Here is a 49,843-nt window from a genome sequence, read left to right on the forward strand (position 1 = left end):
AATAAAAATCTTTAATTGGAAGAATACGTTCGCCTTTGCTGCTTGCAAGACGCAATTTGGAATCGGTTGCAAAGAAGATTAATACACTATCTCCTTTTGGTGAGCCGTTACAGATGTTACCACCAACGGTTCCTAAATTACGGATAGCAGGAGCAGCAACTTCAATTACAGCATCTTTTAAAATCTGAGGAACCAGCGTGCTTTTATAAACTTCTGTAAATGTGCTGGCAGCCCCAATGCGTAAATATTCATCATCTACTGTGATTTGCTTTAATTCCGGTATTTTATTCAGAAACAGGTAGGAAGCATTATCATCTGCTTCAATCATTAAATCTGTACCGCCTGCATATGGAGTAACAGATTCTCTTCCCCGTATTTCCAATGCTTCTTTTAAGGATGTTGCAAAATAACTTTTTACCATAGTCCTTTACCCTCCTTTGCCGCAATGCCAATTGCTTCTACAATGGCATTATAACCGGTACATCTGCAAAGATTTCCTGAGATTCCTCTGCGAATATCCGCTTCGGAAGGATTTGGATTCTCTGCAAGTATACATTCGGAAGCAAGCATCATGCCGGGGATACAGAAACCGCATTGTACAGCACTAACAGACGCATATGCTTTTTCAAGAACTGAGAAACGGTCTGTTTGACTGTATCCCTCAATTGTCATAACAGAACTGCCTTCAATGCTTCCCATAGCTACCATACAGGAGTTAACTAGTTTTCCATCAAGGATTACGGAACAGGCACCACATTCGCCTTCTTTACAGCCACATTTTGCACCTGTAAGGCGGAATTCATTTCTGATTACATCCAATAAGCGTTCATTTTGGTTTGCATTGCTTGTAACTTCTTCGCCATTAAGAATAAATTTAACCATTACTTTTCCACCTCCTGTAAATATTTCATGGCATCCTCTTGTGTATAAGGAATGTGATTAATGTTATTTTCAAGTGCATTCTCTAAAGCATCAACGTAGGCAGGAGCAGGACCAACGCATGGTAATTCTCCTGCACCTTTTGCACCATAAGGTCCTTCTACATAAGGAACTTCAATAATATCTGTAATAAGGTTTGGTATATCCATTGCAGTTGGAATAATATAATCGCTGAAACTATTATTACGAATGATTCCTTTTTCATTATAGTTACATTGTTCCATAGAAGCATATCCAATGGATTGCAAGAAACCACCCTGCATTTGGCCGTGTAAAATGTTTAAATCGAGAGGAGTACCTACATCATATACACCCCAGGCACCAATGACCTGAGTAGTAGCAGTAATAGTATCCACTTCCAGTTCAATTACATTAACACACCAAGAGTAAGTAGGATAAGCATCTCCGTGGAATATCTTAATATCAAACGGAATTAAGAAATCAGGATGAACATAATGTTCTTCAATTAATTGTTCTTCTCCGGATTTCCATTGTTCTTTTAATTTCTCAGCTGCACGTTTTATTAATTGTCCTACTACCATTAAAGAACGGCTGGCAACAGTAGGGCCAGAATCTGGTACTCTGTCTGTATCTGGGTTTGAATAGATTACCTTGTCTAAAGAAATACCTAAAGTGTCAGATACTATTTTACTAAATGTAGTTTTCGCACCCTGACCCATATCCGTAATACTGATAAGAATCTCAACAGTATCGTCGGCATTTTTCTTTAGTTTTGCAACAGCTTTGATGTAGTCTCTTTCACCGCTGCCGGTAAAACCACATCCGTGATAAACTAGGGATATACCGATTCCTTTACGATATCTTCCAGTTTGATTTTTATAAAGTTCACGTTTCTTTCTATAATCAGACAATTGATCAGCTCTCTCAATCATTTCTGGAAGTGGAACATGGAAATGGAATTTACCGCTTGTAGAGGTAGCATCCCCTTGCTTTACCATGTGTTGTTCCTTAAATTTAAGGGGATCAACGCCAAGTTGTTTCGCAATATGAATCATCATAATTTCTACAGCAAAGAAAGTTTGAGGAGCGCCAAAACCACGCATTGCTCCGTTAGGAAGGGTGTTGGTTTTCTTAGCATCACCAGTTACCCGTAAATTCTCAATATTATAAACACCACTTGCTCCAATGATACCACGTTGTAAAACTACGCTGGATAAGGTTGTATAAGCACCACTATCATAGATTACGTCAATATCCATACCAGTAACTTTACCGTCTTTGACAGCTACTTTATAGGTACAAATAGAAGGATGACGTTTAGAAGTAAACTCCATGTCTTCTCTTCTGTCAAATACATATTTAACAGGTTTGCCTGCTTTTTTTGCAGCTACAGCAAGCTGACAGGCAAGTATGGATGGAAAATCTTCTTTACCACCAAAACCGCCACCAGTTACATCTTGAACAATACGTATATCTTTTCTCTCGTAGCCTAATGCCTTTGCTACTGCACCAAATACATAATATGGACATTGCATGGAACCGCGAACTGTCATACGTCCTTCCTCTGGGTAGGCAATTAAACCATTCGTTTCTAAGTAAGCTTGCTCTTGATGCCCAGTTTCAATGGTTTCAGTTATAACACGATCTGCTTCTTCAAAGGCTTTGTCCACATCACCTTTGGCATAATTAAAATGAAAGAAAGCAACATCTGACTTACGAACATCTAACACAGGTTCTAATTCTTCATAATCTACAACGAGTTCAGACAGGATTCTTTCAATTTCTTTTTTATCGGGTCCCACCACCATAAGAATAGGATCTCCTATATATTCTACGGTGTCTTCAGGAAATACAGGCATATCTTCCTCAACAACATGTATTTTGTTTTCTCCCGGAACATCATTTTTATCAACAATATAATATCCGGCAGGAATGTCAGGAAGAATAATATTTCTAATTCTTGCTTTTGCTTTTGTGGAGCGTAGCATTTTGCCATAAAGCATGTCTTCCATCACTATATCATCTATATATAGTGCCTGACCGCTAATTTTGGCATCATGATCCCTTTTCTTTACAGACTTACTTATAGCTTCCATAATTAAATCTTACTCCTTTCAAAGTCTGGAGACTTTGCGCATAGCACAAATCTCCGGTTAAAAGAATGAAATTCCTTTAACCTCCTCCTACAACTTGGTTTAAAAGGTTACCTTATAACATTTGTATAAGTTTTGGCTAATAAATAGCCCATAACCTATAACAATCTCACTAATGTTATTATAGGTTATGGGCGGTTTTCCGTCAAATTCTTTTGCAAAAGAACTCGATTTTGAAAATTTTTATATACTTAGAACAACCTTTTAAACTCTAACTCTGCGAATTTTCGTACATTATGCTCAAATTCCAAATACTTTTCCAGAAATTCCAGACCTTCTTTAGTTAAATAGGTATTTCCACCATTACTCCCTCCATGTATTCTTTCAACGACGGCATATCCAAGCTCTTCTTCTAATTTATTTAGCATGGACCAAGCTTTACTGTATGAGAGGGCAATGTGCCTACAAGCATTTCTTACAGAATGGGTTTCTTTAATCAGCATTAATAACAGTTTTGTTCTGGAGTTAAAGAACATGGATTCTTTTTCAATACTAATTCTTAAAAAGGGATGGTAAATGTGCTCATTATGTTCTTTCAGTAGTGCATCCAGCCGATCCATATCATCGGTGTCATGAATAATACCTTCATCCTCTACTTCCATAAGCTTTCGCTTTATATCAAGGTTTTGAACGGCTCCCCGCAATCCCTGAGACCCATCATAGGATAGAATGGAGGGAAGTAATTCATTATCTATTAAAAGGGGATGCCCGGCTTTTCCCTTATAAGAAGGTGCAATAAGGGACTCACCAGAGGTTATCATTTTAACAATTGTATCCGGTGTGAACATGGGAATATTTACCGGTGTAAATACAACCTGGTCACATTTCTCTTTTAAAAATTCAAAGCCGATTTTTGCAGAATCAAACATCTGGGAGTGTTCATATTCTTCATTTCGAAGGAATATTACTCCGTAGTCGGATAAATGGTATTCAATGTCTTCAGCAGCACATCCTGTAACAATAACGATAGGAGAGATTCCAGCTCTTTGAAAAGTCAATACGATTCTTTTTATTACGGTAATGGAACCGATTTTAAGGAGGGGATCAGATTTACTTTTCTTTGATGTTTTACCTGCTGCAACAATAATTCCGCCGGTTTCTTTTTGCTTTTTATAATTCATATACCCATACCTCTTTACTATACTTTTTCTAAAAGCTCTCATATACGAAAGGGTAACATAATTCTATTTTACACGGAAAACCTTAAGTTTTCAAGTAATTTGGCATATATGTATACGTTTTAGCATTGAATACCATTATTCTATGTGAAAATAAATATAAGTATGTTTTTATAAATTTTAGCAGCTTTGACTATATTGTGCATTTTTATCCGTGAAGTTAGACTCTAAATTGAGCAACTGCTGTTTGCAATCTTATAGCTAATTCAGACAGTTTGATACTGGAGTGAGCAATTTCTTCTACGGAAGCGGTTTGTTCTTCAGTAGTAGCAGATGCTTGTTGAGTGGCGGCTGCATTCTCCTCCGCGATAGCCGAAATATTTTGTAGTACATCCAGAATACTCTTTCTCATATTATCCATTTCATCCCCAGAGAGATTTAAGTGAGAAAGTGATGCATTGGTTGCCTCCATGGCTTCGGCAATTTGCTGGTATTTATCTTTATTGTTAGTTACGCTTATAGCCTGTTCCTCGGAGATATTAGATACTCTTTCCATGGTCTTTACGGCATCGCCAGTATTTTGTTGTAATTCAGCTACTATAGTATTTATTATCTTTGTGGAAGCTTCTGATTGTTCAGCCAGTTTTCTGATTTCTTCCGCTACAACCGCAAATCCTCTTCCGGCTTCACCAGCTCTTGCTGCCTCTATAGCGGCATTTAAGGATAACAGATTGGTTTGGGATGCAATAGATTCAATTACTTTGCTGGCTTCACCAATTTGGTTGGAACTATCGTTAGTTTTTAAAATTACCTGATAGATTTCATTTACAGCATCGGTATTTTCTGTAGTTATTTTGCTTAAAGAATCAATTTCATAAATTCCGTTGCTGACTACATCATTCACCCGGTCCTTGGATTGGTTTACATCATTTATATATCCGTAGACCTTATTAATGGTTTCTCCTAATTCCACAGCCTTAGCAGTTCCTAATTCAGTAGTTCGCGCTTGTTCTGAAGCTTCGTTTGCAATTTCTTCCACTGTTTTTGCAACTTCTTCTGAAGCATTTGCTGTTTGCTGGGAAGTGGCAGTAAGCTCCTCGGAAGAAGCAGCTAATTGTTCAGCGGAATCGTTGATTTCATTGATGACTCTACGTAGTTCAATAAGAATACTTTGCATAGCATTGGCAAGTTCACCGGTTTCATCTTTTTTCTTTAAAGCTTTTTTATCTATATCTTCTGTTAAATCTAAACCTGCAATTCTCTTAGAATATCCAACACCTTTTATAATCGGTTTTGTAATGGAATTACCTAATATATAAGTAACAAAGATACTTACCAGTAAGATAACCCCAAGGGCAGCTACCATAATCTTCTCCAGTTGAACTAAAGAAGAGAATAATTCACTTTCAGTAGCGGTTATAGCAATAACCCAATCTGTTCCTTCAATAGGAGAGTAGCCTGCATATAAATGATTGCCTTCAAAAGCGTAATCTTTAAAGCCTGCTTTCTTGCTAATCATTTCTTCGATTAGTTGAGATAAAGAGGTTAGACTGTTGTTCTGTTTCGCTTCTTCAATAGGGTTAAATTGGTCGAACACTTTATTTTCATCAGGATGACCGATAACAGTTCCGTTACTATTTATAACAAAACCATACCCCTCTTCTCCATAGCCGGTATCATTTACCATATTAGTCAGAGCTTTTCCGTCTCTGCGGCCTAATAATGCACCTACTACTTCACCCCCATTTTTAATAGGTATTACCTGCAAAAGAGACTGTTCGCCAGTATCCGGGTCAGCGAGGAAGAGAATCACTTCTTTTTCTTCTTTAATTGCATTCATGGATGGATCAGCTTCGCCTAATTGTATAGAATTTCCTTTAGAATAATTAACCGTTCCATTTGGCTGAATAACACCCATTTCTATAAAATCGGTATTAGCTAACATGCTGCGAAGAATAGGCTGTTGATTTTCCCAGTCCATGCTTCTGATATCCTGTAATTCTACTATGGTCTTTAAAGAACGTCTCTGAGTTTCCAGCCGGCTTTCTTCTAATCTGGCAGCATCATGGGCCATAGTTGTAAGAGACTTGGTTGCCACCTGTTTGATAATATAATTTGCTACCTGTAATGATATTATGCTCAAAACAATAGAGGATAATAAAACTAAAGCGGAAAAAGATAAAATAAGTTTTGTTTTAATACTTTTTTTGAATCCCAATTTTATTTTCTTCATTTTGCTCTCCCTTGTGGAATATAATTATATCTGTATTTACATATATAAAGTGGGATTTTTCTTGCATGAAAAGAGAGGTGAATTAAGAAAGCCTTTTATTATAAAATAAAAGGCATAATCAACATACTACTGCTGCAACCGGCTGTCATGTTTATGAAAACGAAGACCCTTGGCTTTGCGTCCCTACCTTTCGATAAGTTTGCCCCTTTATATAGTTCCTATTGGTATAATATACCTTTTAGTAGGGAAAATCAACTCATTTCGATAATAATTTGTATTATTCGACATACATCTATTATAAAGGCAGACCAAGTATTACCTTGTAAAAAATTACATCATATATTATAATTGGTATAAGTTTATAGTCAGATAATTCTTGCAAGTAATCTATGGAGGAAAAGTATGTGGGAACAGCAAGGGAATATTATAGCAAATGGACAAATAGAAGAAAAAGAAATTATTGATTTTTACACTTCAAGAAATAAGAATCCATTAAGTAAAGTAATAATCTACATAGCAGCTCTTTTAATTTTGCTATCGGTTTTGCTGCTGACAAATCGCCCATCTGATTCAAGCAGTGAAACAGTAACCTCTACGGAGGCAAATGAGGAGGAAAATGACCAACTGTCATCTCATCAAATTACAGTTGGAGTTTTATTTGTTTTTGTAATAATTTCCTCCATATTATATCCAGTATTGATAAAAAGGAATTTAAAAAAGCAATTCCGCACCAATAAGCTATTGCAGCAGGAAACGGAATATACTATTTCTGAAAATGGTATACACCGAAAGTCGGAATCCTTTGATTCTACCTACAAGTGGTATGATATTTATAAGATTATAGAAAAAGAAAATATGTTTATTATATACGAGTCAAGTAACAGTGTATTAATTTTACCAAAGCGTTTTTTTAATAGTGATAAAGAGTTAGCAAAAGTAAAAGAATTAATTAAAGAAAAAATGGATGCAGATAAATATAAAATGCTAAAAAATAAATAAAGTAGTAGCGACACCCATTCCTTTTGCTATAATTTTAAAGGAATTCTAACTTCCAAACGGTCTTTAAATTAGGAAAAGTTATTGCATAAGTTAAGATGAGAAATAGGGACAATATTATAAGCTGCCATTCTCTGTATACGATTCGGGTATTTGAATTTATACAGAGAAAGATGGCAGCTTCGTATCTTGTAACAGTCTTTACTTTTTACTTTTCTTTTTAACAGGCTTACCTTTCAGGTACCTGGCAGCCTTCATTTGTACATATAGCCCCTTCTCCTCTATGGATTTGCTCAAAAGATGAAGATTGGTTTTCCTCTCTCCATACTTTTTCCAAGGTATCCATAAATAAGTCTAAAGGCTGTGCTCCCGATATGGCATACTTGCGGTTAAACACAAAGAATGGAACTCCCTGCACGCCTAATTGTTTTGCTTCCTTTTCGTCAGCACGTACAGCATCTGCATAATCATTGCCGGATAGAACTCTTTTCACTTCATTTTGTTCTAAACCAACTGCCACTGCCAATTCTGTTAATATATCTTTATCCCCGATAAATTTCGATTCTGTAAAATGAGCTTTTAGAATTCTCTCGGTTAACTCAGCACCCTTTCCAGCTTTCGTGGCATACTTAGCAAGTCTATGTGCATCCAAAGTATTGGTTTGTACCATAGTATCAAGATTATAATTTAATCCTACTGTAACTGCTTTTTGGATAACCTGTTCATTCATGGTTTTGACCTGTTCCATAGTCATATTATATTTTTCAGCTAAAACTTCGTCTACGGATAAACTTGTATCACTTTCTCCATAAGGATCCAGTTCATAGCTTTTAAATAGCACTTCTACCTGATCTTTATGAGAAAATTTATTTATTGCTTGTTCTAACAGTCTCTTACCGATATAACAAAAGGGACATACAAAATCTGACCATACTTCTATCTTCATAATACACCTCTTTCTTTCTGTAAAATTACTCTAATCTATATTCTTCATAGATTCTCCTATGTAATTTTATACTACCATAGGGGTTCAAATTTTCAATAGATAAACTCTAATTGATATTTATTATCATTATAAACCTGCTTATAAAAAATAATTATTTTGGTTCTGCCCAATATGATAAATGGAGATGTAAGGGAAATTAGTAAACCTTTGGAGATAAAGATTATTGTGAATTGATAACCATTACAAATTCCGGAATTCAATGCCATAAATAAAATTATCATATGCCTAGGAAATTTTGGCGTGTCTCAAATGAGTATAAAAACCAGAAATCGGAACTATTTGATGGATTCCATTATTTGTAATTAATAATTGGAATTATCCAAAATAATTGTGGATTACCGTTATTTACCGCCAGATAGCACCTGTGAAATTTTGTGCAATTTGAACAATAAAAACTTGTATTTTATTTAACAATGACTATTGTAGAATAAATAAATGCGTGCTAATATATGTATATACAAAAATTTTGTATTGCGCAAAAAGTTTTTGCATTTAATTAAACAAAAGCACTGAATTTAAAAAATACGAATTAATTTTTGAGCTAATAATTGGATTTTTGGTAGGTTTCAGAGGGAAATATATTGCAATAAGAACTATATAGTACTTACTCCATTTTTTATTATTATGCGAATTATAGGTGGAAATTAAGAGATTGACTAAGCATATTTAATAAAGAGAATGGGCTTTTTTCATTTATTAGAGAAATAAGAGGACAGGAGGATACCGATTTGGGTAAACTAAATAAAAACAAAAATAAAGCATCGGTGTTTGATTTAAATGGAGTACCTGATATGAAGCAGGCATTTCCACTAGCTATGCAGCATGTAGTTGCGATGATAGTAGGATGTATTACGCCGGCAATTGTAGTTGCTGCAATAGCAGTAAGCCAAGGTACTATGAAAACTTCCGATACGGTAATTTTAATTCAGGCAGCGTTGTTAACTGCCGGACTGGCAACTATCATTCAACTTTTCCCAATAGGCAAAGTTATAGGTTCCGGACTTCCTGCTATTATGGGTGTTAGTTTTGCTTATTTGGCTACCTTACAATCTATCGTTTCACAATATAATGTTGCAACGGTGTTTGGAGCACAATTAGTAGGCGGAGTTATTTCCATTGTTGTTGGCTTATTTGTAAAAAAATTAAAACCTTTATTCCCACCTCTAGTAACAGGAACCGTAATATTGACCATCGGATTATCTTTATATCCTACAGCAGTTAATTATATGGCTGGTGGTGCCGGAACTGCTGATTATGGCAGTATGAAGAACTGGGCTGTGGCTATTATAACATTAATTGCAGTAACATATTTCAGCCATTTTTGTAAAGGGACTTTAAAATTAGCCTCTATTCTATTTGGTATGGTAGTTGGATATGTGGTTGCATTCTTTATGGGAATGGTTAGCTTTAACGAAGTAGGAGCAGCTGCCTGGGTACAGATGCCAAAACCTCTCTATTTTGGTATTGAATTTGAAGCATCTGCTATTATATCCATGGCTTTATTATTTATCATCAACTCCATTCAGGTAATCGGTGATATGTCAGCCGCTACAGTTGGTGCCTTGGATCGTGATCCTTCCGATAAAGAATTATCCTCCGGAATTATTGGAACCGGAGTTGCCAATATGATTGGATCCTTTATTGGCGGATTACCAATCTCCACATTCGGGCAAAATGCAGGTATTGTAGCAACAACAAAAGTAGTAAACCGTTGTGTATTAGGATTGGCAGGAGGAATCTTACTGGTAGCAGGTTTCTTACCTAAATTTTCATCTCTTTTAACAACGATTCCTCTATGCGTACTGGGTGGAGCAACAGCTTCTGTATTTGCATCTATTACTATGACAGGAATTAAATTAATAACAAAACAAAAGATGTCCTATAGAAATACTTCCATAGTTGGACTTGCAGTTGCATTAGGAATGGGTGTTACATCTGTTCCGGAAGCCTTAGCCTTATTCCCGGCTTCTATAACAGCTATCTTCGGAAAGTCTCCGGTTGTATTAGCATCTTTAGTTGCAATTCTTCTGAATGTAATACTTCCTAAAGACAAGGAAGAAGCGGAACAGACATCAACAGCACATAATTAATCAATTAATATATAGAATTAAAAAGAAAGCCCCTGTAAGAGAAGCAGATATTACTGTATAATCTTACAGGGGTTTTTCTATAAAGTAAAACTTTTTTAGCAGGAAATGTATCTAAACAATATAAGAGATTAAAAATATATGTTAATTACAATTCCAGAAGACAGTAAAATATAAATATACTTTAAAAAAATTCTTCTGGAATAACAAGAGAGAGAGGAAAGTGGAGAAATGTGAAAGATGTTACCTATGACAACCTGGTAGAACATATTATAACGAACCAAAATAATTTCTACCGAATTGCATATTGTTATGTTTATGATAAAGACAGTGCTTTAGATATTATACAAAATGCTATATGCAAAGGTTTGGAGAACTATAATAGCTTAAGGAATGAAAAAGCAATAAAAACATGGTTCTACAGAATATTGATAAATGAATGCCTTCTTTATATCAGAAAAGGTAAAAAGGAGATTATATGTGATCCGGCAGATATAAAAGAGGAAATTTATTATGAAGAGGCTTATGAACCAAAATTAGAAGTATATCAGAAGGTATGTGAGTTACCGGAACATATGAAGACAATCGTTATACTGCATTATTATGAACAGATGACCTTAAAGGAGATTTCAGAAACCTTAGAGGTTAACATAAATACAGTAAAAACCCGGCTATATGCCGCATTAAAAAGGTTAAGAGTCTTATTAGAGGATGAATTGGAGGTAGGAATATGAAAAAGATCAGAGAGTCCAAGGAGATATATGATCATATTAAGATTCCCGGAGAATTGAGTGAAATAGTTGATAATACACTGAATGAACAGGTTAATAATTTAAATTCCCGAGGTAATAAGTTAAAAGGTAATTTCGTATTTCGTGTATTTAACTACACAATAACAGCTGCAGCTATTCTGGTTATTTGCTTTTCTGTAGCGTTAAATACCAGTGAAGTATTTGCAAAGGGAATGGATAAGATTCCAGTGATTAATAGCCTGGCTAAAGTTCTTACTGTTCGCGCTTATGAAGATATAGAGGATAATCAAAGTATTTCAGTGAAAGTACCTGGCGTGGAGATAGATGAAGAAGATAATAGTGGTTTAAAGAGTACAAGTAAGGAAGAGCAAGAAAAAACGAAACAATTTGTAACGGATGTAAACAAAGAAATTGAAGAAATAGTGGATGAATATGTAGCTGCTGCACAGAAGAGTATAGAGGAATACAAACAGTCATTTATACAGACGGGAGGTACGGAAGAACAGTGGGAAAAAAAGGATATTAGCATTGACGTTGATTATGATGTAAAATATCAGACAGAAAACTGCCTGTCTCTTGTTCTTACAGCGGATGAGAGCTGGTGTGCTGCTTATGGTAAAAAGTATTTTTATAATCTGGATCTGAAAGAAAATACCCAGCTAAGTCTAGAAGACATATTAGGTGAAGATTACATCCATATTTCTAATGAAACCATTATAGATCAGATGAAAAAGCGAGTACAGGATAATTCGGATTACATTTATTGGGGTGTTGCCGGTGAAGGTTCTGCAGATATCGAGGGCTTTACGTCCATAGATGAGAATCCGAACTTCTATATCAATGAAAAAGGAAATCCGGTTATTTGCTTTGATAAATACCAGGTTGCTCCTGGATTTATGGGAATGCAGGAATTTGAGATTGTAAAATAATTTAGGAAAGTAGTATAGAATAATGAAGCAAAGTAGTATAGAATAATAAAGCAAAGTAGTATATAAAGCAATATATCAAGTAGTATAATCAATTTAGCTAAAGCATATTAGTCTAAAATTTATAAGTCCCTATAGGATTGGGAACCTATAGGGGCTTAACATAGAAAAGGATTAAATAGAAATAAAATAAAGATATTATTTAGGGGTTTATAATTATGTAAAAAATTTATCTTGGGAAATAAATTTTTACAGTAATTATTGTAGTAAGTAGAATAGGATTTATCCTATTCATAACAGGTTATTTACTAATAACGGTACCTGTTTCTCCGGCAATGCCGTCTTTTGCTTTTTCTAATAGGGTAATTAAAGCACTACGTCCTTCTTTAGAAGCTGCAAAATCAACAGCGGCCTGTACTTTAGGAAGCATGGAGCCTGGAGCAAAATGTCCTTCTTCCATATACTTCTCAGCTTCTTCAACAGTTATATTGGATAACCATTTCACATTCGGTTTACCGAAGTTAATAGCTACTTTTTCAACTGCAGTCAGAATAATCAGATAATCTGCATCTAATTCCTTTGCTAATACACAGCTAGCAAAGTCTTTATCAATAACAGCACTTGTACCTTTTAGCTGGTTTCCGTTTAATACAACAGGAATACCGCCGCCGCCACCTGCAATAACTACCTGGCCGGCGTCTACTAATGCACGGATTGCATCTATTTCAACAATTTCAACAGGCTTTGGAGAAGCAACAACACGTCTGTAACCTCTGCCTGCATCTTCTTTCATTGGATAACCATATTTCTGTGAAAATTCATCAGCTTGTTCTTTGCTCATAAATTTACCGATAGGTTTCGTTGGATTCTGGAATGCAGGATCATCACCATTTACACGAACCTGAGTAATCATAGTTGCAACAGGAGTATCTTTTCCACGATTCTTTAATTCTTCATGAATGGCATTTTGTAAATCATATCCGATATATGCCTGACTCATGGCAACACAAACGGAAAGAGGAACGATAGGTTGATCTTTCTCGATTTTGCTGAATTCGGTAAACGCATTGTTAATCATTCCTACCTGTGGGCCATTTCCGTGGGAAATAACTACCTGGTGTCCTTCTTCAATTAAATCAACGATGGATTTTGCAGTTATTTTAACTGCCTCCATTTGTTCTGCAAGGGTATTTCCAAGAGCGTTTCCACCTAAGGCAATAACAATCTTTTTCTTGCTCATTATATATACCTCATTTCTGCATAGGACTTTTATGTTTCTGTTATCATTCCCAGTGAAAATCCAGCATGCTGAATTTTCACCGGGGAACCTGCTTTTAATAGATTCCTGGAACCGGAGTCCTCAGAATGATATACAATATTATATTGTCATATTATTTTGATATGAATGTTTTATTTGAAGATTCTAGGAGTTCCTTTTTCTTCTAATTTCTTTAAAATAGCAGCTGGATCTTCGAATTTGCTTAACATCATCATAGCAGCGATTACATATGGTTTGTAGCTTGCTTCTTTGTAAAGTGGAGTTCTGTAACGATCGAATACAGTAGCATCTACTTCACCTTCTTCGCAGCTTACACCAGTGATGTCTGCTGGTAAGCAGTGTAAGTAAAGAGCTTTTCCGTCTTTGGTAGTCTTCATTAATTCTTCTGTACAAGCCCAGTCTTTATGCCCAGCATTTTGAGCTAATAATTCTTTTTCTAATGCTTTGATTCCATCATGGTCACCTTCGCCATAAAGGTTAGTACGTTTTTCCATAGCAGCAAATGGAGCCCAGCTCTTTGGATATACGATATCAGCATCTTTGAAAGCTTCAGCCATGCTGTTTGTTTTCTTGAAAGATCCGCCGGTAGCAGCAGCGTTTTTCTTAGCTACTTCTTCAACTTCTGGCATTACTTCATATCCTTCTGGATAAGCAAGAACAACTTCCATACCCATACGAGTCATAAGACCGATAACACCTTGAGGAACGGATAATGGTTTTCCGTAAGAAGGAGAATAAGCCCAAGTCATAGCAAGTTTTTTGCCTTTTAAGTTTTCGATTCCGCCGAATTCGTTGATAATGTGTAACATATCGGACATACATTGTGTAGGGTGATCGATATCACATTGAAGATTTACGATAGTAGGTCTTTGTTCTAAGATTCCATCTTCATGTCCTTGTTTAACTGCTTCGGATACTTCACGCATGTATGCGTTACCTTTTCCGATATACATGTCATCACGGATACCAATAATATCAGCCATGAAAGAAACCATGTTAGCTGTTTCACGAACTGTTTCACCATGAGCTACCTGAGATTTTCCTTCATCTAAATCCTGAACTTCCAAACCTAATAAGTTACAAGCAGATGCGAAGGAGAAACGTGTACGAGTAGAGTTATCTCTGAATAAAGAAATACCTAAACCGCTTTCAAATACCTTTGTAGAGATGTTGTTTTCTCTCATGTAACGAAGAGCTTCAGCAATTGTCCAAACTGCTTCAAGTTCGTCATCTGTTTTTTCCCAAGTTAATAAGAAATCGTTGTTGTACATTTCTTTAAAATTTAATTTGTTTAACTTATCGATATAAGTTTGAAGTGTTTTCATAGGGTTCATTCTCCTTTAATATGATTAATGTTTAAGTTTATTATTTGCAGTACATAGTTGGCAATGCAGCATAAACAGCAGCGCATTTTACTAAATCTTCTTTATATGTTTTTTCGTTTGGAGCATGAGCCTGTGCTTCAGCACCAGGTCCAAATCCGATACAAGGAATTCCGTTACGTCCCATGATGGATACACCGTTTGTAGAGAAGGTCCATTTATCAGTAAGAGGACGAGCTTTTCTCATTTCATCAGCATCAGCAGCACCACTGCGTGTAGTTCCGTAAAGGCCCTTGTATGCTTCTTCCATAGCTTTTGTTACATCATGATCTTCTGGAATTACCCAAGTTGGGAAGTAGCATTCGATAGGATATACAAGTCCTGTGTAGCTTGGTCTTTCATATTCGTACATGCTAACAGTAGCATTGTATTTTTTTACAGCAGGAAGTGCACGAATTTCATCTAAGCAGCTTTCCCAAGTCTCACCTGCTGTCATACGACGGTCTAAAGAGATAGAACAGGAGTCAGCTACTGCACAACGGCTTGGGGAAGTAAAGAAGATTTCGGAAGTAGTTACAGTACCACGTCCTAAGAAATTAGCTTCTTTCCATTCTGGATTGTATTTTTCATCTAACATTTTAACTAAGCCTTTGATTTCTTTATCATCAGCTGCATCATTTTCATTTAAATCACGTACATTTGTAAGAATTTCAGCCATTTTGTAAATAGCATTGTCACCACGTTCTGGAGCAGATCCATGACAAGAAACACCTTGAACGTCAACACGGATTTCCATACGTCCACGTTGTCCGCGGTAAATACCACCATCAGTAGGTTCAGTAGAAACTACGAATTCAGGTCTAACTTTATCTTCGTTAATGATATATTGCCAGCAAAGACCATCACAGTCTTCTTCTTGAACAGTACCTGTTACTAATACAGTGTATTTGTCATTTAATAGTCCAAGATCTTTCATAATTTTTGCGCCGTAAACTGCAGAAACAATACCACCCATTTGATCTGAAGTACCACGTCCGCCAATTTCTGTGTCTGTTTCATATCCTTCATAAGGATCGAATTTCCAGTTAGCTCTGTTACCGATACCTACTGTATCAATGTGAGCATCGTAACCGATTAATTTTTCGCCGGTACCCATGTAACCTAATACATTACCCATTGGATCGATTTCAACTTTATCGAATCCAACAGTTTTCATTTCTTCTGCTATACGGTCAATGTGACCTTTTTCTCCGCAGCTTTCGCCTGGAATTCTTACTAAGTCTCTTAAAAACTTAGTCATTGCTTTTTCGTAACCTTGTGCAGCGCTTTTAATTTGATCAAAATTCATCTTTCTTCCTCCTTAATATTCTTTTCCATCCCAAACGATTTCTTTGAATCGGTCAGGATCAGTGTCGCCTTCAGTAGAGAAGACTAAAACTTTTGAGTTTTCGTCTAATTGTAAATAGTCTTTTAATTCTTTATACTCATCCATTTGCATAATGGCAGCTAATAATCCTGTTGGTACAGCACCAGATTCACCGGAGATTACTTGAGGATCTCCTTTAAATGGAGCAGCTAACAAACGCATACCTTTTGTTGCCACCCAGTCCGGGCAAGATGCGAATACAGTAACATGATTTTTAAGTATATCCCATGAAATAGTATTTGGTTCGCCACAAGCTAAACCAGCCTGAATTGTTTCCAAATCTCCTTCAACGAAACGTATTTTACCATCTTTTGCAGCAGCACCTTTGTAAAGGCAGGCAGCAGCTTCCGCTTCAGCTACAACAATTTTTGGAGGATTTTCAGGGTAACGATTTACAAAATAACCTGTAACAGCACCTGCTAAAGAACCTACACCAGCTTGAACGAATACGTGAGTTGGTCTGTCGCAGCCGTCTTCATTTAATTGTTCTGTTGCTTCCATGGCCATAGTTCCATATCCTTGCATAATCCAAGCAGGAATTTCTTCATAACCATCCCAAGCGGTATCCTGAACTACAACACCGTGTGGAGTTTTTGCAGCAGCGGCAGCAGCCATACGAACACATTCGTCGTAATTAACTTCTTCAATAGTTACAGTTGCATTTTCCTTAGCAATGTTGTCGAATCTAGTTTTGGTTGAACCCTTTGGCATATAAACAACTGCTTTTTGTTTTAATCTGTTTGCAGCCCATGCAACGCCTCTGCCGTGGTTACCGTCAGTTGCTGTAAAGAAAGTTGCCTGGCCAAACTCTTCTCTTAACTTATCAGAAGTCAGTACATTATAAGGAAGTTCTGCTACATCCTTATTTATCTGACCCGCAATATATTTAGCCATTGCAAAGGATCCGCCAAGAACCTTAAATGCATTTAAGCCGAATCTATAAGATTCATCTTTTACATAAAGTTCTTTTACTCCTAAATAAGAAGACATATTATTTAGTTTTGCTAATGGGGTTTTTGAGTACTGAGGAAAGCTTTCGTGAAAAATTCTGGCTTTCTTAACCTCATCAAGTGCCATAACCTTTAGCTGGCTATCTTCTGTTTTAGGCATTTCATTAATTGCCCATTGTATTGGTTTCATGGAAAAAGACCTCCTTATTTTGTTGTTTTGTTGACATCTATATAACTATATAGTGTGTACTTTGAGATTCCAAAGTATTTGGAGACTTTGTCACCAGATCTTGTTATTAGAAAAGCACCTGCATCATTTAAAAATTGGATGGCGGTTACTTTTTCTTCTTTGGTCATAAGAGCTACCGGTTTTCCGATAAGAGAAACAGATTCTTCAATTAAATCATCCAGCAAATCATTAACATTCTGGGTAATTCTTTCAGGAGCCTTAGTTTCAGGTTCTGTGGAAATCAATGATTTCACAACTCCATCAATAGTTGAAAAAGCGGTTATGTCAAAGTTAATGGAGAATATGTATCTGATTTTATTATCGTCTCCACGTATATAAATAGTTGATGATTTTAAAATTCTACCATCCTGGGTACGTGTCAGATAACCATAACGGTCTTTTAACTGTGACTGATCTTTACGTGATGCTTCTAAAACCACGTGAGATGGTCCGTCGCCGATATTACGTTTTGTAACATGACCGTTCTCAATATAAACTACAGTATTCTCCAAATCTATAGAAGCTAAATCATGTATGACAATTTCACAATTTTGGCCAAATTGTTGTGCTATGCCATGTGCTATTTGAGTTAAATAGTTCAGTGTATAGTTCATAATTTAAGATTTCCTTTCGCGATAGGTGGTGTTCTAATTTCATAATATCACAAAAAAAATATATTTCAATAGTTTTTTACAAAAAAATTTAGGTAAACTAAAAAAAATTGTATTTTTCTATTGCAATTCATAAATATAGATGATAAACTATACCCATAGAAGAAACTATATACATATTGCATAACAGACCAAAATTATTTTGTGTAAAACTATTTAAATTATGCATATGTTTATAATTTCCGCCTAGACTACCTTGTAAACTTGTTACAAGCATAAAAAATGGGCATTAATGTAAACCATATAAAAAAAGGAGGATTAGTCATGCTTATTATTGGAAACGGTAGAGTCATCACAAGAGATGATGCAAATCCATTTTTGGAGAATGGAGCAGTACTTATTGAGAAAGAAATAATTAAAAAAGTAGGCAAGACAGAAGATTTAAGAAAAGAATATCCTGATGCAGAGTATATCGACGCTAAGGGCGGCGTGATCATGCCTGGTTTTATCAATATCCATGAGCATATTTACAGCGCTATGGCTAGAGGACTTTCTATTAAAGGATATAATCCAAATGGATTTTTAGATATCTTAGATGGCATGTGGTGGACTATCGACCGTCACCTGACACTGGAACAGACAAAACAAAGTGCAATGGCAACATATATTGATTGTATCAAGAATGGTGTCACTACTGTATTTGATCATCATGCCAGCTTTGGCAATATTAAAAACAGTTTATTTGCAATTGAAGATGCAGCAAAAGAACTTGGAGTAAGAACTTGTTTGTGTTATGAAGTATCCGACCGTGACGGAAAAGATAAGATGAAAGAAGCAGTAGCAGAGAATGCGGCATTTATTAAACATGCTTTAGCTGATGATTCTGACATGATAGCAGGTATGATGGGACTTCATGCTTCCTTTACTTTATCAGACGAAACCCTTGAACTTTGCGCAGCTAATAAACCTGCTGAGGTAGGATATCACATTCACGTAGCAGAAGGTATCGAAGATTTATATGATTCTCTTAAGAAATATGGCAAGAGAGTAATAGACCGTTTAATGGACTTGAATATATTAGGACCTAAGACTTTAGCAGCACATTGTATTTATGTAAATCAGCATGAAATGGATGTATTAAAAGAAACCGATACTATGGTAGTTCATAATCCAGAATCCAACATGGGTAATGCATGCGGATGCCCTCCTACAATGGAAATCATGAAACATGGTGTACTGACAGGACTTGGTACAGATGGTTATACCCATGATATGATTGAATCCTATAAAGTAGCTAATATTCTTCACAAGCATCATTTATGCGATGCAAACGCAGCATGGGGAGAAGTTCCTACGATGTTATTTAAGAACAATGCAATTATTGCAAATCGTTACTTTAAGAAACCACTTGGCATCTTAAAAGAAGGAGCAGCTGCAGACGTAATTATTGCGGATTATAATCCAGTAACACCAATGTCAGGAGCAAACTGCAACAGCCATATTCTATTTGGAATGAATGGTAACCACGTAACTACAACAGTTATCAACGGTAAAGTAGTTATGAAAGACAGAATATTAACTGTTATTGATGAAGAAAAAGCAATTAATAATGTAAGAACAGAGGCTGAAAAACTTTGGAATAGCATAAATGCTTAGGAGTTCAGGCTGTAAAAATAGTGTTTTTCAACGAACAGTTTGTGCCGGTGCACAAAGCTGTAATCATTATTAAAAAGGTGCTAAGGCACCGAAAGCGAGGTTATTATGAGTGATAGAATGACACCAATTCCATTTGACAGATTAATGAATTGGATTTTAGAAGAGAAGAAAAACAGAAATACTGTTTTTGGCGTACGTAAAGCTTATGTTGCAAAAGAAGGACGCAATCTTGATTTATTTGATGAAAAATTAGAAACTCCATTTGGCCCTGCAGCAGGACCACATACTCAGTTAGCGCAGAACCTGGTTGCTTCTTATTACGCAGGAAGCCGTTTCTTTGAGTTAAAAACGGTACAAGTATTAGACGGAGAAGATCTTCCTGTAGCTAAACCATGTATCAGAGCAGAGGATGAATGCTATAACTGTGAATGGTCTACAGAGCTTAGAGTTCCAGATGCTTTTGACGAATACGTTAAAGCATGGTTTGCAATTAAAGTAATTGCAAAAGAATTTAAACTTGGTTCTCCTGACGGCTTCATGTTCAATATGAGTGTGGGATATGACTTGGAAGGCATTAAAACAAAGAAGATTGATGACTTTATTGAAGGCTTAAAAGAAGCAAAAGATACTTCTATTTTTAAAGAATGTAAAGAGTATTTATTAAAGAATATTAATTTATTTAAAAATGTAACAGAAGAAGATGTGAATGCCATTACTTCTAACATCTGTACTTCTATTACTTTATCAACTCTTCATGGATGTCCTCCACAGGAGATTGAACGAATTGCTTCCTATCTAATAAACGAAAAACATGTTAATACTTTTATTAAATGTAACCCTACCTTATTAGGCTATGAATTTGCAAGAAAAACATTGGATGACATGGGATATGACTATATCGCATTTGGCGATTTCCACTTTAAAGATGACTTACAATATGAAGATGCAATTCCTATGTTAAAGAGATTAATGGCTTTAGCTGATGAAAAAGAACTAAGCTTTGGTGTTAAAATTACAAATACTTTCCCTGTAGATGTTAAGGCAGGAGAACTTCCAAGTGAAGAAATGTATATGTCAGGACGTTCCTTGTATCCATTATCTATCGCATTGGCTGCAAGACTTTCCAAAGAATTTGGCGGAAAGCTTAGAATATCTTATTCCGGCGGTGCAGATGTACACAATATCGATAAGATTTATGAATCAGGAATCTGGCCTATTACCATAGCAACTACAGTGTTAAAACCAGGCGGATACGAAAGAATGGATCAAATTGCCAAGATTTTTGATAAGGAAGAATACAAACCATTTAACGGTATCAATCCAGAAGCAGTTGAAAGATTACAACAAGATTCTATCACAGATCCAAACCATACAAAAGCAATCAAGCCATTGCCATCCCGTAAGATGGAAAGACATGTTCCATTATTGGATTGTTTTGAAGCACCTTGTAAGCAGGGATGCCCAATACATCAGGATATTACTACTTATTTAAAGCTTGCCGGAGAAGGAAAATATCTGGAAGCTTTAAAAGTTATCGTTGAGAAGAACCCTCTTCCTTTTATAACAGGTACTATCTGTGCTCATAATTGTATGAGTAAATGTACCCGTAACTTCTATGAGGAACCAATTATGATTCGTTCCGTGAAGTTAGAAGCTGCACAGGGTGGTTTTGAAGATCTGATGAAAGAATTAAAAGCACCTGCTGTAACATGTGAAGGAAAAACTGCTGTAATCGGCGGCGGCCCTGCTGGCTTAGCAACTGCATTCTTCTTAGCAAGAAGCGGAATGAAAGTAACTATCTTTGAGAAGAGAGAAACTCTTGGCGGTGTTATCAGATACATTATCCCAGGATTTAGAATTCCGGATGAATCCATTCAAAATGATATTGAATTAGCAAAGATTATGGGTGTTGAAATTAAAGTGAATTCTGAAGTATCCTCCATTGATGATATTAAGAAAATGGGATACGACAATATTGTATTAGCAATAGGTGCATCAAAACCAGGTGTTCTTAAGTTAGAAGAGGGAGAAGCAATCAATGCTTTAGCTTTCTTAGAAGACTTTAAGAAATCCGATGGCAATGTAGAACTTGGCAAAAATGTAGTAGTTATCGGTGGTGGTAATACTGCCATGGATACTGCAAGAGCAGCTAAGAGAACAAAAGGTGTTGAAAAGGTATCTTTAGTATATAGAAGAACAAAACGCTATATGCCTGCTGACGAAGAAGAATTAATTCTTGCTTTGGAAGATGGAGTTGAATTTAGAGAATTACTTTCTCCATACCGTCATGAAGATGGAATGCTTCTTTGCCGCAAGATGGTTCTTGGTGATCCGGATGCTTCCGGCAGACGTAAACCGGTAGAAACCGATGAAATTGTTAAAGTTCCTGCAGATACTGTAATTGCAGCTGTTGGTGAAAAAGCAGATGTGAACTTCTACAAAGAGAACAATATTGCTGTAAACGAAAAAGGTTATCCTGTAGTTGATTCTACAACAGCTGAAACCAATGTAAAAGGTGTATTTGTGGCAGGTGACGGCTTATATGGACCGGCAACTGTAGTAGAAGCCATTCGTGATGCTAGAAAAGCAGCAGAAGGAATTCTTGATAAAGAAGTTGCAAAAGATATAGTAGCTGACTTAGACATAGAAGCGATTTATGCTAAGAGAGGCGTGATTGAGAAAGCAGATGAAGACGGCAAAGATTCCGGCCGTTGTTTAGGATGCTCTTCCGTATGTGAAAACTGTGTGGAAGTCTGTCCTAACAGAGCCAATATCTCAATCCATGTTCCTGGAATGGCACTGGCACAAATTCTTCATGTTGATAAGATGTGTAACGAATGTGGCAACTGTGAAACTTTCTGTCCATATGATAGTGCACCTTACAAAGAAAAATTTACTTTATTTAACAATACTGCTGATTTTGAGGACAGTACCAATGAAGGTTTTGTATTAGTAGATAAAGATAGTCTTACCTTCCAGGTTAGATTGGGCGGAAAAATATCAACCGTAAAAGGCTTAAAGGACACCGGCCTATATGCTGGAATTGAACAATTCATCGCCGCTGTTTATAATAATTACAGCTATCTGTTCTAGATAAGAATTTGTTATGGGAAAGTTGTCAGTTGCAAAATAAATAAAGCAATAAAGGCTACCTACAACGGTGTATGAAAAAATATGCGATTTAATAATTGCGTATTAACAAATTAAAATCTACAAGTTATACTTAATATGAGTTAAGTAACTAACTTGCCTTATTGAGTCGGAGCCTTAACTCCGACTCAAAGGCATATACAGAATAAAAATCTTGTAAATTTTAATTTAATTCACAGGAAAAGAGTGAAAAGAAATACTAAGTCTTTGAAGAACTCCAAAATGAGAATCCATTGGAATTCTCATTTCGAACTTCTTCATCTATTTGAGATTTGTGCTACGCACAAAGTCTCCAGACTTTGAAAGGAGCTTGGTTAATGATGAAGTATTTATTAAAAGGCGGCACCGTAATCTCCGGATCTGACACATTAAAGGCGGATGTGCTGATTGAAGATGAAATAATTAAAGAAGTTGGAACAAAGATTCCCGAAGAGGATGCTACTGTCATTGATGTAGTAGGTAAGTACGTATTCCCAGGCTTTATTGATGCTCATACCCATTTTGATTTAGAGGTATCCGGCACCGTAACTGCAGACAACTTTGATACAGGTACAAAAGCAGCTATTGTAGGCGGAACTACCTGTGTGATTGACTTTGCCACCCAAAATAAAGGAGAAACGCTGCAAGAAGGCCTTGACAACTGGCATAAAAAAGCAGACAATCGTTCCTCCTGTGATTATGGATTTCACATGGCAATATCCGAATGGAATCCACACACCAGCGAAGAAGTTCCTCATATGTTTCAGGAAGGAATTACTACCTTTAAATTGTATATGACCTACGCTTCCAGAGTAAGAGATGGGGAAATATACGAAGTATTAAAAAGAATCAAAGAATATGGCGGTATCGTGGGTGTTCACTGCGAAAACGGTGAACTAATCGATCAGCTGATTGCAGAACAGAAAAGGGCAGGTAATTTTTCGCCAAGTGCCCATCCGGTATCAAGACCTGCTTGTATTGAGGCAGAAGCTATCAATCGTTTTTTAACGATAGCTAAATTAGTGGATGTACCTGTTATAGTAGTACATCTAAGTACCAAGGAAGGTTTTGAAGTTATTCAAAGAGCAGCAGAAAAAGGACAAAAAGTTTATGTTGAAACATGCCCTCAATATCTGCTATTAGATGAAAGTAAATATTATCTGCCTGGTTTTGAAAGTGCAAAATATGTGATTTCTCCTCCACTACGTACTAAGGAAGATAGTGAATGCTTATGGAAAGGTCTTAAAGAAGATAAAATCCATACCCTTGCAACAGATCACTGCAGTTTTACCCTGAAACAAAAAGAAATGGGTAAAGATGATTATACCAAGATTCCAAATGGTATGCCCGGTGTTGAAACAAGGGCAGCAGTTATGTACACCTATGGAGTGTTAGAAGATAGAATATCACTGACCCAGATGTGCAAGCTAATGGCAGAAAATCCTGCAAAGCTTTATGGACTTTATCCTGGAAAAGGTACCGTACAAGCAGGAAGCGATGCTGATATTGTAGTATGGGATCCAGAATATCAAGGGAAAATAACCGCGGAAAATCAAATGCAAAATGTTGATTATGCACCTTTTGAAGGGTATAATATAAAAGGCAGACCGGAGAAAGTATTCTTAAGAGGTCAGCTTCTTGTTGAAGACGGAAAATTATTAAAAGAAAACCAAGGAAAATATATTTCCAGAAAGAGAGGATCATTATAATGAAAAGAACAACTATAGTAGCAAAGAATGCACCAGCAGCAGTAGGACCATACTCTCATGCAGTTCAGGCAGGAGATACCGTATATACATCCGGACAATTAGGATTAGACCCAGCTACCGGTAAAATGGCTGAAGGTGTTGAAGCACAAGCAACTCAGGCTTTAAACAATTTAAAGGCTGTTTTAGAAGCTGCAGGCTTAACATTAGCTAATGTTGTAAAAACTACTGTATTCTTAAATGATATTACTGATTTTGCTAAAATCAATAAAATCTATGGAGAATATTTTACAGGCGAAACTCCTGCTCGTTCCTGTGTACAGGTAGCTGCACTTCCAATGGGCGGATTATTTGAAATTGAGGCTATTGCAGTTAAGGCTGAATAATATTTAAAGGACACTAAAGGACACTAAAAGGACGCTTTGCCCTTATTATTTATTTAGAACTTCGAGAGTATGGGATAACTGTTTCTTGTTCAGCTTGGAGATTTCGATGGTTCTAATATCATAGTAATCGTTTAAAACATATTGAAAAATAAAGAACTCGTCGGGGTTTTACCCCTCCTCAAACATCTTTATTTTTCAATATTGGCACGATTTCTATGATATAAGAACCATAAACGAATTCTTCCAAAGTCACAAGAAACAATTATCCCATACTCACGAAGTTCAATATAGTATATGAGGCAAAGCTGGCTTTCAATTTAGTTAGTTTTTATATCAATTTTGTATTAAAATACGTCTATTCTATCAAATAGTGTAAATATAAACATTTTCGTCAATTTCTATTTTGTTTACAAATCTCCTCTATTGCCTTAATGGCATATTCCACTTCTTCTTCCGTATTACTATACCCAAAAGAAAAACGAATAGTTCCTTCCGGGAAGGTTCCTAAGGTTTTATGGGCATTTGGAGCGCAGTGCATTCCTACCCGGGTCATTATTTGGTATTCCTGGTCTAGGCGAAAGGCTAGAATTGCTTCATCTATATTCGTTGTTTGAAGGCTCACTACGGCACTTCTATTTTCACAGGAGGTTTTTCCGACAATACGGATTCCTTCTATTTTAGACACGCCATCTATGAATTGTTGTGTTAATTTTAATTCTTTTTCATGGATTTTATCGATATCCACTTCTTCTAAGTATTTTAGACTCCTATGAAGTCCTATGATTCCCGGCAGGTTTAAGGTGCCTGCTTCAAATTTATCAGGAAGAAAGGTTGGAGTTTCTTCTGTATCGGATATGCTGCCGGTTCCTCCGGTTATGAGAGGTGTCATTTGATCGGCCATTTCATCGGTTATAAGAAAGCCACCTATTCCTTGAGGCCCTAACAGACCTTTGTGGCCTGTAAATGCAAGAGCATCAATATGCATATCTTTCATGGATATAGGAAAGGTGCCTGCTGTCTGAGCAGAGTCTACAATGAATTTTAAGCCATGCCTATGGGCAATTGCTCCAACTTCTTTAATTGGCATCAGGGTTCCACATAGGTTTGAGCTGTGAGTCATAATAATAGCCTTAGTATTCGTCTGCAGCATGGCTTCTATGGTTTCCACCTGTAATTCACCTTCTTTGGTACAAGGTATACGATCAAAGGTAATTCCTCTGTCTTTTTGCAGCTGTACCAAAGGGCGCATAACGGCATTGTGTTCCATAGAACTTACCAGGACATGATCACCGGCTTTTAAGTATCCCTTTATTATAAAATTAAGTGCATAGGTTATGTTGGGGGTGAATATAACATTCTTCGCTTTGTCTTCTACAGGAACAAAATCAAAAAGTTTACATAATTTTCCTCTTGTTTCATATACAACTCCTGCAGTCTCATAAGCATTTTCGTAACTTCCACGATTTATATTGGTACCAACCTGAGTCATAAATTCTACCATGGCTTCTATTACACCGGGCCCTTTCGGAAAGGAAGTGGCAGCCTGGTCCATATATACTTTTTTCATATTAATCTCCAATCTTATCTCATAGTATCGGGATCTAAATTTTTTCGCTAAATAGAGTTATTGACAACTCAATTTGTGCTTTATCATGAACAGAAAACTTATTTATAACTTTTGGTATTACATTTATAATTTACAAATAGTCTTACAACTTTTAACTCCACTTTTTATATCATAAAAAAAACGTATTCGTGGCATTGTGAGTCCCTTAAAATCTACAAGTAAGCTTGCAAACCCATTACTCTTTGTATTATATCATGAACCTAAAATATGTTCATGATCTTGGCACTCCACTCAGCAAATGCAAGCAAGCTTGTATTTACTCATTCCGTTTGTATTATATCATGAACAAAAGACGTGTTCATGATCTTGGCACTCCACTCAGTAAATACAAGCAAGCTTGTATTTACTCATTCCGTTTGTATTATATCATGAACAAAAGACGTGTTCATGATCTTGGCACTCCACTCAGTAAATACAAGCGAGCTTGTATTTACTTCATTCCGTTTGTATTATATCACAATACTTTCATTCTGTAATGAATCTATTTATAGATAGAATCTATAAGTTGGGTCCACCCATATAGATTATTGATTTTACCTCTAACCATTCTATAAGTATAATTATAGACATAACTAACATATTTATATTTATACTTATTCTAATTCATTTGATTTGCATTTCAAGTGGGTTGGGGGATTTGATTGAAATATACCAATATGAAAAGAATGTGAGGAAAAGATATGAATGATTTAAAAGAAAAGTATCTGGAAGGTATTCGGGAAACTGCTGAAACCTATTTTAGAAAAGGCGAGTTTTTCTGTTCAGAAGCAGTGGTGCAAACCATTAATGATGCCTTAGGAAAACCATATTCTGATGATGTTGTAAAATTAGCATCCGGATTTCCAATCGGTCTTGGTAAAGCGGGGTGTCTGTGCGGAGCTGTTTCCGGCGGGGAAATGGCTTTAGGAATGGTATATGGCAGGGTTCACGGGGAAACTATGAATCCAAAGATGTTTGAAAAATCAAAGGGTCTTCATGACTTTATAAAAGAACAATATAAATCTACCTGTTGCCGGGTTATTACAAAAGAATGGGCAGGTGATAACTTTCAATCTCCGGAAAGAAAAAGTCACTGCATTACCATAACCGGAAGAGTAGCTGAATGGGTGGCAAGAGAATTAATAGAAGACGGTGTAATTAAAATAGAGGAAAAGTAAAAGGAATAGGAGAAATGCGGTGAATAATTTTTTGAAAAAGATACCTATGACTATAGTAGGTGTAATGCTTTCATTTGCAGTATTAGGTAATTTGGTTCAGTCTTATGGGGAGATTTATAGGAACATACTTGGAATTATTTCTGCAGCTATATTTATTATTACTACAATCAAATTTTTAAGTGATTGGAAAGAACTTAAAAATGATTTGAATAGTCCTATTGGAGGTTCCGTGTTTCTCACCTACCCCATGGGAATTATGATTTTAGCTACTTACATAAAACCATATAACAATAATATAGCATTTGGAGTATGGATTGCCGGAATAATTTTGCATCTGGTATTTTTGCTTCGTTTCACCTTTAAGTTTGTGGGGAACTTTAAAATCAAGCAGGTGTTTCCAAGCTGGTTTATTGTATATGTAGGTATTGCCGCAGCAGCGGTAACAGGAAAAGCATTCCAACCGGCCATAGGTCAAATCGCATTCTGGTTTGCTTTTATATCTTATATTATTTTAATATTTGTTGTTGGAAAGCGTGTATTTGTTGTAAAAGAAATACCGGAACCAGCATTGCCAACCTTAATAATATTTGCAGCTCCGGGCTCCTTATGTTTAGCTGGCTATTTAAATAGTTTTGATACAAAAAACATGATTATGTTCTGGCTGCTATTAATATTGTCACAAGGATTTTATTTATTTGCCATCAGCCGCCTGGCGGGGCTATTGAAATTAAAGTTTTATCCAAGTTATAGTGCATTCACATTCCCGATGGTAATCTCTGCTTTAGCATTAAAGTTAAGCAATGGATTTCTGATGAAGCAAGGTTTTAACACAGGTATACTACCTGTAATTGTAAAAGTAGAAGAAGCCATTGCAGTAATCCTTGTATTTTATGTGCTAATCAGATTTATAGCTCATATATTTACAGTAAAAGCAAATAATTAAGATATTATAAAACAAGCTGAATCAGTTTATATAAGGAAACTTGCAAAACTTATTTTTGCTATTAACTATGTGTTTTCACCTTTTGATTACCCTATTCCATTACCTTAATCTCACTAGGGGTAATCAAATAAATTTTATACATACCATGGTTTATGGGGAAATCTTTTATAGCTTCCATAATTTCCTCATAAGCAGACTCATTTATCTTAAGGGAGATACCACAACTGTTGGATATCTCCCTTAATGTTGGCATAACATAAAAATGTATTTTATCCTTTAAAAATTTTTGCGCAGCTATGGCTGCATGGGTACTGGAAAATGTAATAAGATAATAGTCCATAATAAAGTTATTCCTTTCCCAAAGCTTAAATACAAATCAAACCAACCTATCAAAGAAAGCCTTTAATAAATAAGCAATGGCTTTTCTTTTTTCTCTGTTACTTGTCCGATTATTTTAGCATATGGCGTGTGTTCTTCCATGCGTTTTAAAAATTCTTTTGCATCTTTTTCTGGTAAGGAAACCAGTAAACCGCCGGAAGTTTGTGGGTCTAACAGTAAATCTTTCAGATTCTGAGGCAGGGTATTTTTATAAATATACTTGTCAGCAAGATAATCCAGATTATTGTACATTCCCTCTGGTATAATTCCCATTGCTGCTAAATCTAAAGCACCATTAATAACAGGCACCTGATCGGTGTATATTTCTATGGTTTTTTCGCTTCCGGAAGCCATTTCATAACTATGCCCCGTTAAGCTAAAGCCGGTTACATCGGTACAGGAGTGAACATCTAAACCAGACATGGCTTCTTTGGCATATTTATTTAAAGTCGACATAATACCTATAATATTTTTTAACTGTCCTTCATCCAGCATGTGTACTTTTGCGGCAGTATTCATAACCCCTAACCCAATGGGCTTGGTAAGAACCAAAACGTCCCCTGTATGTGCGGAACTATTGGTTAAAATTTCAGAAGGATGGGCAAAACCGGTTACACATAAACCATATTTTGGCGTGGGGTCGGTTATAGTATGTCCCCCTGCAACCACAGCACCAGCTTCCTTTACCTTAGAATAGCCTCCTTCCAATATGCTTTGCATAACGTTTATTTCCAAACAGGATGGAAAGCACATTAAATTCATGGCAAGGGCCGGATTACCTCCCATGGCATATACATCACTTAAGGCATTAGCAGCGGCAATCTGCCCAAAGAAATAAGGATCATCTACCATTGGGGGAAAGAAATCTACTGTTTGGATTGTTACAAGGGAATCGTTTATTTTATAAACACAAGCATCATCACTTGTGTCAAAGCCAACAACTAAATTGGGGTCTTCAAACTTAGGCAGCTGCTGTAATACACTATGGAGTACACCGGGACCTAATTTTGCTGCGCAGCCTGAGGTTTTCACTAACTGGGTAAGCGGTACATTTTTTTTTGCCATAACGATACATCCTCCTTTAATGAGTATCTATAAGTATATCCTCTATGATCTGATAACTTTACAATAACGGAATAAATAAAACACAATACATGCACTCCGAAGCAATACCTATAAATGTACAATAAAGTGTAATACAACAGAGTTCAGCACAACAGGGTGTAGCACAACAGAATGAAGCACAATAGAGTGCAGCACAACAAGGTGCGGAAATTATGAACATAAAGCAGGTTCCTAATATAGTATGGTTTTATTATATTTTACTATAACAAATTAGGAAAGGCTAGGATTCAATTATAGATATTATCTAATAAAGAAAATTATTTATAGAAATAATCGATAAATCATGATATAATTTTTGTTATATAATAGAGAAGAGTAGGTGTATAATATGGAATTGAGGCAACTAGAGGCATTTGTAAAAGTTGTTGAGTTACAAAGCTTTTCAAAAGCAGCAAAAAATTTATTTCTTACCCAGCCAACCATAAGTTCACATATAGTTTCTTTAGAAAAAGAACTGAATGTGAGGTTGGTAGACCGCACTACAAAGACTGTGAAAACCACAAGTGATGGTGAGAGATTATACGAATATGCGAAAGAAATCTTAGAGATAAAAGAAGACTTATATCAGGAATTTGGTGCAAAGTCTCAGACAGATGAATCCATTGTAATTGCAGGTTCCACAATTCCTTCACAATATATATTGCCCGAATTAATCTCTGCCTTTAAAAAGCAGAATAAAAACATATATTTTTCCATCAATCATGGGGACAGCCAGTATGTGATTGATGAGATCTTAAAACATAAAGTGGATATTGGATTTGTAGGTGTAAGAGATGAAAATAGCAAACTTAATTTTATACCATTTTATGAGGACAAGCTTGTAGTTATTACACCGAATGAAAAACACTATAAGGAGTTACTGGAGAAACCCAATGCTTTGAATCATCTGCTGAAAGAGCCGATTATACTTAGAGAAAAGGGCTCCGGAACTTTAAAATCCTCTGAGAGGTTTTTGGAATCTAAGAAAATAGAGGGTTCCAAGTTAAATGTTGTTGCCCGTATTAATGATCAGGAAATTATTAAAAGGTCAGTTAGTAAAGGTATGGGAATATCCATTATGTCCAAAAAATCTGCTCAGGATTTTGCGGAAGAAGGCAAAGTCTTAATGTATGAGCCAAAAGGCGAGGCTATTTGCAGAAATCTTTATATTGTTTTTGAAAAACGTAAGAGATTTAGCCGTTTAGAAAAGTCCTTCATTGAATTCTGCAGTAATTATTATACCAACATAGAAAAATGATAGCATATATTTATTCCACAGAAGGGAACATGGGTGACTATGAAACTAATGATACCGAATAAAACAGAATGGGAAATAAATCCTGTGCTATTAGACGCATTGGGTTTGGACAAGGTATCTTCTCCCATTGTGTCCGTTGTAGGAGGAGGCGGAAAAACTTCCACCTTAGAACAGTTAACAAAAGAATATGCACAAAAAAGGAAACAGGTTATTGTGACAACCACCACTCATATGATGCCACCGAAACATTGGCCTTGGTGCAGGGAAGAATCCGTGGAAATTGTGGATAGATACTTGGGAAAAAAGGGAGTTGTGTGGATTGGTTTGGAAAGTGATACCGGTAAAATGAAATCACCGGCCTTGGAATTCTTAAAAAAACTGACCGGTAAAAAGCTTCCTATGATTATAGAGGCCGATGGAGCCAAGCGTCTTCCTTTTAAAGTACCCGGTGAATGGGAGCCGGTAATATTAGAGGAAAGTACAATGGTAATTGGTGTTTTAGGTATGGATGCTTTAGGAAAACCTTTAGCAGATATGTGTTTTCGCTATGCAATAGCCTCTAAATTACTTGAGAAACCGGAAGATGGTATAATTACCAAAGATGATTATGCAAAAGTAATCTGCAATAGCTGGGGATTGAAAAAAGGATTGCATAAAAATATGGATTATGTGATTATTTTAAATAAAGTAGACGATGAGCAAAGACTTAAAGAAGCCTTGTGCATACGTGATATGGTGAGAAAACTGGGCATTGATAAAGTATATTTATCTTCCTATAAAGCATGCAAGAATGAGTAAGGGGGTAAACTTGCCAATAGCAAGTTAAGTATCCCCTTTGACTGATAGATTGGAGAAGATATGAAAGTATTAATTAAAGGTGCAGGAGATCTGGCAACGGGTATAGCGTATCGGCTATACAAGGCCGGATATGATATACTTATGACAGAGATACCAATTCCAACTACGGTTAGACGAATTGTAGCCTTTTCCAGAGTCGTATATGAAAAGGAAGCCGTAATTGAAGGTGTAAGAGGTGTATTAGTCCATACAATAGAGGAAGTGGAAAAAGCACATGCAGAAGGAGCCATTCCTATTATAGTAGATGAAAAAGCGGCCATTCGGGATATCTACGCACCGGAAGTTGTAATCGATGCTATTATTGCAAAAGTGAATCTCGGAACCACCATGAAAGAAGCTCCTTTGGTAATCGGAGTAGGACCTGGTTTTACGGCAGGTAAGGACTGCCATGGGGTAATTGAGACAAAAAGAGGTCATTATTTAGGAAAAGTAATTCGGGAGGGAAGTGCTATTCCTAATACAGGAATTCCCGGTGATGTTGGTGGTTATACCATTGAAAGGATCATTCGAGCTTCAGCAGATGGGGAGTTTCAACCGGTTGCTGATATAGGTGATCTGGTGGAAAAAGACCAAATCATTGCTATGACCGGGGGACAGCCCGTATATGCCCTTATGTCCGGTATTGTAAGAGGAATGCTGCAAGCCGGCGTAAAAGTAAAAGAAGGGATGAAATGCGGTGATATCGATGCACGATGTGAAAGAAATCACTGTTTTACCATATCAGATAAAGCAAGATCCATAGGCGGCGGTGTACTGGAAGCAGTTGTGGCTTATGAGCATGGAAGGTTTTAAAAATAATATAAATAGAAGAAGCGAAGACAGAGAATGTTTGGAGGGAGAAAAGACATGAATAAATTAGTGGATGCCATTGGACAAGCTTGTCCGATACCTGTAATAATGACAAAGAAAGAAATTGATAATGGGGAAGAGAAGATTATAACAAAGGTTGATAATAAAGTTGCTGTGGAAAATCTAAAGAAGCTTGCAGCCACTACAGGATTTGAAGTAGAAGTAAAAGAAGAGGGCGGCTTATATACCGTTGCACTTTCAAAAGAATGCAAGGAATGTAATGCCATGTTAGAAGAGTTAGAACAACAAAAACCTGCTCCTAAGGCAGACTATGTAGTATTTATAGGAAAAGACTACATTGGAGAGGGAGATCAGGAACTTGGTACAAACTTAATGAGAATGTTTTTATATACATTAACAGAGTCTGCTGATTTACCTTCTTACCTTTTATTTATGAATGGTGGAGTGAAGCTTACGGCTTTAGATGAACAGGCAGTGGATCATATTAAAAAATTGAAAGAAAAAGGCGTAGAAGTATTGGTTTGTGGAACCTGTTTGAATTTTTATAAGATTGCAGAAGAATTAAAAGTAGGACAGGTAAGCAATATGTATGAAATCCTGGACAAAATGCAGCAAGCAGGTAAGGTAATTTCTTTTTAATATGGTGAATGGGAGCTAGGATGAAGAAGGTAGGAATTATTCTTTTAGCGGCAGGAAACAGCAAAAGATATGGTGGAATTAAGCTATTGGATACAATGGACGATAAAAAAATGTATCTTCATATATTTGATCAAGTTTATGAAATTTCAGATCTTACTAAGGTTGTAGTGACCCAGTATGAAGAAATATATGAGAAAGCCTTAGAGTATGGATATTATCCGGTGAAAAATCCGGAGCCGGATCTTGGAATATCCCATTCCATTCATTTGGGGCTTCGTAAGATACTTGAAATAGAGCCTAATGTAGACGGTGTATTATTTAGCGTCTGTGACCAGCCCTATCTAAAAAGAAGTACGTTAGAACACTTAATAAATAATTACAAAATCTCCGAAAAGGAACTGGCAAGTTTGGTTTATGATGGCACATTAGGGAATCCATGTATTATAGGTAAAAAATATTTTTTGGATTTATTTACCTTGAGTGGAGATGTTGGGGGGAAAAAGGTGATAAAAAAACACCTTGAGGATTTAGAACTGATTATGGCAGAGGATCAGAAAGAGCTAATTGACATTGATATTAAGCAGTAAATAGTAGATGAGAGGTAAAGAAATGCAAACTGGTGCAGTAATTGTAGCAGCCGGAATGAGTTCCCGCATTCATTCCTTTAAACCTATGTTAAAAATTGGTTCAATTACAATGATACAGCGGATCATTCAAACATTTGAACAGGCAGGAGTAGACCCTATTGTTCTTATTACAGGAAATAATGCGGAAGTATTAGAAAAACACGTTGCCAAAAAGAATGTGATATGTCTGAGAAATGAAAATTATCAACACACTGAAATGTTTGATTCTGCAAAAATTGGTTTAAATTATCTTGCAGATAAATGTGATCGGATTCTATTTACACCTACGGACATTCCTTTATTTACAAAGGATACCGTAGTAAAACTTATGAATTCAGAAGCAAAACTGGCTTCACCGGTATTTCGGGGAAGAAAGGGACATCCGCTTTTAATTCATACTTCTTTACTTTCTGACATTCTCGAGTATAATGGAAATCAGGGACTAAAAGGTGCAATATGTGAAGTCGGTTATGAAAGAGAATTAGTTGAAGTAGAGGATAGAGGAATCTTATTTGATGCGGATAAAGAGGAAGATTACGAAGAATTATTGGAATATCATAATAAACAAATCCTTCATCCCCAGATAGAAATAAAATTGGTGAAAGAAAAAGACTTTTTTGGTGAGAGAGAAGCCATGCTGCTAAAACTGATTCATTATACCAATTCTGTAAAATATGCCTGCCAACAGCTGAATATATCTTACAGCAAAGGCTGGACTATGATTAATCTTATGGAAGAGCAGGTTGGATTTTCCGTGGTGGACAGGCAGCCAGGAGGAATAAACGGGGGATATACAACCCTGACAGAAGAGGGAAGGCAGTTGGTAGAGAAATATATAAGATTTGAGGAAGAAGCTAAATTAGCAGTTCAAAAGATATTCGAAAAGAACTTTTTTAAATAGAGATGAGTCACTGTTACAATATCATTTATACAGCTGACTTTCTATTTTGCTATCGAGTTGTTTTTAGAAAGCATTCGATATATTGAGTGTACACTCTTTATATAAAAAAATTAAGGGAGAAAAGAAAATGAAAAGAAAACTAGCAGTATTATCAATGATTATGGTTATGGTATTAACCATGGTTGCAGGATGTTCCAAGAAAGCGCCAAAGGACAACAAAGAAACACCTGAAAGTTCCACACAGCAAGAAGAACAGGGCACAACAGAAGAAGTAAAAACAGATGGAGAATCTGAAAAAACACCTGAAGCAGAAACCAACACAGATAAAGAAGAAGTTACTATCTTAATTGCTGCAGCTGCAAGTATGAAGAATTCACTGGAAGAATTAATTCCACAGTTTCAAGAAAAATATCCATGGATTAAAGTAGAAGGTACCTATGATAGTTCAGGAAAATTACAAACTCAAATTGAAGAAGGCCTAGATGCAGACGTATTTTTATCAGCAGCTATGAAGCAAATGAACGCATTAAAAGATGAGAATATGATGGATGCCGATTCTATTGTAGAATTATTAGAAAACAAGGTTGTATTAATCGTTCCCACTGGTGTAGAGTCTAAGGTTACAAGCTTTGAAGATATTCTGAATGCAGGTACTATTGCCATTGGAGATCCTGAGAGTGTACCAGCAGGACAATATGCAAAAAAAGTATTTGATTCTTTAGGTATTTATGATAAAGTTGCAGAAAAAGCAAGCTTAGGTACTAATGTTACAGAAGTATTAAACTGGGTTGCTGAAGGCAGTGCAGATGCAGGTGTGGTTTATGCAACAGATGCAGCGTCTTTAGATAAGGTAACTATTATTTCAGAGGCACCGGAAGGAAGTTTAGATGAAAAAGTTATCTATCCTATCGGAATTGTAACAGCATCACAAAAGAAAGAAGCAGCTGCTTTATTCGTAGAATATCTACAAAGCGAAGAAGCAACCAATTTATTTGTAAGTTATGGTTTTTCTGTGCAATAAATGATATGCTGCTTATATAAAGTTTGAGAAAGGGAAAATTGCGATGGATTATTCACCTATTCTAATATCCATGAAAACAGCTTCCATAAGTATCATCATTACTTTTTTTCTGGGAGTCATAATTGCGAAAGTGGTACATGGTATAAAAAGTAGAAAAGTTAAAATAGTTTTAGATGGGATATTGACACTTCCTATGGTTTTACCGCCAACAGTTGCCGGATTCTTTCTTCTATACGTATTCGGGGTAAAAAGGCCTTTTGGAGAGTTTTTAATAAACTTTTTTGGCGTTAAAATAGCCTTCTCCTGGTGGGCAACGGTGTTAGCCGCTGTAACTATATCCTTTCCACTTATGTACCGTTCTGCAAGGGGAGCTTTTGAACAGGTGGATATGAATGTGATCTATGCAGCAAGAACCTTGGGCATGTCAGAAGGTAAAATATTCCGAAAGGTTTTAATGCCTAATGCCATGCCTGGAATACTTTCCGGTGCCATATTGTCGTTTGCAAGGGGGTTAGGTGAATTTGGAGCTACCGCTATGATAGCCGGAAATATTGCCGGTAAAACAAGAACACTTCCGCTGGCAGTCTATTCGGCAGTTGCAGCAGGCGATATGGACACCGCTTATCATTATGTACTTATTTTAGTAATCATTTCATTTGTAGTAGTAGTATCAATGAATGTAACAACCTTAAGAAAAAGGTAGGAAAATACAATGAGTTTAAAAGTTCATATACACACTAAATTAAAAGGTTTCGAACTTAATGTGGATTTTGAAACAAATGGAAAGCCCATGGGAATTCTAGGTGCCTCCGGTTCCGGTAAAAGTATGACCTTAAAATGTATTGCAGGTATTATGACACCGGACGAAGGATATATTGAATTGGGAGGCAAAGTTTTATTTGATTCAAAGAATAAAATCAACCTAAAACCTCAGGAGAGGAAAGTAGGATATTTGTTTCAAAATTATGCCTTATTTCCTAACATGACCGTTGCACAAAATATTGCTGCGGGAATTCGAGGCTCAAAAAATGAGAAGGCACAAGTGGTAACTAAGATGTTACGTAACTTTCATCTTCAGGGTCTAGAAAAACGATATCCAAGCCAGTTATCGGGTGGACAGCAGCAAAGAGTTGCGCTGGCAAGAATGTTGGCATATGAACCGGATGCGTTATTGTTAGATGAACCTTTTTCTGCACTGGATGCATATTTAAAGGAAGAATTACAACTACAATTACATGATTTATTAGGTTCTTATGAGGGAGAATCCCTTTTAGTCACCCACAGCCGTAATGAAGTATATGAATTAACAAAAGATTTAATCGTTATGGATCACGGTAAGATCCTAATGGATGGAGAAACAAAAAATATCTTTTTAGAGCCAGTTAAGATGCAAGCTGCAAAGTTAACAGGCTGCAAGAATCTATCAAGAGCTAAGAAAATTTCAGATAATCAGGTAGAAGCCTTGGATTGGGGAATAATACTTAATGTAAATGCGCCGATTCCAGATAAGCTCACTGGAATAGGAATACGGGCACATGACTTTAAACCTTTTATAGAAAGCAATTCTGCAACTAGATTTGGAGAAGAATCGATTAATAAAATACCTTGTAAAGTAAAAAAAATTACGGAATCTCCTTTTGAGTGGATCGTATTAGTGGATACAAAGAAAAATGACCAGGATTCGGATATAGATAACCCCAATACGGTTATAAACAATCCGGATGGGGCAATAAGTAACGAAGATTCCGTTATTTGGTGGAAAATAGGTAAGAACCAGCTGAATAGTCAATTAAGTAATGGAATGCCTGAGTTTATTACCGTTGCTCCGGAAGATATATTGTTACTGATAGACTAAATATAGAGAATGGGATGGTAAAGTATGTTTAAGAATATTTACGATGAAGTATTGGGAAAAGTAAATAGTGATGAGAAGGCTTGTATTGTATCCTCCTGGACAAAAAGGGAAGGTAATATCACCAATCTGTGTAAAAAAATTGTAGATAGTTCGGATGGGAATTTACAGGTTAAAAACACTCTGGAGGTAGGCATTCCCTCTTATATAAAAGAAAATGAAAATAGAACATTAATAGAACCCTTTTATCCTGAGGAAAGACTGATTATATTAGGCGGAGGGCATATTGCAAAACCATTGGTGGAATTTGCGGCTAAAATAGGATTCTCTATTACCCTGGTGGATGACAGACTTAGCTTTGCCAATCAGGAAAGATTTCCTTTAGCAAAGCAGGTAATTTGTGATGGATTTGGACATGCGATTGAATCTTTACAATTGAAAGAGTCGGATTACGTTATTATCATCACCAGAGGGCACAGGTATGACAGCGATTGCCTGAAAGCCATATGTAAAGGACCGGAACCTAAATATGTAGGTATGATTGGATCCAGAAGACGCACCGCTATTGTAAAAGATAATTTAGAGGCAGAAGGCTGCAGCCGTGAAAGATTAGACCGGGTACACACCCCCATTGGATTGAACATTGGTGGAATCACACCGGAGGAAATTTCGATTTCAATTGTAGCGGAATTAATCTATGAAAAACGTTTGGGACTTGGTGACAAGAAGCAGAAGAACCGTTCTGATTTTGATTATGATGTATTAAAGATACTATCTGAGGAAGAAAATGTTCCCAAAGCGCTAATAACTGTAATCAGTGCAAAAGGCTCCGTTCCAAGAGGAGCAGGTGCTAAAATGATTGTCTATCCCGACGGAAGAATAGTAGGAAGTGTAGGAGGAGGCTGCAGTGAAGCAGCAGTTATCGGCGATGCCAGACGAATGATCGGTAGTGGAACCTATAAAATATTGGATATTGACTTAACAGGAGATGCCGCAGAGGAAGAAGGCATGGTATGTGGCGGGATTATGACTGTGTTGGTTGAGGACTATAAATGATTCCAACAATTAAATAGAATGATAACGAGTTGGCGGGTTAAAATATCTAATTTGATTCATCTACACTATTAATGCAGGAAGAACATCGCATTGATAGTGTTTTTATTTCTTGACCTTTTCCTTAAAAACGAGTAAAATCGAGTTAATAAGATATAATTTTGAGTTTTATAAATTATTTCGAGGAGGAAAAGATTAGTGGATGGAAATATATTATCCGGTGGAATTGACATTTTACATTCTATAAAAGAAAAGGTTATAGAATTGAATAATAATAGAGAAAAGCGAGAAAACCTCCTTGTGGCAGAAACGAAACTGGAAAAAGCAATCCAAAGTAAGGAAAAAGCCTTAGCAGATGAGATTGTTTCAACTACAAAAAAGCGAAAAGAAGAGATCGAATCTACTTTTAACTCACAGATAGATAGCGTACGTTCCAGGATGAAAAAAATTAGAGGTAAAAAAGAGAAATCAAAAAGCGCCAAAATAAAGGAACGTATTGTATTGGAAACTGCTGATTTACGTCAAGAGCAAAAGCAAATGATAAAAGAGAGCAAAGAGGTATTTAAACAAGAAAGAATACCGTTTTTTTGTAATTCCAGATTATTTTATGCGTTATATATGCCAAAGGGAATAGGTGATTTCTTTATTATATGCCTGACTCTGTTAATTATTTTATTAGGAATTCCAAGCTTAATTTATTTTGTAATACTACCGGAAGAAAAACTAATATACTTGCTTATTATTTATCTGCTTACGGTGGTTCTTTTTGGTCTGCCTTATATGCTGATTGAAAATAATATTAAAGATAAGCATATAGAGGCCATACGAAAAGTAAGGACAATACGCAGTGAAATATTAGTGAATAAAAAGCAGCAGAATAAAATAAAGAAAAAAATTCTGAAAGACCAGGATGAAAGTCAGTATGGTCTGGATAAATTTAATAATGAATTGCAGGAATCAGAAAAAGAAATCAGCTCCATTGCAGAGAAAAAGCAAGAGGCGTTGACTTTATTTGAGAATACAACACGTTTTGTTATTGGTGAAGAGATTAAGTTAAGATACCAGGAAGAAATCAAAACACTGAAACAAGAATACGATAGTACTTATAACGAAATCAGAATGTTGGAAGAAAATATTAAGAATATGGCTATGGAATTATCCAGCGATTATGAGGTTTATCTGGGGAAAGAATTTATGTCTGCGGAAAGATTAGACAAGCTTGCCGAATTAATGTCAGCCAATAATCTGTCTACTATATCAGAAGCTATAACACTTTATTCACAAGAACGACAATGATTAGGTATCAAAAGTGAGTTACCCATTAATAATAGTTAAAAAATCAGCCGAGGTTAGGAAAGCTTACCTCGGCTGATTTTTATTAAAATTAAGCTGTTTAATGCATTCCAATGCATTTGTTTTTCTAATGTAATTACCTTCGATTCAGTTTATAGAAGCAATAATTAACACCTTTACATATATAATCTGCCAAAATCATAACAACATTAAGACGTGTTGTCTGTAGCAGCATATGGTCTAGCATTCCTGAAAAATTAACGATACCGGTAATAAAAATATCACCAACTGGAGGTAAATCCTTGTCAACTCCGGCACCGGGCAGCAGAGAACCTTCTCCCACGGTTATATAACCAATGTGTGCGGACTTTCCTAAGGAGGCGTCAACAGCAATCACTAAAGCATTATGGTGATATTGGTTAATGTAGTCGATTGTATCGTGTAGATTTTTTGCATGTACAGGTTTTTCTAATGTCCCATATAAAATAATATTATGTTGTTGGAGCTTTTCTAATTTGTACCCTACAATAGGACCCAAACAATCACCGGTTGCCCGGTCCGAACCGATACATAAGAATACAATTTGTCTCTTTGTACGAATATTTTTCTGTATTAATTCAAGCAGTACATTACTAAAGTCATACACAGAATAACGGTCCTTTGTATTAAAATAATATAACTTCCTATCAATCTCTAACTCTTTGTTCATTAAGCCCTCCACTAAAACTTGTACTGATACATCCATATTCTGTAATATTCAAAGTATTACCCCGAATATGCAAAATAGTCTGATTTGCGATTAGAAAGTTCAAGCCAAAATTCACCAAGAAAAGAAAAGATTCTATTTATATTTACTGATATAAAAAGGAAAAATGGCAGAACCAATAGAAACGAGGCGAATAAACAAATACAAAAATTAAAATATCAGGAAAACAGGTATACTGTTTTGACATAATTATTTCTAAGTCTATGTTACGATTACAGATAAAATATGAAAGGTTTGTCTAACTGGAACATAGACAAACTTTTAGTCAGAATCTTAGGTCATAAAGGATTAGGAGGGAAATAGTGAATGGACAATGGACACAACAATACACATAATGGAAAAAAGCCGGATGATACTATGAACAACGGAATCTATAAATTACCTAAAAACATAAGACAGATTGGAAATATTCCAACTCATAATAAAATTATTTATGTAGAAGATTATGTTATGACCTTTATGAAACAAATTGGCCAAAGGGAACCGGCTAATTGCAGTATAACAGTTTTACTAGGATATTTTGTACGGACGGAAGAAAGAAAGCACATATTTATAAAGGGTGCTGTAGAAATGAAGCAGAACGATTTTTATAACGGAATTACCTTTACCGATGAATGCTGGACAAGTATTTATGAAAATATTAAAAAATATTTTTCTGATATTGAAATAGTCGGATGGGCATTGGTGGGTTCCGGTTTCTACTTAGACAACGAAGAAATGATCCGTAAGACTCATATGGAAAACTTTAACGGACCTGATAAAACATTACTAAAAATAGATACTTTAGAAAAAGAAGAGGTTTTTTACCTGTTTGAGAATAACCAGTTAGTAAAGCAATCCGGTTACTACATATATTATGAAAAAAATGAAGAAATGCAAAACTATATGATAGATGCAAAGAATGTAGTGGGTGAAGAAAGGGATTATCAAGATCATACCACCCAAAAGATCAGACATATGATTCAAGAAAAAAATGAACAAAAACAACTAAAAACAGACGATAAAAATATAGTACGGCTATTATATGCGGCCAGTACTCTTCTTGCAGTTATTGTTTTGGTTATAGCAGGAACTATGCTTAATAATTATAAAAAGATGAGAGATATGGAAGAAGCCCTTTACGCCATATCCGAGAACCTGAACCAAAACAAGAATGAAAATGCAAAGGGTAAGGACTCTAATGATATACAGGAAGTATCTAATTTTAATAAAGAAACAGTGGAAGAGGCGAAAGGGAATAAGGAGGAAACTGCCAATGGGGGAGAAGCAACGAAAGAAAATACGGGAAAGGAAACCGTCGATGTGAAGGGAACAGACCCACAGTCTGATACCGTAGAGGTTGAAACCATATCTGGTGGTGTAGCAGCCAACAATGAGGAACAAAAGGAAGAAAAAAATATAGAAGAAGAGTCAAAGGGGAATGATTTAGAGAATCCAAAAGAAGAAAAAAAGGAGCAAGGTAAAAAAGAGCCAACTCCAAAGCCTACGGCAGAACCAACGAAGGAGCCAACGCCAGAACCTACAAAAGAGCCAGAGAAAGAAAAACCTAAGGAAGTGAAAGAAACCGCTAAAGAAATTAGATATTATGTGGTGCAACCGGGAGATTCTCTTGCAGGTATCAGCTATAAACTTTATAATTCAGCTAATTATATTTCTAAAATAAAAGAACTAAATGGAATAGAAGATGAGAATAAAATAATTGCAGGACAAAAATTAATTATACCATAATTATTCTCTTTAATAAAAGCAGGTATGATATTTGAAATAATTTATGTGAGAACGGGAATAACTGTGGCACTATCATTCTGCCACTGCTAACGTTTTGCAGAATATTAAAATATTATACCTGCATTTTTTCTGCCTAGAAAATAAGTCCTACTTGGAATCGGAAAAAAGTTAGTGCTATCATAGATAAAATCAGTTATAATTAGACAAGGAACAAAGATATAACTATATTTACCGATTAACATAAAGTGAATAGGTTTGTGTGGTAAGCCTGAAATATAAAGGTAAGAGGTAGACGTCATGGCAATTGAGTTAGATAAAAGGCGGTTAAGAAGCTATGAAATAGAAAAACAAAAGAAAAAGCGTATAAAAGTCTTTGTAGTGGTATTTGTAATATTGCTAGTCAGCATTATAGCAGTATTTGCGCTGAAATTCATTTTACAAAAGAATTTTACCGGTTATGAGGTAATTAATACTATGAAAAGAGAAGACAGTACTTCTGCCAAATACATAAGCTATCAGGGCGGAGTATTAAGGTACAGCAGAGATGGTGCAATGGCCATGGATGCCGCAGGCAATATGCTTTGGAATGGAACCTATCAAATGAAAAATCCCATTGTTGATATTTCTAAAAAGTATGTGGCCATTGCTGACAGAGGATATAGAAACGTCGAAATCTTTGACGGAGAAGGCGGCGTAAATACCGTAAAAGTGCTAAATCCAATTATAGATGTTAAGATTGCAAATCAGGGAGTAATAGCAGTATTAATGGAGGGGAAAGAAACCAATTACATATATCTTTATGATAAAACAGGTAACGAGCTGGCGGATAAAAGAACGGTAGCTTCCACCAATGGTTTCCCAATCGATATAGCGTTATCGGAAGATGGAAGAAAGCTGGTAACCAGTTATGCGGCTATCAATAGTGGAGAAGTGCAGTGTAAATTAACTTTTTATAACTTCGGTAAAGTTGGTGAGAGCCATGTGGATAAAATGACAGGCGCCTTTGACTATGGAAAAACAATTATTGCAAATATAGAATTCTTGGACAATGATACAATATGTGCATTCGGAGATGATAAGTTCAGCATATATTCTATGAAAGAAATTCCTAAATTAGTCCATGAAGAAACCGTATCCTCAGAAATAAAGAGTATACTTTATAATAGCCAGTATGTGGGTTTCGTACTTAAGAACTCGGAAGGTGAACAAAAATATAAAGTGGTGCTTTATGATTTAAAAGGAACAAAAGTTTTAGATAAAGATATGAATTATAATTATGAAAACATTTATCTATCCGGTAATCATATTATTATGCATACCAATCTGGAATGGATTATATGGGAAACGGATGGAAAGGAACTATTAAGATACACCTTTGATAAGAATGTAACTTATATATTGCCCGGTCCTAGTGATCGTAAATTTATAATCATCAACGATCAGAACATGGATGAAATACAACTGGTAGAAAAGTAATGTAATCGAACAGTGTCAGGAGGATAAATAATGAATTGGCTGGAAATTTTAGTGATAGTAATCATAGCTGGGTATACCCTTAATGGAAGAAGACGTGGATTTATTAAGACGGTATTCACACTATTTTCTACAATCATAGCTTTGCTTTTAACCATGTGGATCAGCCCAATGGTAAATAAAGAGGTTCAGAAGAATGAAAAAGTTATGACCTTTGTAAACCATAAGGTGGAGAAGGTTGTTGACTTTGGTAAAAAGAATGATAAGACTTCAGAACAGATGAACTTTATTGATAAACTATTTTTGCCGGGTCCTATAAAAAATGCATTGAAAGAAAATAATACAGGTGATGTCTATACCGCTATGGCAGTAAATAGTTTTGAAGAATATATAACAGGAACCATTTCAAGGATAATAATAAATGCAGCAGTATTTATTATAGTTATGCTGCTTGTTATGATAATCTTGGGAATTATAAGCAGTGCTCTGGATATCATAAGTAAACTGCCACTTATTAATGGATTAAATAAAACAGCGGGCTTATTAGCAGGCTTATTACACGGCATTATTATAACTTGGATCGGATTTATTTTACTTACCATGTTTAGCAGTACTAACATTGGTAAAACTATGTTCCTGCTAATCAATGAAAGCAAGTTTTTAACCATACTTTACGATAATAATTTACTATTAAGATATATTACGGATATAGGGAAAATATTATTCTAAGATGAAAAGGAAGTCCAGAAGAATGAAGCATTCGGTTTTTGGACTTCCTTTTCATTCTCTGGGCCGTAATGATATTCTAAATATTGTATATAATAGGACTATTATTATGACAATTTTCAGTATAGATGAGAAGAAAAAAGAATTGTATATGGTTGTACCTTAAAATTTGGATTGGAATTTTATAGTAAGAGGAAAAAATAATACTTTTGTTGAAATTTAAGATAGATAATAGTATACTAGTATATGAATTGAACAAATAATGAATTTCGATTTGTAAGTATAAGGAATAATAAAGTCATTATGCTATTATTAGTCTTTACTTAAATATAAAAGAAAAGGAGAAGTAAAAATGAATGAAATATTACAACAAATTAAAAAAATTGGTATTGTTCCAGTTGTAAAATTGGACAGAGCTGAAGATGCAGCACCATTAGCACAAGCATTATGCGATGGAGGACTTCCATGTGCAGAAGTTACATTTAGAACAGATGCAGCAGAAGAAGCAATTCGTATTATGGCAACCAAGTTCCCTAATATGCTAGTGGGAGCAGGTACTGTACTAAATACAGAGCAAGTAGACAGAGCAATCAATGCAGGTGCTAAATTTATAGTAAGCCCGGGACTAAACCCTAAAACCGTAAAGTACTGCCAGGAAAAAGGTATTCCAATTACTCCTGGTACAGCAAATCCAAGTGATGTAGAGTCTGCAATTGAATTAGGACTGGACGTTGTTAAGTTTTTCCCTGCTGAAGCAGCTGGCGGTTTAAACATGATTAAATCTATGGCAGGCCCATTTGTTAATATGCAATTTATGCCTACTGGCGGAATCAATGCAAAAAATCTTACAACATATTTAGACTTTAATAAAATTATCGCTTGTGGCGGCAGCTGGATGGTTAAAGATGATTTAATCAAAGCCGGTGAATTTGATAAAATCAGAGATTTAACAAGAGAAGCGGTTACTAATATGTTAGGATTTGAACTTCGTCATGTTGGAATTAATGCGGCTGATGAAAATGAAGCTGATTCAGTAGCAAATTCCTTTGAGAAATTATTCGGATTTGCAAAGGATGTTGGAAGCAGTTCAATTTTTGCCGGAAGCGGAATTGAAGTTATGAAGGCTCCTTTCTTAGGCAAAAATGGACACATTGCAGTTCAGACAAACTACATTGAAAGAGCAATATACCATCTTGAATTACAAGGATATGAGTTCAATATGGATTCTAAAAAATATGATAACAAGGGAAATCTAGCAGCCATTTATCTAAAAGAGGAAATTGGTGGATTTGCAGTTCATTTACTTCAGAAAAAATAATCATCTATTCCAATTCCTTACAGGAGGATATGAGAAATATGAATGAAAACAAAGAATTTGATGCACTTGCTTTCGGGGAAATATTATTAAGATTATCTGCCCCTGTTAATGACCGTATATTTTCCGGCAGTGTCTTTGAGAAAAGAGCAGGAGGAGCAGAGCTAAATGTAGTCTCTGGTATATCATTATTAGGATTACGTACAGGAATTATTTCCAAGCTGCCTAAAAATGAATTAGGTACCTATGTTAAAAATAATATTCGATTCTGTGGAGTAAGCGACGATTGGCTGCTTTATGATGAAAGTCCGGAAGCCAGATTAGGTATTTACTTTTATGAACATGGAGTATATCCTAGAAAACCCACAGTTGTTTATGATAGAAAGAATGCATCCATAAATACCATTAATCCCAATGACATACCGGAAGAAATCTATCATACCACCAGATTATTTCATACAAGCGGAATATCTTTGGCGTTATCAGAGAAAACACGCAGTGCAGCAACAGAAATGATCAAAAAATTTAAGGCGGCAGGAGCTACCATATCTTTTGATGTGAATTTTAGAGCAAACCTTTGGACAGAAGCAGAAGCTAAAATGTATATAGAAGAAATTCTTCCATATGTAGATATTTTATTTATATCAGAAGAAACATCCCGCCGTACCTTTGGTAAGACTGGGGAGTTAACAGATATTCTTAAAGAATTTGCAAAGGAATATGACATTAAGATTTTAGCTTCCACAGAACGTAAAATTATAAGCCCTAAAAAGCATACCTTTGGCTCTACCATATACAATGCAGAAGAAGATAAAATATATAAAGAAGAGCCATATGAGAACATTGAAGTGGTAGATCGGATAGGAAGTGGTGACGCTTATGTATCCGGCGTTCTTTATGGATTACTGGCATATAATGATTGTCAAAAAGCATTAGAATATGGTAATGCTTGCAGTTCGGTTAAAAATACTATCTTAGGTGATTTACCTTCCTCAGATAAAAAGGAAATTGACCGTATTATCGAAGCACATAATAGTAAGGGAATTCAAAGCGAGATGAATCGCTAGAATATTCACAAGAATCAGGAAGTTATTATTAATAATAAAATTAATTTATATTAGTGATGAGTCCTGTTATTAACAAAAACACATAATCTTATTTCACACAATAAAAGCTCACGCTTGGTGTTAAACACCGAAGACAAGGAACATTACCAAATTAGACAGGTTTCCATTTGGTAATGTTCCTTGTTTTTTGTTCTGCAGAAACCTTCAGAAATTAAAGATATTGTGAAAGGACAGCATTTCCTCGTTTAAAATTAAAAGGTTGTACTGATTATATATATTTAACTATATATACTTAAGACCGTACACCTATTAACGAAAGTATAGCCTGTAAATACTTTGTACATTTTATATAATATATATAAAAATATATTGTTATTGAGTGAGTTTTATGTATAATATAAATAAAGACAAGTTTCCATAATAATCTGATTTATTTTAATGAAAGGTAAATGATAATTATGATTACACAAATTTATTCAATTCAAACCGTAAAAGAAGCAATTGATTGTATCCAGGCAGGAGCTGACAGAATTGGACTTCTTGTAGGACCAAAGGACGGACCTTTTCCTTGTGCAATCAATGAAGAAACAGCTTTGGAAATTTTCTCCGCAATAGGGGATAAAGCAGTAAAAGTATTAATTTCAGTTCAGGACAATGAAGAAGATATTATATCCCAGACTAAAAAGCTGCAGCCGGATGTTTTGCATTTGTGCGCAAACTTTGAAGGCAATCCGGAGTTCCGTAAAAGATTATATGAATGTTTACCACAAGTTAAATTAATGGAAGCAGTAGGTGTTACTGGTGCAGAGTCTATTGATGATGCAATAAAAAAATCAGAATATGCCGACTTACTGATTCTTGACAGCGTTTCTACTACAGTGCCGGGGGTTGGTGCTGCAGGAGTAACTCATGATTGGAGTATAGATCGGGAGATTGTTAACCGTGTTCCGATACCGGTTATTTTAGCCGGAGGACTTGGACCGGATAATGTAGAAGAAGCAATTCGTGCTGTAAGACCATTTGGTGTTGATTCTCTGACTAAAACCAGTGTGAAAGAAAATGGAAAGTTATTATATAAAGATATAGAACTGGTACGTCAATTTTGTGAGAGGGCAAAACATGGGGTTCAAAATTAATAGAACAGACTATGATATTATATGTGTTGGTGATTTATGTGCTGATTTAATCATTCCTTATGGTGAAGCGAAAAATACAATAGACAATATAAAGCAAGATCCCACAAATATTAATGAACAAAAGGTTTCTTTTCGCAGTGGCGGCAGTGTGGGGAATACGGCGAAAGTACTTGGCAAGTTAAAACAGAATCCGATCTTTATTACCAATGTGGGTAATGACCGGGTTGGACAATTCTTAAAGCAAGAGATGGAAGACAATAATGTAAACATGGACTTTTCCACAACAACAGATAAAGGTGCTGTTGTTTGTATAGCCGTGCTGGACAATATGGGAGATAGGACAATGTTTACCTGGATTCCGCCCTGGTCAGCTTTAGATCACTATACTTCTGACAGCTTTCCGGAGGAGCTTTATAAAAAGCCTGCTATTGTATTCTCAAGCGGCATGTCATTAACCAATAATATAGAAAGCGGAAATGCTTTATTAGATTTTTTCAGACGTATGAAAGAGAATCAATCAATTTTAGTATTTGATCTTAATATAAGGGCAGAATCCTATGGATATCAGCCCGGACGCCGTCAATTATTTGAACAGGTTCTGCAATATGCTGATATCATATTAGGGTCCGGTATTGAAGAATTTGGGCAGATAACCGGAAAAACAAATATGAAAGAGGCGGTGGAGTCTATATCGGATAAAGACCGTTGTATTATAGCACGGGATGGCGGAAACCCTGTATTTATACAAGAGGGACATATACAGTCAACCGTAGAGGTAGATCCGGTTACACCGGTTAATACAGTAGGTGCCGGAGATACGTTTGACGCTGCATTTTTAATGGCATTGCGTGAGGGACGGGATATAAAGGACTGCGTATTATTTGCCAACAAAATTGCCGGGTATATGATCAGCAGAAAAGAACATTTGGCTATACCGGATAATGTTCATGAAATGTGGCTGTAACTGTGGTTGTTAACATAGAAGGCAGGAATACACCCTGTGCACAGTCTTTTATATGTTGTGGCAGGGTGTTTTTATGTGGAATGTCAGGAATCAGGTAGTAAAGATATTGCTATAGGAATGTGGATAAAAATGGATGGAAAAAAAGATTAAAAAAAGTGTTGACATAATGTTTATATGATGATATAATTCTCTTTGCTGACGCGGTAACAGCGGTTAGCGAAAAGCCTTGAACATTGATAACTGAACAGTGAAACAACCCTGAAAATTCTAATAAAATTTTCAT

The 49,843-nt window shown here is 35.8% G+C and carries 44 protein-coding genes and 1 riboswitch; of the genes, 29 read left to right on the forward strand and 15 right to left on the reverse strand.

Annotated features, from left to right (window positions below; genetic code table 11):
- The 5 genes from RT261_RS17415 to RT261_RS17435 form a co-directional block, all read right to left on the reverse strand.
- Positions 1-421: FAD binding domain-containing protein (locus tag RT261_RS17415; protein ID WP_313134363.1), on the reverse strand; the 421-nt coding region annotated here is incomplete at its 3' end.
- On the reverse strand, positions 415-882 hold the full coding sequence (locus RT261_RS17420) for a (2Fe-2S)-binding protein (RefSeq protein WP_313134364.1): 468 nt from the start codon (positions 880-882) through the stop codon (positions 415-417). The genes RT261_RS17415 and RT261_RS17420, both read right to left, overlap by 7 nt.
- Positions 882-2,996 (reverse strand): xanthine dehydrogenase family protein molybdopterin-binding subunit, encoded by a 2,115-nt coding sequence (locus RT261_RS17425; protein ID WP_313134365.1) that lies wholly within the window; start codon positions 2,994-2,996, stop codon positions 882-884. Before RT261_RS17425 ends, RT261_RS17420 begins: the two co-directional genes overlap by 1 nt.
- A gap of 248 nt (positions 2,997-3,244) precedes the next feature.
- The gene (locus RT261_RS17430; protein WP_313134366.1) at positions 3,245-4,174 is read right to left on the reverse strand and encodes an NTP transferase domain-containing protein; all 930 of its coding nucleotides are present in this window, start codon (positions 4,172-4,174) and stop codon (positions 3,245-3,247) included.
- A gap of 217 nt (positions 4,175-4,391) precedes the next feature.
- Positions 4,392-6,404: a methyl-accepting chemotaxis protein gene (locus RT261_RS17435; protein WP_313134367.1), complete on the reverse strand. Its 2,013-nt coding sequence runs from the start codon at positions 6,402-6,404 to the stop codon at positions 4,392-4,394.
- Between the two features lie 130 nt (positions 6,405-6,534).
- Positions 6,535-6,618, reverse strand: a riboswitch (cyclic di-GMP riboswitch).
- 188 nt (positions 6,619-6,806) lie between these two features.
- Here RT261_RS17435 and RT261_RS17440 point away from each other — a divergent pair.
- Positions 6,807-7,403, forward strand: coding sequence for a YcxB family protein (locus tag RT261_RS17440; protein WP_313134368.1), 597 nt, complete (start codon positions 6,807-6,809; stop codon positions 7,401-7,403).
- A gap of 226 nt (positions 7,404-7,629) precedes the next feature.
- Here the strand turns inward: RT261_RS17440 and RT261_RS17445 are convergent, their stop codons facing one another.
- The gene (locus RT261_RS17445; RefSeq protein ID WP_313134369.1) at positions 7,630-8,346 is read right to left on the reverse strand and encodes a DsbA family oxidoreductase; all 717 of its coding nucleotides are present in this window, start codon (positions 8,344-8,346) and stop codon (positions 7,630-7,632) included.
- Between the two features lie 851 nt (positions 8,347-9,197).
- Between RT261_RS17445 and RT261_RS17450 the strand changes: the two genes are divergently transcribed.
- From RT261_RS17450 to RT261_RS17460, 3 genes are all read left to right on the forward strand, one after another.
- On the forward strand, positions 9,198-10,496 hold the full coding sequence (locus tag RT261_RS17450) for a uracil-xanthine permease family protein (RefSeq protein ID WP_313134405.1): 1,299 nt from the start codon (positions 9,198-9,200) through the stop codon (positions 10,494-10,496).
- 230 nt (positions 10,497-10,726) lie between these two features.
- A complete protein-coding gene (locus RT261_RS17455) occupies positions 10,727-11,227 on the forward strand; it encodes a sigma-70 family RNA polymerase sigma factor (protein ID WP_313134370.1) in 501 nt (166 codons plus the stop codon).
- Positions 11,224-12,174 carry an RsiV family protein gene (locus RT261_RS17460; protein WP_313134371.1) on the forward strand — a complete coding sequence of 317 codons (951 nt, stop codon included), beginning with the start codon at positions 11,224-11,226 and terminating at the stop codon, positions 12,172-12,174. Before RT261_RS17455 ends, RT261_RS17460 begins: the two co-directional genes overlap by 4 nt.
- A 298-nt stretch (positions 12,175-12,472) precedes the next feature.
- Here RT261_RS17460 and arcC read toward each other — a convergent pair whose 3' ends face one another.
- From arcC to RT261_RS17485, 5 genes are all read right to left on the reverse strand, one after another.
- Positions 12,473-13,414 (reverse strand): carbamate kinase, encoded by a 942-nt coding sequence (gene arcC / locus RT261_RS17465; protein WP_313134406.1) that lies wholly within the window; start codon positions 13,412-13,414, stop codon positions 12,473-12,475.
- 167 nt (positions 13,415-13,581) lie between these two features.
- Positions 13,582-14,775, reverse strand: a complete 1,194-nt coding sequence (ygeW, locus tag RT261_RS17470; RefSeq protein WP_313134372.1) for a knotted carbamoyltransferase YgeW — start codon at positions 14,773-14,775, stop codon at positions 13,582-13,584.
- Positions 14,776-14,815: 40 nt separating this feature from the next.
- Positions 14,816-16,120 carry a YgeY family selenium metabolism-linked hydrolase gene (locus RT261_RS17475; protein WP_313134373.1) on the reverse strand — a complete coding sequence of 435 codons (1,305 nt, stop codon included), beginning with the start codon at positions 16,118-16,120 and terminating at the stop codon, positions 14,816-14,818.
- 12 nt (positions 16,121-16,132) lie between these two features.
- Positions 16,133-17,338 carry a diaminopropionate ammonia-lyase gene (dpaL, locus tag RT261_RS17480; RefSeq protein ID WP_313134374.1) on the reverse strand — a complete coding sequence of 402 codons (1,206 nt, stop codon included), beginning with the start codon at positions 17,336-17,338 and terminating at the stop codon, positions 16,133-16,135.
- Between the two features lie 14 nt (positions 17,339-17,352).
- A complete protein-coding gene (locus RT261_RS17485) occupies positions 17,353-17,991 on the reverse strand; it encodes a helix-turn-helix transcriptional regulator (protein WP_313134375.1) in 639 nt (212 codons plus the stop codon).
- Between the two features lie 321 nt (positions 17,992-18,312).
- Between RT261_RS17485 and ssnA the strand changes: the two genes are divergently transcribed.
- From ssnA to RT261_RS17505, 4 genes are all read left to right on the forward strand, one after another.
- On the forward strand, positions 18,313-19,644 hold the full coding sequence (gene ssnA / locus RT261_RS17490) for a putative aminohydrolase SsnA (protein WP_313134376.1): 1,332 nt from the start codon (positions 18,313-18,315) through the stop codon (positions 19,642-19,644).
- A gap of 105 nt (positions 19,645-19,749) precedes the next feature.
- Positions 19,750-22,737 carry a putative selenate reductase subunit YgfK gene (ygfK, locus tag RT261_RS17495; protein WP_313134377.1) on the forward strand — a complete coding sequence of 996 codons (2,988 nt, stop codon included), beginning with the start codon at positions 19,750-19,752 and terminating at the stop codon, positions 22,735-22,737.
- Positions 22,738-23,114: 377 nt separating this feature from the next.
- Positions 23,115-24,482, forward strand: a complete 1,368-nt coding sequence (hydA, locus tag RT261_RS17500; RefSeq protein WP_313134407.1) for a dihydropyrimidinase — start codon at positions 23,115-23,117, stop codon at positions 24,480-24,482.
- Complete coding sequence (locus RT261_RS17505; protein WP_313134378.1) at positions 24,482-24,865, forward strand: RidA family protein; 384 nt, start codon at positions 24,482-24,484, stop codon at positions 24,863-24,865. Before hydA ends, RT261_RS17505 begins: the two co-directional genes overlap by 1 nt.
- Before the next feature lie 391 nt (positions 24,866-25,256).
- On the opposite strand, the gene RT261_RS17510 is transcribed toward RT261_RS17505, so the two are convergent.
- A complete protein-coding gene (locus RT261_RS17510; protein WP_313134379.1) occupies positions 25,257-26,432 on the reverse strand; it encodes an aminotransferase class V-fold PLP-dependent enzyme in 1,176 nt (391 codons plus the stop codon).
- 740 nt (positions 26,433-27,172) lie between these two features.
- On the opposite strand from RT261_RS17510, the gene RT261_RS17515 reads away from it, so the two are divergent.
- Both RT261_RS17515 and RT261_RS17520 read left to right on the forward strand, forming a co-directional pair.
- Positions 27,173-27,649, forward strand: coding sequence for a C-GCAxxG-C-C family protein (locus RT261_RS17515; RefSeq protein ID WP_313134380.1), 477 nt, complete (start codon positions 27,173-27,175; stop codon positions 27,647-27,649).
- A 19-nt stretch (positions 27,650-27,668) separates the two neighbouring features.
- Positions 27,669-28,592, forward strand: a complete 924-nt coding sequence (locus RT261_RS17520) for a TDT family transporter (protein WP_313134381.1) — start codon at positions 27,669-27,671, stop codon at positions 28,590-28,592.
- A gap of 91 nt (positions 28,593-28,683) precedes the next feature.
- Here RT261_RS17520 and RT261_RS17525 read toward each other — a convergent pair whose 3' ends face one another.
- Together RT261_RS17525 and selD are read right to left on the reverse strand one after the other, a co-directional pair.
- Positions 28,684-28,932 carry a DUF3343 domain-containing protein gene (locus tag RT261_RS17525; protein WP_313134383.1) on the reverse strand — a complete coding sequence of 83 codons (249 nt, stop codon included), beginning with the start codon at positions 28,930-28,932 and terminating at the stop codon, positions 28,684-28,686.
- Positions 28,933-28,994: 62 nt separating this feature from the next.
- On the reverse strand, positions 28,995-30,035 hold the full coding sequence (gene selD / locus RT261_RS17530) for a selenide, water dikinase SelD (RefSeq protein ID WP_313134384.1): 1,041 nt from the start codon (positions 30,033-30,035) through the stop codon (positions 28,995-28,997).
- 388 nt (positions 30,036-30,423) lie between these two features.
- On the opposite strand from selD, the gene RT261_RS17535 reads away from it, so the two are divergent.
- From RT261_RS17535 to RT261_RS17585, 11 genes are all read left to right on the forward strand, one after another.
- On the forward strand, positions 30,424-31,332 hold the full coding sequence (locus tag RT261_RS17535) for a selenium metabolism-associated LysR family transcriptional regulator (RefSeq protein ID WP_313134385.1): 909 nt from the start codon (positions 30,424-30,426) through the stop codon (positions 31,330-31,332).
- 39 nt (positions 31,333-31,371) lie between these two features.
- Positions 31,372-32,130 carry a selenium cofactor biosynthesis protein YqeC gene (gene yqeC, locus RT261_RS17540; RefSeq protein ID WP_313134408.1) on the forward strand — a complete coding sequence of 253 codons (759 nt, stop codon included), beginning with the start codon at positions 31,372-31,374 and terminating at the stop codon, positions 32,128-32,130.
- A 60-nt stretch (positions 32,131-32,190) separates the two neighbouring features.
- The gene (gene yqeB, locus RT261_RS17545) at positions 32,191-32,982 is read left to right on the forward strand and encodes a selenium-dependent molybdenum cofactor biosynthesis protein YqeB (RefSeq protein ID WP_313134386.1); all 792 of its coding nucleotides are present in this window, start codon (positions 32,191-32,193) and stop codon (positions 32,980-32,982) included.
- A 54-nt stretch (positions 32,983-33,036) separates the two neighbouring features.
- Complete coding sequence (yedF, locus tag RT261_RS17550) at positions 33,037-33,639, forward strand: sulfurtransferase-like selenium metabolism protein YedF (protein ID WP_313134387.1); 603 nt, start codon at positions 33,037-33,039, stop codon at positions 33,637-33,639.
- Between the two features lie 20 nt (positions 33,640-33,659).
- Positions 33,660-34,226 carry a nucleotidyltransferase family protein gene (locus RT261_RS17555; RefSeq protein ID WP_313134388.1) on the forward strand — a complete coding sequence of 189 codons (567 nt, stop codon included), beginning with the start codon at positions 33,660-33,662 and terminating at the stop codon, positions 34,224-34,226.
- A gap of 7 nt (positions 34,227-34,233) precedes the next feature.
- On the forward strand, positions 34,234-35,166 hold the full coding sequence (locus RT261_RS17560) for an NTP transferase domain-containing protein (protein WP_313134389.1): 933 nt from the start codon (positions 34,234-34,236) through the stop codon (positions 35,164-35,166).
- Between the two features lie 127 nt (positions 35,167-35,293).
- A complete protein-coding gene (gene modA, locus RT261_RS17565) occupies positions 35,294-36,187 on the forward strand; it encodes a molybdate ABC transporter substrate-binding protein (protein ID WP_313134390.1) in 894 nt (297 codons plus the stop codon).
- A 43-nt stretch (positions 36,188-36,230) separates the two neighbouring features.
- Complete coding sequence (gene modB, locus RT261_RS17570; protein ID WP_313134391.1) at positions 36,231-36,890, forward strand: molybdate ABC transporter permease subunit; 660 nt, start codon at positions 36,231-36,233, stop codon at positions 36,888-36,890.
- A gap of 9 nt (positions 36,891-36,899) precedes the next feature.
- Positions 36,900-38,042: a sulfate/molybdate ABC transporter ATP-binding protein gene (locus RT261_RS17575; RefSeq protein ID WP_313134392.1), complete on the forward strand. Its 1,143-nt coding sequence runs from the start codon at positions 36,900-36,902 to the stop codon at positions 38,040-38,042.
- A gap of 24 nt (positions 38,043-38,066) precedes the next feature.
- Entirely contained in the window at positions 38,067-39,095 is a 1,029-nt protein-coding gene (locus RT261_RS17580) for an XdhC/CoxI family protein (protein ID WP_313134393.1), read from the forward strand.
- Between the two features lie 195 nt (positions 39,096-39,290).
- Entirely contained in the window at positions 39,291-40,388 is a 1,098-nt protein-coding gene (locus tag RT261_RS17585; RefSeq protein WP_313134395.1) for a hypothetical protein, read from the forward strand.
- A gap of 133 nt (positions 40,389-40,521) precedes the next feature.
- Here the strand turns inward: RT261_RS17585 and yyaC are convergent, their stop codons facing one another.
- Positions 40,522-41,094 carry a spore protease YyaC gene (gene yyaC, locus RT261_RS17590; protein ID WP_313134396.1) on the reverse strand — a complete coding sequence of 191 codons (573 nt, stop codon included), beginning with the start codon at positions 41,092-41,094 and terminating at the stop codon, positions 40,522-40,524.
- Between the two features lie 363 nt (positions 41,095-41,457).
- On the opposite strand from yyaC, the gene RT261_RS17595 reads away from it, so the two are divergent.
- The 8 genes from RT261_RS17595 (at position 41,458) to RT261_RS17630 (ending at position 49,560) form a co-directional block, all read left to right on the forward strand.
- Positions 41,458-42,879 carry a LysM peptidoglycan-binding domain-containing protein gene (locus RT261_RS17595; protein ID WP_313134397.1) on the forward strand — a complete coding sequence of 474 codons (1,422 nt, stop codon included), beginning with the start codon at positions 41,458-41,460 and terminating at the stop codon, positions 42,877-42,879.
- A 297-nt stretch (positions 42,880-43,176) separates the two neighbouring features.
- A complete protein-coding gene (locus RT261_RS17600) occupies positions 43,177-44,355 on the forward strand; it encodes a DUF5711 family protein (RefSeq protein ID WP_313134398.1) in 1,179 nt (392 codons plus the stop codon).
- A gap of 30 nt (positions 44,356-44,385) precedes the next feature.
- On the forward strand, positions 44,386-45,081 hold the full coding sequence (locus tag RT261_RS17605) for a CvpA family protein (RefSeq protein WP_313134399.1): 696 nt from the start codon (positions 44,386-44,388) through the stop codon (positions 45,079-45,081).
- A 22-nt stretch (positions 45,082-45,103) separates the two neighbouring features.
- On the forward strand, positions 45,104-45,244 hold the full coding sequence (locus tag RT261_RS17610) for a hypothetical protein (RefSeq protein ID WP_313134400.1): 141 nt from the start codon (positions 45,104-45,106) through the stop codon (positions 45,242-45,244).
- A 186-nt stretch (positions 45,245-45,430) separates the two neighbouring features.
- Positions 45,431-46,396, forward strand: coding sequence for a bifunctional 4-hydroxy-2-oxoglutarate aldolase/2-dehydro-3-deoxy-phosphogluconate aldolase (locus tag RT261_RS17615; RefSeq protein WP_313134401.1), 966 nt, complete (start codon positions 45,431-45,433; stop codon positions 46,394-46,396).
- A 38-nt stretch (positions 46,397-46,434) separates the two neighbouring features.
- Complete coding sequence (locus RT261_RS17620) at positions 46,435-47,460, forward strand: sugar kinase (RefSeq protein WP_313134402.1); 1,026 nt, start codon at positions 46,435-46,437, stop codon at positions 47,458-47,460.
- A gap of 458 nt (positions 47,461-47,918) precedes the next feature.
- Positions 47,919-48,596, forward strand: coding sequence for a phosphoribosylanthranilate isomerase (locus tag RT261_RS17625; RefSeq protein WP_313134403.1), 678 nt, complete (start codon positions 47,919-47,921; stop codon positions 48,594-48,596).
- Positions 48,580-49,560, forward strand: a complete 981-nt coding sequence (locus RT261_RS17630; RefSeq protein ID WP_313134404.1) for a carbohydrate kinase family protein — start codon at positions 48,580-48,582, stop codon at positions 49,558-49,560. Before RT261_RS17625 ends, RT261_RS17630 begins: the two co-directional genes overlap by 17 nt.
- The last annotated feature ends 283 nt before the right edge of the window (positions 49,561-49,843 follow it).

This window comes from Anaerocolumna sp. (assembly GCF_032079385.1).
In the GTDB taxonomy this organism is placed as follows: domain Bacteria; phylum Bacillota; class Clostridia; order Lachnospirales; family Lachnospiraceae; genus Anaerocolumna.

What these genes read in the sequence shown, in the direction of transcription:
- RT261_RS17615 (WP_313134401.1), top strand. Translation starts at nt 45,431, where the DNA reads ATGAATGAAATATTACAACAAATTAAAAAAATTGGTATTGTTCCAGTT.
- yqeB (WP_313134386.1), top strand. Translation starts at nt 32,191, where the DNA reads ATGAAAGTATTAATTAAAGGTGCAGGAGATCTGGCAACGGGTATAGCG.
- RT261_RS17620 (WP_313134402.1), top strand. Translation starts at nt 46,435, where the DNA reads ATGAATGAAAACAAAGAATTTGATGCACTTGCTTTCGGGGAAATATTA.
- modA (WP_313134390.1), top strand. Translation starts at nt 35,294, where the DNA reads ATGAAAAGAAAACTAGCAGTATTATCAATGATTATGGTTATGGTATTA.
- RT261_RS17450 (WP_313134405.1), top strand. Translation starts at nt 9,198, where the DNA reads ATGAAGCAGGCATTTCCACTAGCTATGCAGCATGTAGTTGCGATGATA.
- RT261_RS17430 (WP_313134366.1), bottom strand. Translation starts at nt 4,174, where the DNA reads ATGAATTATAAAAAGCAAAAAGAAACCGGCGGAATTATTGTTGCAGCA.
- RT261_RS17535 (WP_313134385.1), top strand. Translation starts at nt 30,424, where the DNA reads ATGGAATTGAGGCAACTAGAGGCATTTGTAAAAGTTGTTGAGTTACAA.
- ssnA (WP_313134376.1), top strand. Translation starts at nt 18,313, where the DNA reads ATGCTTATTATTGGAAACGGTAGAGTCATCACAAGAGATGATGCAAAT.
- ygeW (WP_313134372.1), bottom strand. Translation starts at nt 14,775, where the DNA reads ATGAAAACACTTCAAACTTATATCGATAAGTTAAACAAATTAAATTTT.
- modB (WP_313134391.1), top strand. Translation starts at nt 36,231, where the DNA reads ATGGATTATTCACCTATTCTAATATCCATGAAAACAGCTTCCATAAGT.
- RT261_RS17625 (WP_313134403.1), top strand. Translation starts at nt 47,919, where the DNA reads ATGATTACACAAATTTATTCAATTCAAACCGTAAAAGAAGCAATTGAT.
- RT261_RS17435 (WP_313134367.1), bottom strand. Translation starts at nt 6,404, where the DNA reads ATGAAGAAAATAAAATTGGGATTCAAAAAAAGTATTAAAACAAAACTT.
- RT261_RS17515 (WP_313134380.1), top strand. Translation starts at nt 27,173, where the DNA reads ATGAATGATTTAAAAGAAAAGTATCTGGAAGGTATTCGGGAAACTGCT.
- yqeC (WP_313134408.1), top strand. Translation starts at nt 31,372, where the DNA reads ATGAAACTAATGATACCGAATAAAACAGAATGGGAAATAAATCCTGTG.
- RT261_RS17460 (WP_313134371.1), top strand. Translation starts at nt 11,224, where the DNA reads ATGAAAAAGATCAGAGAGTCCAAGGAGATATATGATCATATTAAGATT.
- ygfK (WP_313134377.1), top strand. Translation starts at nt 19,750, where the DNA reads ATGAGTGATAGAATGACACCAATTCCATTTGACAGATTAATGAATTGG.
- selD (WP_313134384.1), bottom strand. Translation starts at nt 30,035, where the DNA reads ATGGCAAAAAAAAATGTACCGCTTACCCAGTTAGTGAAAACCTCAGGC.
- RT261_RS17605 (WP_313134399.1), top strand. Translation starts at nt 44,386, where the DNA reads ATGAATTGGCTGGAAATTTTAGTGATAGTAATCATAGCTGGGTATACC.
- yedF (WP_313134387.1), top strand. Translation starts at nt 33,037, where the DNA reads ATGAATAAATTAGTGGATGCCATTGGACAAGCTTGTCCGATACCTGTA.
- RT261_RS17440 (WP_313134368.1), top strand. Translation starts at nt 6,807, where the DNA reads ATGTGGGAACAGCAAGGGAATATTATAGCAAATGGACAAATAGAAGAA.
- RT261_RS17525 (WP_313134383.1), bottom strand. Translation starts at nt 28,932, where the DNA reads ATGGACTATTATCTTATTACATTTTCCAGTACCCATGCAGCCATAGCT.
- RT261_RS17555 (WP_313134388.1), top strand. Translation starts at nt 33,660, where the DNA reads ATGAAGAAGGTAGGAATTATTCTTTTAGCGGCAGGAAACAGCAAAAGA.
- RT261_RS17425 (WP_313134365.1), bottom strand. Translation starts at nt 2,996, where the DNA reads ATGGAAGCTATAAGTAAGTCTGTAAAGAAAAGGGATCATGATGCCAAA.
- dpaL (WP_313134374.1), bottom strand. Translation starts at nt 17,338, where the DNA reads ATGAAACCAATACAATGGGCAATTAATGAAATGCCTAAAACAGAAGAT.
- RT261_RS17445 (WP_313134369.1), bottom strand. Translation starts at nt 8,346, where the DNA reads ATGAAGATAGAAGTATGGTCAGATTTTGTATGTCCCTTTTGTTATATC.
- RT261_RS17595 (WP_313134397.1), top strand. Translation starts at nt 41,458, where the DNA reads ATGGACAATGGACACAACAATACACATAATGGAAAAAAGCCGGATGAT.
- hydA (WP_313134407.1), top strand. Translation starts at nt 23,115, where the DNA reads ATGAAGTATTTATTAAAAGGCGGCACCGTAATCTCCGGATCTGACACA.
- RT261_RS17420 (WP_313134364.1), bottom strand. Translation starts at nt 882, where the DNA reads ATGGTTAAATTTATTCTTAATGGCGAAGAAGTTACAAGCAATGCAAAC.
- RT261_RS17580 (WP_313134393.1), top strand. Translation starts at nt 38,067, where the DNA reads ATGTTTAAGAATATTTACGATGAAGTATTGGGAAAAGTAAATAGTGAT.
- RT261_RS17600 (WP_313134398.1), top strand. Translation starts at nt 43,177, where the DNA reads ATGGCAATTGAGTTAGATAAAAGGCGGTTAAGAAGCTATGAAATAGAA.
- RT261_RS17610 (WP_313134400.1), top strand. Translation starts at nt 45,104, where the DNA reads ATGAAGCATTCGGTTTTTGGACTTCCTTTTCATTCTCTGGGCCGTAAT.
- RT261_RS17630 (WP_313134404.1), top strand. Translation starts at nt 48,580, where the DNA reads ATGGGGTTCAAAATTAATAGAACAGACTATGATATTATATGTGTTGGT.
- RT261_RS17510 (WP_313134379.1), bottom strand. Translation starts at nt 26,432, where the DNA reads ATGAAAAAAGTATATATGGACCAGGCTGCCACTTCCTTTCCGAAAGGG.
- yyaC (WP_313134396.1), bottom strand. Translation starts at nt 41,094, where the DNA reads ATGAACAAAGAGTTAGAGATTGATAGGAAGTTATATTATTTTAATACA.
- RT261_RS17475 (WP_313134373.1), bottom strand. Translation starts at nt 16,120, where the DNA reads ATGAATTTTGATCAAATTAAAAGCGCTGCACAAGGTTACGAAAAAGCA.
- RT261_RS17485 (WP_313134375.1), bottom strand. Translation starts at nt 17,991, where the DNA reads ATGAACTATACACTGAACTATTTAACTCAAATAGCACATGGCATAGCA.
- RT261_RS17575 (WP_313134392.1), top strand. Translation starts at nt 36,900, where the DNA reads ATGAGTTTAAAAGTTCATATACACACTAAATTAAAAGGTTTCGAACTT.
- RT261_RS17560 (WP_313134389.1), top strand. Translation starts at nt 34,234, where the DNA reads ATGAGAGGTAAAGAAATGCAAACTGGTGCAGTAATTGTAGCAGCCGGA.
- RT261_RS17505 (WP_313134378.1), top strand. Translation starts at nt 24,482, where the DNA reads ATGAAAAGAACAACTATAGTAGCAAAGAATGCACCAGCAGCAGTAGGA.